42 protein-coding genes and 1 tRNA gene (2 of these 43 only partly in view) are annotated in these 57,671 nt (G+C 33.5%); 17 read left to right on the plus strand and 26 right to left on the minus strand.

Annotated elements, in window-relative coordinates:
- The 6 genes from M0M44_RS05065 to M0M44_RS05090 all read right to left on the minus strand — a co-directional run.
- Positions 1-9,321, minus strand: the 5' portion of a protein-coding gene (locus tag M0M44_RS05065) for a T9SS type B sorting domain-containing protein (protein WP_248728793.1). The gene continues 8,313 nt to the left of window position 1, outside the view; only the first 9,321 of its 17,634 coding nucleotides appear in the window; it begins with the start codon at positions 9,319-9,321; its stop codon lies off the left edge, out of view.
- 131 nt (positions 9,322-9,452) lie between these two features.
- Complete coding sequence (locus M0M44_RS05070) at positions 9,453-13,907, minus strand: PorP/SprF family type IX secretion system membrane protein (protein ID WP_248728794.1); 4,455 nt, start codon at positions 13,905-13,907, stop codon at positions 9,453-9,455.
- 1 nt (position 13,908) lies between these two features.
- On the minus strand, positions 13,909-15,342 hold the full coding sequence (gene sprC, locus M0M44_RS05075; protein ID WP_248728795.1) for a gliding motility protein SprC: 1,434 nt from the start codon (positions 15,340-15,342) through the stop codon (positions 13,909-13,911).
- On the minus strand, positions 15,339-15,743 hold the full coding sequence (locus tag M0M44_RS05080) for a hypothetical protein (RefSeq protein WP_248728796.1): 405 nt from the start codon (positions 15,741-15,743) through the stop codon (positions 15,339-15,341). The genes sprC and M0M44_RS05080 overlap by 4 nt, the downstream gene beginning before the upstream one ends.
- Before the next feature lie 100 nt (positions 15,744-15,843).
- Positions 15,844-17,136 carry a hypothetical protein gene (locus M0M44_RS05085; RefSeq protein ID WP_248728797.1) on the minus strand — a complete coding sequence of 431 codons (1,293 nt, stop codon included), beginning with the start codon at positions 17,134-17,136 and terminating at the stop codon, positions 15,844-15,846.
- Positions 17,137-17,317: 181 nt separating this feature from the next.
- Positions 17,318-17,770, minus strand: coding sequence for a hypothetical protein (locus M0M44_RS05090; protein WP_008465732.1), 453 nt, complete (start codon positions 17,768-17,770; stop codon positions 17,318-17,320).
- Positions 17,771-18,215: 445 nt separating this feature from the next.
- Here M0M44_RS05090 and M0M44_RS05095 point away from each other — a divergent pair, with 445 nt between their 5' ends.
- The 4 genes from M0M44_RS05095 to recA all read left to right on the plus strand — a co-directional run bounded on the left by M0M44_RS05095 (position 18,216) and on the right by recA (position 21,448).
- Complete coding sequence (locus M0M44_RS05095; protein ID WP_248728798.1) at positions 18,216-19,364, plus strand: DNA polymerase III subunit; 1,149 nt, start codon at positions 18,216-18,218, stop codon at positions 19,362-19,364.
- A gap of 6 nt (positions 19,365-19,370) precedes the next feature.
- Positions 19,371-19,754: a DoxX family protein gene (locus tag M0M44_RS05100; protein ID WP_095930182.1), complete on the plus strand. Its 384-nt coding sequence runs from the start codon at positions 19,371-19,373 to the stop codon at positions 19,752-19,754.
- Positions 19,755-19,787: 33 nt separating this feature from the next.
- Positions 19,788-20,297 (plus strand): acyl-CoA thioesterase, encoded by a 510-nt coding sequence (locus M0M44_RS05105; RefSeq protein WP_095930181.1) that lies wholly within the window; start codon positions 19,788-19,790, stop codon positions 20,295-20,297.
- Positions 20,298-20,440: 143 nt separating this feature from the next.
- On the plus strand, positions 20,441-21,448 hold the full coding sequence (gene recA / locus M0M44_RS05110) for a recombinase RecA (protein WP_095930180.1): 1,008 nt from the start codon (positions 20,441-20,443) through the stop codon (positions 21,446-21,448).
- Positions 21,449-22,001: 553 nt separating this feature from the next.
- Here recA and M0M44_RS05115 read toward each other — a convergent pair.
- On the minus strand, positions 22,002-22,745 hold the full coding sequence (locus M0M44_RS05115; protein ID WP_248728799.1) for a lysophospholipid acyltransferase family protein: 744 nt from the start codon (positions 22,743-22,745) through the stop codon (positions 22,002-22,004).
- Positions 22,746-22,899: 154 nt separating this feature from the next.
- A complete protein-coding gene (locus M0M44_RS05120; RefSeq protein WP_248728800.1) occupies positions 22,900-23,277 on the minus strand; it encodes a GxxExxY protein in 378 nt (125 codons plus the stop codon).
- A gap of 261 nt (positions 23,278-23,538) precedes the next feature.
- Here M0M44_RS05120 and trpS point away from each other — a divergent pair, with 261 nt between their 5' ends.
- Complete coding sequence (gene trpS, locus M0M44_RS05125; RefSeq protein ID WP_248728801.1) at positions 23,539-24,513, plus strand: tryptophan--tRNA ligase; 975 nt, start codon at positions 23,539-23,541, stop codon at positions 24,511-24,513.
- Positions 24,514-24,764: 251 nt separating this feature from the next.
- On the opposite strand, the gene dprA is transcribed toward trpS, so the two are convergent.
- Positions 24,765-25,865, minus strand: coding sequence for a DNA-processing protein DprA (gene dprA, locus M0M44_RS05130; protein WP_248728802.1), 1,101 nt, complete (start codon positions 25,863-25,865; stop codon positions 24,765-24,767).
- Positions 25,866-26,102: 237 nt separating this feature from the next.
- On the opposite strand from dprA, the gene M0M44_RS05135 reads away from it, so the two are divergent.
- Together M0M44_RS05135 and M0M44_RS05140 are read left to right on the plus strand one after the other, a co-directional pair.
- The gene (locus M0M44_RS05135; protein WP_248728803.1) at positions 26,103-27,074 is read left to right on the plus strand and encodes an HU domain-containing protein; all 972 of its coding nucleotides are present in this window, start codon (positions 26,103-26,105) and stop codon (positions 27,072-27,074) included.
- A 127-nt stretch (positions 27,075-27,201) separates the two neighbouring features.
- Positions 27,202-27,639, plus strand: coding sequence for a hypothetical protein (locus M0M44_RS05140; RefSeq protein ID WP_248728804.1), 438 nt, complete (start codon positions 27,202-27,204; stop codon positions 27,637-27,639).
- A gap of 44 nt (positions 27,640-27,683) precedes the next feature.
- Here M0M44_RS05140 and M0M44_RS05145 read toward each other — a convergent pair whose 3' ends face one another.
- The 5 genes from M0M44_RS05145 to mnmG all read right to left on the minus strand — a co-directional run bounded on the left by M0M44_RS05145 (position 27,684) and on the right by mnmG (position 34,763).
- Positions 27,684-28,445 (minus strand): hypothetical protein, encoded by a 762-nt coding sequence (locus tag M0M44_RS05145; protein WP_248728805.1) that lies wholly within the window; start codon positions 28,443-28,445, stop codon positions 27,684-27,686.
- Positions 28,446-28,523: 78 nt separating this feature from the next.
- Complete coding sequence (locus M0M44_RS05150; RefSeq protein ID WP_248728806.1) at positions 28,524-30,803, minus strand: helix-turn-helix domain-containing protein; 2,280 nt, start codon at positions 30,801-30,803, stop codon at positions 28,524-28,526.
- A gap of 101 nt (positions 30,804-30,904) precedes the next feature.
- The gene (locus M0M44_RS05155) at positions 30,905-31,489 is read right to left on the minus strand and encodes an OmpH/Skp family outer membrane protein (RefSeq protein WP_248728807.1); all 585 of its coding nucleotides are present in this window, start codon (positions 31,487-31,489) and stop codon (positions 30,905-30,907) included.
- 235 nt (positions 31,490-31,724) lie between these two features.
- On the minus strand, positions 31,725-32,573 hold the full coding sequence (locus M0M44_RS05160) for a class I SAM-dependent methyltransferase (RefSeq protein WP_248728808.1): 849 nt from the start codon (positions 32,571-32,573) through the stop codon (positions 31,725-31,727).
- A 318-nt stretch (positions 32,574-32,891) separates the two neighbouring features.
- On the minus strand, positions 32,892-34,763 hold the full coding sequence (gene mnmG, locus M0M44_RS05165) for a tRNA uridine-5-carboxymethylaminomethyl(34) synthesis enzyme MnmG (RefSeq protein WP_248728809.1): 1,872 nt from the start codon (positions 34,761-34,763) through the stop codon (positions 32,892-32,894).
- Positions 34,764-34,934: 171 nt separating this feature from the next.
- On the opposite strand from mnmG, the gene M0M44_RS05170 reads away from it, so the two are divergent.
- On the plus strand, positions 34,935-35,498 hold the full coding sequence (locus M0M44_RS05170; protein WP_248728810.1) for a hypothetical protein: 564 nt from the start codon (positions 34,935-34,937) through the stop codon (positions 35,496-35,498).
- A 329-nt stretch (positions 35,499-35,827) separates the two neighbouring features.
- Here the strand turns inward: M0M44_RS05170 and ybeY are convergent, their stop codons facing one another.
- Both ybeY and M0M44_RS05180 read right to left on the minus strand, forming a co-directional pair.
- Positions 35,828-36,247: an rRNA maturation RNase YbeY gene (gene ybeY / locus M0M44_RS05175; protein ID WP_248728811.1), complete on the minus strand. Its 420-nt coding sequence runs from the start codon at positions 36,245-36,247 to the stop codon at positions 35,828-35,830.
- Positions 36,244-39,645, minus strand: a complete 3,402-nt coding sequence (locus M0M44_RS05180; protein ID WP_248728812.1) for a hypothetical protein — start codon at positions 39,643-39,645, stop codon at positions 36,244-36,246. Before M0M44_RS05180 ends, ybeY begins: the two co-directional genes overlap by 4 nt.
- Positions 39,646-39,808: 163 nt before the next feature.
- Here M0M44_RS05180 and gltX point away from each other — a divergent pair, with 163 nt between their 5' ends.
- Positions 39,809-41,314, plus strand: a complete 1,506-nt coding sequence (gene gltX / locus M0M44_RS05185; RefSeq protein ID WP_248728813.1) for a glutamate--tRNA ligase — start codon at positions 39,809-39,811, stop codon at positions 41,312-41,314.
- A 133-nt stretch (positions 41,315-41,447) separates the two neighbouring features.
- Positions 41,448-42,428, plus strand: a complete 981-nt coding sequence (locus M0M44_RS05190; protein ID WP_248728814.1) for an SPFH domain-containing protein — start codon at positions 41,448-41,450, stop codon at positions 42,426-42,428.
- A gap of 25 nt (positions 42,429-42,453) precedes the next feature.
- Here the strand turns inward: M0M44_RS05190 and M0M44_RS05195 are convergent, their stop codons facing one another.
- From M0M44_RS05195 to M0M44_RS05215, 5 genes are all read right to left on the minus strand, one after another.
- Entirely contained in the window at positions 42,454-42,708 is a 255-nt protein-coding gene (locus M0M44_RS05195) for a DUF6327 family protein (protein ID WP_248728815.1), read from the minus strand.
- A gap of 2 nt (positions 42,709-42,710) precedes the next feature.
- On the minus strand, positions 42,711-43,061 hold the full coding sequence (locus M0M44_RS05200) for a competence protein (RefSeq protein WP_248728816.1): 351 nt from the start codon (positions 43,059-43,061) through the stop codon (positions 42,711-42,713).
- A 74-nt stretch (positions 43,062-43,135) separates the two neighbouring features.
- Complete coding sequence (locus M0M44_RS05205) at positions 43,136-43,462, minus strand: YtxH domain-containing protein (RefSeq protein ID WP_248728817.1); 327 nt, start codon at positions 43,460-43,462, stop codon at positions 43,136-43,138.
- Positions 43,463-43,555: 93 nt separating this feature from the next.
- Entirely contained in the window at positions 43,556-44,035 is a 480-nt protein-coding gene (locus M0M44_RS05210; RefSeq protein WP_248728818.1) for a hypothetical protein, read from the minus strand.
- Positions 44,036-45,124: 1,089 nt separating this feature from the next.
- Positions 45,125-47,242, minus strand: coding sequence for a glutamine--tRNA ligase/YqeY domain fusion protein (locus M0M44_RS05215; RefSeq protein WP_248728819.1), 2,118 nt, complete (start codon positions 47,240-47,242; stop codon positions 45,125-45,127).
- Positions 47,243-47,384: 142 nt separating this feature from the next.
- Here M0M44_RS05215 and M0M44_RS05220 point away from each other — a divergent pair, with 142 nt between their 5' ends.
- From M0M44_RS05220 to M0M44_RS05235, 4 genes are all read left to right on the plus strand, one after another.
- Positions 47,385-47,603, plus strand: a complete 219-nt coding sequence (locus tag M0M44_RS05220) for a hypothetical protein (protein WP_248728820.1) — start codon at positions 47,385-47,387, stop codon at positions 47,601-47,603.
- 6 nt (positions 47,604-47,609) lie between these two features.
- Complete coding sequence (locus tag M0M44_RS05225; RefSeq protein ID WP_248728821.1) at positions 47,610-47,906, plus strand: hypothetical protein; 297 nt, start codon at positions 47,610-47,612, stop codon at positions 47,904-47,906.
- A gap of 2 nt (positions 47,907-47,908) precedes the next feature.
- Complete coding sequence (gene folB, locus M0M44_RS05230) at positions 47,909-48,268, plus strand: dihydroneopterin aldolase (RefSeq protein WP_095930566.1); 360 nt, start codon at positions 47,909-47,911, stop codon at positions 48,266-48,268.
- A gap of 94 nt (positions 48,269-48,362) precedes the next feature.
- A tRNA-Cys gene (locus M0M44_RS05235) sits at positions 48,363-48,433 on the plus strand.
- A 645-nt stretch (positions 48,434-49,078) separates the two neighbouring features.
- Here M0M44_RS05235 and M0M44_RS05240 read toward each other — a convergent pair.
- The 3 genes from M0M44_RS05240 to rnr are packed head-to-tail and all read right to left on the minus strand — an operon-like array spanning position 49,079 to position 52,645.
- Positions 49,079-49,759: a LysE family translocator gene (locus M0M44_RS05240; RefSeq protein WP_248728822.1), complete on the minus strand. Its 681-nt coding sequence runs from the start codon at positions 49,757-49,759 to the stop codon at positions 49,079-49,081.
- A 13-nt stretch (positions 49,760-49,772) separates the two neighbouring features.
- Complete coding sequence (locus M0M44_RS05245; protein WP_248728823.1) at positions 49,773-50,441, minus strand: head GIN domain-containing protein; 669 nt, start codon at positions 50,439-50,441, stop codon at positions 49,773-49,775.
- Positions 50,442-50,464: 23 nt separating this feature from the next.
- Positions 50,465-52,645, minus strand: a complete 2,181-nt coding sequence (rnr, locus tag M0M44_RS05250) for a ribonuclease R (RefSeq protein WP_248728824.1) — start codon at positions 52,643-52,645, stop codon at positions 50,465-50,467.
- A gap of 110 nt (positions 52,646-52,755) precedes the next feature.
- On the opposite strand from rnr, the gene M0M44_RS05255 reads away from it, so the two are divergent.
- Both M0M44_RS05255 and rpiB read left to right on the plus strand, forming a co-directional pair.
- Complete coding sequence (locus M0M44_RS05255; protein ID WP_248728825.1) at positions 52,756-52,989, plus strand: putative signal transducing protein; 234 nt, start codon at positions 52,756-52,758, stop codon at positions 52,987-52,989.
- Between the two features lie 802 nt (positions 52,990-53,791).
- Positions 53,792-54,223: a ribose 5-phosphate isomerase B gene (gene rpiB / locus M0M44_RS05260; RefSeq protein ID WP_008465784.1), complete on the plus strand. Its 432-nt coding sequence runs from the start codon at positions 53,792-53,794 to the stop codon at positions 54,221-54,223.
- A gap of 152 nt (positions 54,224-54,375) precedes the next feature.
- Here the strand turns inward: rpiB and M0M44_RS05265 are convergent, their stop codons facing one another.
- Entirely contained in the window at positions 54,376-54,645 is a 270-nt protein-coding gene (locus tag M0M44_RS05265; RefSeq protein ID WP_248728826.1) for a DUF1294 domain-containing protein, read from the minus strand.
- A 116-nt stretch (positions 54,646-54,761) separates the two neighbouring features.
- Here M0M44_RS05265 and M0M44_RS05270 point away from each other — a divergent pair, with 116 nt between their 5' ends.
- Entirely contained in the window at positions 54,762-56,885 is a 2,124-nt protein-coding gene (locus M0M44_RS05270; RefSeq protein ID WP_248728827.1) for a Tex family protein, read from the plus strand.
- A gap of 101 nt (positions 56,886-56,986) precedes the next feature.
- On the opposite strand, the gene M0M44_RS05275 is transcribed toward M0M44_RS05270, so the two are convergent.
- Positions 56,987-57,671 carry the 3' end of a glycosyl hydrolase family 8 gene (locus M0M44_RS05275; protein ID WP_248728828.1) on the minus strand. The gene runs 713 nt beyond the window's last position, so 685 of the gene's 1,398 nt are visible here — the last part of the coding sequence; its start codon lies beyond the right edge, outside the window — the gene reads right to left on this strand; its stop codon occupies positions 56,987-56,989.

Raw genomic sequence — 57,671 nt, forward strand, 5'->3', positions numbered from 1 at the left:
AGTAGCAATTTCTTTCATTGTATTATCATATAAATGATAAATAAATGGTGCAGTACCTCCCGAAGATGGTTTTAATGATATATCAATACTACCTGGTTTTGTACTATTACATGTAATACCATGAATTTCAATTTCCGGATCAATAGCGGCAGGAGCAGTAATAATAGCTGTTCCAGAAGCTTCACAACCTTTGCTGTCTCTTACTGTATAAGGATAGCTTCCTGCAATTAATCCTCCATAAATAAATTTATCTAAGAAAAGTCCACCATTAAAACTAAATTTAAATGGTCCCTCTCCTGCTGTTGCCTCAAGTGTTACAGTTCCGTCTGCATCTCCATTACAAGTTGGACTTGTTGGAGTATCTTTTACCACAACAGTTTGAGGATCTTTTACTTCAACAGCTATCGTTTCTTTTATACAGCCATTAGCATCAGTAATTTCAAACTGATACGTTCCTGCTGCTGTTACTGGATAATCGAAAGATGTTCCTGTAAAAGGTGTTCCTGTAGTTGGGTAAGAACCTGCATCTACTTTCACTTTATATGTAAAGTTTGGTTTTCCTCCAGTTACAACTTTAACCGTAATTTTTCCATTTGTTGGTGTTACAGCAGCACATGTAAGCTCTTTAGTGATCTCTGCACTAACCGTCATTGCATCGTAAACAGTAATTGGAGCTGTTCCTGTACAACCGTTAGCATCTTTAACCGTAATAGTATATGTTCCTGCACCAACAGTAAATATATTAGCTGGACTTGGTGCAACACCTGTATTAATTGTATAAGTATATGGTGCAACACCACCATTACCTGTTGCTTCTATAACAAATGCGTTACCAGAAGCTGTACATTGATTGTTTACTTTAACATCAACAGTTGGTGCTAAATCAGTATCAATAGTTACGTCTATCTTCGCTGTACAATTATTAGCATCTTTAACCCAAACATCCCATTCTGTGTTCATTACTGGGCTAAGATCTGCACTTGCCGCATCTTTATAATCAGAATCTGTTGGAGCTACATTGTTTTGTTTAAAAGCATATTTATAATCTAACGTTCCTCCAGTAGCATGCACTGTTACTTTAGCCGTTGCTTTATTACAGTTTGCTTTTACATTAGAATCTAAATTTAAAACTAAAGCATCTGTAGGCTGCGTAATTACAACTTTTGTTGGGAAAGTACATAATGTCGTTTCATCTGTAAACACTACATCGTAAGTTCCTTCTCCAAGATTAGTTAAATCGAAAGAAGTTGCAGTCTGATTTGTAGCTGTCTGAACTCCATTAATTGTATAACTGTAAGTAGTTACAAATTTACCTACTGTATATCTAATAGCACCTGTAGTTTCTTTTGGAACCGCAAAACAATAAACATCATTAAGTTTATTTGCTGCTGCAGTAATAGAAACTACTGGCGGAATATTAATACTAAACTCATCATAACAACCATTTGAAGCTGTTGCTCTGAAAGTATAGTTACCAGGATCAAGATCCGTAAATACTCCTGATGTAGCTCCAGTAGTATTAGTTTGTCCTGAAACGATTGTGTAAGAAGTTACAGCTCCGCTACCCGCAACTAATGTAATCGTTGCTGTACTTTTTCTGCTAGCAACTGGATCACAATAAATTTTTGTTACGTCAACTTTTGCAATCTTAGGCGGATTAAGCGGTGAGATTGTAAGTGTTTTAACAGCAGTTGTACAGCCATTAGCATCCATGATAGAATATCTAACAGTTTGTGTTTTTGTATTATCTACAACTTCTAAAGTGTTTGATGGACCATAAGAGCCTCCATTAAAGCTGTATGAATAAGGAAGTACTCCTCCTGTTCCTGTAACGGTAACATTTTTAGGTTCTTTAGTATTTGTAGTGTTACAAGTAAATGGATCAATACTTGCATCAGCTGTTAATTCAGCTGGTTCTGTTATCGTAACATCTGCCGTAGCCGTTTTACATCCTAAAGCATCTTCTACCACAATATCATAAATTCCTGCACCTAATCCTGAAGGATTATTTACATTATAAACCTCTGCTGGTGAAGAACCTCTTTTGGTAATCGTATATGTAAATGGCGCTTTTCCAGAAGTAGCTGTTACCAAAATACTTCCTGTTTTTGCTCCATTACATTTTACATCAACTTTAGATGTGTTTATTGTTAAAACTGTAGGTTTTAAAGTAACTGTAATATCTGTTGTGTAAGCGTAACAAACTGGGTTTGCACTATCGTTAACTCTAAATTTATAAGTTCCTGCTACAGTTGCAGTGTAAGGACTAGTTACTGTTGAGTAGCCTCCTCCATTGATTGAAACTGCATAAGTACGAGTCCCTGTTCCTCCTGCAGAAGATAAGCTTATTGTTGTATTTGGTGTACAATTTGTATCTGCAACTACTGATGGAGTAATTGTTAATTGTTCAGCCACTACGTAATTAATAAAATCAGTACAACCGAATTTATCTTTTACTGTTAATTTATAAGTTCCAGGCGTTAAATTAAATGTATCAGCCGTTCCAAAATTAGTACCATCTTTACTGAATGTTGCTGGCAATGCATATGTACCTGTAATTTTTACAGAAATTGGACTTCCTGGGTAACATTGCGCTGCAATAGGATCCATTTTTGGAAGATCCTCTGTTCCAACAGAAACTGTTTTCTTAGTATAACAGTTATTTACATCCTTAACATAAACATCAATAGTTGTAGTTAATACAGCTGTATCAACTGTTAAAGTTGTTCCATAAGCTGTAGTTGGAATAGTAGAACCACTTGGCGCATAAGCATAGCTATAAGAACCATTTCCTCCTGTTATACCTGTTATTGTTAATGTTGCAATTTTATTATTACAACTAATTTTTGATGCATTAACTGTAAAGTCAATTGCAGTAGCTGCACCAACTGTTACTTGTTTGCTGTCAGAAACACAACCTGTTGTTTTATCTGTAGCAACGAAAGTATAGGTTCCTGGTGCTAAATTTGTATAAGTAACTGTGTTACCATTAACATTTGGTGTACCTGTATTAGGTGTGAAAGTATAAGTAAAGTTACCTGTACTGCTTACATCAGAAACAGTAAATGTAGCGCTACCGTTTTTAGAACCCACACATAATTCATCTGTTTTTGCACCTTCAGCTTTAATTTTAACTGCTTGGTCAATAGTTTTTGTACCAATTGCAGTACAGCCATTTGCGTCTGTTACCTTAAATTTATATTCACCTGGAGTAAGGCCAGTAAATGTAGCCGTATTTCCAGTTTGCGGTGCTGGCATAACTGGTCCTGAAGTCACTTCATATGTATATGGAGCAATACCAGCATTTGCTGTTAATACAAGACTTGTTGATGTCAAATTACAAGTTACAGCTGCCGGTGTAGAAATCGTAATTCCTGTTGGCGGGTTAAATGCCGGAACTTTAATTTCATTTTCAGCTGTACAACCATTAGCATCTTTTACATAGAATTTAATAGTTTGCTCAGCATTTGTTAAGGTAACTGTCTTAGTAGTTACACCATTATAATTTGTACCACCATCAAAGTTGTACGTATATCCGCCTGCACCACCTGCACCAACAATTGTAATTACTGCTGTAGAGCTACATGAAGTATTAGCAGGGAAGCTACCAGAAACAGTAACCTGTGTTGGGTTTGTTAATACAACATCGTAAATAGGTGAAAGACATCCTTTACCATCTTTTACTTGATATTTATACGTTTTTGTATTTGTTGCACCAACAAATGCATCTAAATTAGAATATGTCGCAGAAGAACCAAAAGTATTACCTCCGTCAAAACTAAATTCGTATGGTCCACCATTTCCGCCTGCTGGTATAACTGTAAAACTTCCGTTATTACCATTATAACATTTAGGGTTTATTGGCGTAGTAGATCCTGTTGGTTCAAGTTTAGTATCTACAGTTACTGCAGTTGTTAAAGCCGGACATCCTTTAGAATCTGTTACTCTGAATACATAAGATCCTGTTGTAGTCGCTGGGTAAACATTAGACCCTATCGCTACAAAAGGATCTCCGTTAACTGATACTTCATAAGTATAGCCTGGTGTTCCGTTTTGAGCTGTAATTGTAATCTGCGCGTTTGGCGAATTTGTACAATCTAATGCTTTTGTTACCTCTGCGTATGCTGTAACTTGTGTTCCTATCGCAATATTTGTAAGTGGCGTAGCATTACAACCATTTGCATCTCTAACATAGATTGTATATGTACCAGCACCTAAATTGTCGAATTTTTCTGAATCCTGATAATTCACACCATCTAAACTGTAATGGTATGGTGCTTTTCCACCGCTAACACTTACAACCAAAGTTGCTTTGTTTCCAGCATCATAACAAAGATCTGAACTAGCATCTAAAGTAGCTGTAGGAGCTACAGCTCCAACAACACTTACGACATCAGAAGCTCCTGAAGAACAATCTCCAGAATCTTTTACTACTACTACAAAGTCACCCGTAGCAGTTAATGGCAGGTTGAAAGTATCGTCAGTCTGGAATGGTATTACAATTGTTCCATCTGGACGTTCTAACTGATATTTATAATTTGGTTTTCCGCCTTTTGCAGAAGCCTTAATTACAGCACCATCTATACATGTTGGCTGGATTGTTACAGTAGCCAATGCAGTAACAGCTTCTGGAGCAGTTACACTTCTTGTATAACTTGTCGAACAATTTCCTGCTGCATCATATTGAACAACTACAGTATAATTTCCTGCAGCTAACTTATCTAAAACTAGAGGAGAAGCACTTGAATTTTGTAAACCTCCACCATTTACTGTATAATAATATCCTGTAGCAGGATTAAAGTTACTAACCGGAATTGTGATTACTCCGTCAGCTTTATCAATACAAGTCAAGTTATCAATAATTGGTGTATCGGCTTTAAAGCCTTTGTTGTCCTCTACAATAACTGTAAAATCTTTCTCTGCACCACAAGTTTCTGGAATCTGGCGTACCCAGATATCATCAACCGCTAAGTCGTTACCATCAATTACTTGACTATAAGATAAGATTACAAATTCTAAAGAGGTATTATTTCCTGGATTTAATGTTAAAACCTGACCATTACCTAAATCTGTAGTGTTATGCCATTTTTCATCTCTTGGAATTTCTTGCGTATCCTTTGATGCAGCAGGTGATATAAGTTGACCATTCTTTTGAAGCTGAATAGTTAATCTAGGAGATGGTAAATTATTATTCTTGCTTAATAAGTTAAGCATATACAATGATACCTGAATATCCTGATTTGGTATAACATCGTTAATCGTTTTACTATACAACACACCTCCAATTGGCACAACTCCACCAACGTTTACTGCTAAGAATCTACCATCTGTAATTCCAGGAGTATTGTTGATTACCGCTGTATTGTCTTTTGGTAAATTCCAATTGAAACCACCTACGTGAGCAGGAAGAAGTCCTTTCGTCACAACATACTCACCATCATTTAATAAAACAGGCATATAACCACCAACACCACAATCTTCTACATCATCTTGCGGTTCCCAACAATAAGCTGGGTGAATACCTGGTATTTTAGCATCTGGACCACGACCAAAATCTTCTCTTAATAAGTTACTGTAAGTAGGAACAGAAGTTACTTTATACTTCACTGTTATAGTGTGCGTTCCTGCCTTAATATCAGTAAAGACATTATTAGTTATAGGCGTGTTTGGTATATCGTCTATATAATACTCGTAAGTATAATTTGCATTTTGAGGATTTCTAACGGTTACAGTTGTTGAAGCTTTTCCGTCGCAAGTATAAGTTGTAATTGGATCATCAATTGTTGGATCTCCTGGTTTTGGATCTAAAACAACATTGTAAGGAATAGTAAAAATACATCCCGCTTTATCCTTAACTCTTAATACATAAGTTCCTGGTAAAACTTCTGCTTCATTTTTATTTGGAATCCATCCTTTTCCATCTCCAAAATCATATTCATAAGGCGGAGTTCCTCCTTCTACGTTATTAATACGTACTTTACCTCCTTGATTTACACCATTCCCATCAGGTAAACTACATCCTGCCAAAGCAGCTACACCTGCAGATGCAGTAAGTGCAGAAGCTGGTCCTGTAATTGTTACATCAACTGGATCAGTAAAACAGTGTTTTATTTGTTGTGTATTGTTTACTGTATAAGTAACACTATATCTAACAACAACTTTATAAGTACCTGGCCCTACATTTAAGAACACAGGATTTGCTGAAAAACTTTGGCCATTTGTAATACTATAAGCAAGAGTATTACCATTTGCTACAATATTTTCAATTCTAATAGATGAAGCTCCATCATAACAAACACTACTTGTATGATTTACATCAAACGTAGGTTTTGAGACTTCTGGTATAGTAATAGAAGTTGTTGCCGAACAACCAGCATCGTCAACGACTTTAATCTCGTAAGTTTTTGCTTCTGTAATAATAACCGGATTGGTATCAACACGTGTTGGAGATCCGTTTATAAAATAAGCGTAAGGTGCTTTTCCTCCAGACGCTGATAATAATAGTTTACCATCACTACAAGCTGTAAAAGGCTCTTGTAAAGTTGCAAATGCTTTTAACTGGCTTGAAGGCGGTTTTATTTCAAAATAATAAGATACATCACATTTTGGCGCTGGAGTCTGATTTATAGGACTGCTTGTAACTCTGATATAATAATTTTTACCATAAGTTCCGTAGCTTAAAGATGAGAAACTATAATCTAAAGCTGTAACAGGACCATCTTGTTTTTCAATTTGTCCAGTTGCCTGATTATAAAGATAAATATAATATGGCCCTTCAAAATCTTTGATTCCAACACTTGCACTTCCTAAATCAGTTGGACATATAGGATCTGTTTTCTTACCATCTAATGTTAAGTTTAATCTTCTGATTAAAATATTAGGTATTTTGAAAATACATGGGTTTGTAGTTACCCCTTTTTGTCTAATATAAATTGTATACGAATCCGGATTGTAAATAGGGAAGGTATTGCTGTCTTGCCATTCCCACTCTTGAATAGTCGCAGTTGGACTTGTTTTAATTGCATACTGATATCCTGCAGGAACGTCACGTACTGTAATACTACCACTATTACCGCAAAGTAGATCAACATGTTCTTCTGTTGGTGCTAATGGATTAGTGAAAACATTAAAGTAAAAACGGTTGAAACAGCTACCAGAATAATTAATAGTCAAACGGTATTGTCCAGCATCTTTTGCAGTAAAATCAGGACCAGTACTTACCTGTATCCATTTACAATCTGTACTTTCGTTAGCACAATTTTCGTTCGTTACTGCTTTACAGCTACTTGTGTCAAGCCTTTCCCAAACGATATTAGAACTATCATTAATTCCTGTTTGAATTAGTCTTGACGCATTTGCTCCACACAAAAATATTTTTGGCAATTCTTTACCGTCATTAGGACAAATTACTATTTGATCTGCAACATCCAATACTGGATTCTTAGCAGTTTGACCAAATCTTTCAACAGTAAATTTCTCAAAAATAGATCTACAAGGCGCTGGCGCTTCATTGTAAACATAATAAGTTCCAGGATCTTTAACTGTAAGAGTCTGTCCTGTTCCTATTTTTTTTGTTTTTTCTTTATCGCTGTACCAAGTATATGTTGAGTAACCATTTGCTGCAGTAATATCCAACGTCTCTGTACACAAGGTACGTTTTCTATCGTATTGACAGCCATCAACACCTACTAAGAAGTTGGTTGCTTTTGGTACCAAAATACATCCTGTATTAGTATCCACACTCGGATCATCCGATATTGTGAAAGAGGTATTTTGAGAACCTTTATATGTAGCGTATGCAGAGTTATCGATACTGTTTGAACAAGCTTCATCAAGCATTGTACAATCAGGAATTACCTGTACTTTAAATTTTATTGTTTTTTCTGTTAAACCTACTTTAACGATATCACTACGAACATCAAAAACAATATTTCTTGTAGTAGGATTCCAACTTTTTACTGTTACGCCATCAGGCAATGGTAATAAATCTGTTGGATAGTTAAAAATAATATTGATAGGCAGCTGATCGCGAATTGTAAAAGAAGTTGCATCATCATTACCTGTATTCTTAAAACCAATTTCGTAATTTAATTGCTGACCTAATGTTACCGTTTGCCCTCCAATATTATCGCCATTCGAGTTTTTAACAATTTTTGTTAGGACAATTTTAGGTTCAATAATTTCAACCGATATGGCAGTAAAGAACATAAAATACGAATCCTGCGAAGTATTAATTCTTAGCGTTGCGCTCGTCTCATTATTTTGAATGATAGTATTGCCATCATTTAAAACTTTAACCACTCCGGCATCATAACCTAATGTATTTTTACTGGCCGGATTACGATTGGTCATAATTGCATCTCCGTCAGTAATAGTACTATTAAAAAAGTTAGGCTTTGCAGGACTTCCTGCATCCCATCTAGAAGGAGGAACTGCTGGCGTAATTGGTCTAGCTAATGAAGATACAGGCCCCCATATAGCAGAGTTTCCACCTTTAAATTGTAATCCGTCACCCTCTAAAGGATTATCCCCTTCTAAGGCACTAAATCCTAATTTTACATTTACATTTCCTTCAGGATTTGTTCTAAAACCACTAATCGGAATATCCAAAGGAGGATCAGTACTTCTAATCATACTGAAACCATCAAAACTAGTAATATATTTACTTGGCAGTTTTGGATCTTTATAAATTACGTAAATACTCCATCCAGCAGAGTTTCCACCTCCAGGGTTAAGTGACCCTTGAGAACAAACTACATCTGCTATAGTATAAAGGCCTGGACCGGCAGCCTTAACTTCTGCCGTGATTTCTTTAAAACAAGCATAAGGCTTTGAAAGATAGGCATTGTTTACTCCTGATGCTCCTTCATCCCAAATTATACTTCCTGTTATATCCTTATAAGCACTAGTGCCCGTTTTTAATTTAACCTTATTAATATTGCTTCTATCAGAGCCTTGATAAGTTCCTGACCAATATAGAGCGGCATAAGCAATTTCGTAACAATCTTTACTTGCATCTGGAATAACCAATGTTGCCGAACTAGAATTGAAAGTTGATTCATTGTCTATGTCGATATACTTCATATCCAAATTATCGTTCGCCGTAGTACCAGTACCTTGAGAATCGAAAGGATTATTTGGACGGTTGTTTCTTCCACCTCCATCTCTATTTAAGATATTGTTTCCAATAACTAAAATATCTCCTTTTAAACTGGTATTATACCTTGGATCAAAATTCTTTCTTAACTGACCGTAAGAAGAAATACCGAGCAAGAGAAATACAGCTGCAATAAATACTTTAAAAATAGTAGTTTTTTTCATAGTCTTCATTTTGTTGTGGCCTTTTTTTAATTTTTTAAGGGGCATTAAAAAATAAATCATAGCATTCTTAACATTTTATTTTATGTCCTTCTGAAACCTCAGAAGGACTAACTTATCTATATATATTTCTATTAATTCTCAATTTTTACGACAGCCATTCTACCGTTGTATGGCTTGCTCCCTTTCGCTTCCAAAGCTTTTGTGGCTTCTTGTAGACCGTCGTATTTTTCATAATAGATGTAATATTTACTTGTTGTCACATTATAAAAGAAATTCACATCTGTAAGTCCAGCAGCTACCGCTTTCGTTAAAAACTCATCTCGTTTCTCGACACTGCTGTGTACTGCAAGAATCAAGTAATATCCACTATCAGAGTTTTTAATATTTTTAATAATCTGCATGTTTGACTGCTCTTCACCAAAATCAAAATCATTTGCTTTCAGTGGCGTGCTACTTACTTTTGTTGTCTCTTTTATTCGTTTAAGAGCGGCAAGGTCTTGGGCATATCTTCCTTCATCATTCTCATAAGCTGCACGTTTAATTCTACGTTTACGCTCAACTTCGGTATCTGTTTTAATACGCTCTAAATCGGCAATTAAAGCTGCACCTTCTCGTTCCATTTTTAATTGAGCCGCTTTCAATTCGTTTATCTTTTCAAGATAAGCTTTATTCAAAGGATCCTCTTTAGGGAACTTTTTAAGTCTTTCGTTATAAAGATTTGTCAGCTTCGCAATCTCATTTTTCATGCTGTTATTTGCATCAGCAATCTGAACTTTTAATGCTTCAATCTGACTGTTTTCAGCTGCTACACTCTTAAATGGTTTTGGCTCTTTATAAATACCTTTTTCACTTAAATCGTTTTCCTCTTTTAAATCGTTCAAGTCTTTTTGCTTATTCGCAACAGTTGCTTTAAACTGTGCTAATAAATCTGTTTGTACTGTACTTGTACTTTCTACAGACTGAGTCAAGTTTTCAATAGCTTTTCCAGTATCATCTTTCGCTTTCGCTGCTAGTGCAGCTGCTGCTGCATCCGCCTTAGCTTTATCTGCTGCTAATTTTGCCTGACGCTCCTCCTCTTCTCTTAACAGTCTTGTTTCTTCTTCAGCTTTTAATTTTTCTGTTGCTTCAGCATCTGCTTTTGCTTTTGCATCTGCTAACAGTTTAGCTTGAAGAGCTTCCATATCAGCTTTTGCTTTTGCATCTGCTGCTAGTTTTGCTTGAAGAGCCTCAGCATCTGCTTTTGCTTTCGCATCTGCTGCTAGTTTCGCTTGAAGAGCATCTGCGTCTGCTTTCGCTTTTGCGTCAGCTGCCAATTTAGCTTGGCGAGCTTCTTCTTCAATTCTAGCTTTTTCTTCTGCAGCTTGTTGTGCTTTTAATGCCTCAGCATCTGCTTTTGCTTTTGCATCCGCAGCCAATTTCGCTTGACGTGCATTTTCCTCTTCTTGTAATTTTTTAGCTTCCGCATCGGCTTTCGCTTTTGCCGTTGCCTCTGCGTCTGCTTTTACTTTTGCATCAGCTAATAATTTTGCCTGAAGAGCTTCCATATCGGCTTTTGCTTTTGCATCTGCAGCAAGTTTCGCTTGAAGAGCTTCTGCGTCTGCTTTTGCTTTCGCGTCTGCTGCCAATTTAGCTTGACGGGCTTCTTCTTCTACTTTAGCTTTTTCTTCTGCTGCTTGTTTAGCTTGTAATGCTTCAGCATCCGCTTTTGCTTTTGCATCTGCAGCCAATTTCGCTTGAAGAGCTTCTGCATCCGCTTTTGCTTTTGCGTCTGCTGCCAATTTAGCTTGAAGAGCTTCTGCGTCTGCTTTTGCTTTCGCATCTGCTGCCAATTTAGCTTGACGGGCTTCTTCTTCTACTTTAGCTTTTTCTTCTGCTGCTTGTTTAGCTTGTAATGCTTCGGCATCCGCTTTTGCTTTTGCATCTGCAGCAAGTTTTGCTTGAAGAGCTTCTGCGTCTGCTTTTGCTTTCGCATCTGCTGCCAATTTAGCTTGTAGTGCTTCTGCATCCGCTTTTGCTTTCGCTTCTGCTGCTAATCTAGCCTTTTCTGCTTCTGCGTCAGCTTTTGCTTTTGCAGTTGCTTCCGCATCTGCTTTTACCCTAGCATCAGCAATTAATTTAGCTTGCAAAGCTTCCATATCAGCTTTAGCTTTTGCATCAGCTGCTAATCTTGCTTTCTCTGCTTCAGCGTCAGCTTGCGCTTTTGCTTCTGCAGCCAATCTCACTTTTTCAGCTTCAGCATCGGCTTTTGCTTTTGCGTCCGCTTCTAATTTCGCTTTTGCAGCAGCTTCGGCATCAGCTTTCGCTTTTGCATCTGCTACAAGTTTCGCCTGAAGTGCTTCAGCATCTGCCTTTGCTTTTGCTTCTGCCGCCAATTGTGCTTGACGTGCATCTTCAGCTTGTTTTATTTTCAGCGCTTCGGCATCAGCTTTTGCTTTTGCTTCTGCGGCTATAAGTGCTTGTCTTGCTTCTTCGTCTGCTTTTGCTTTTGCATCTGCAGCTAATTTTTCTTTAAGAGCAGCCTCTTCAGCAGCTTTGGCTTTTGCATCTGCAGCTGCTTTCGCTTTATTAGCTGCATCAATTGAAGCTTTAGTTTTAACCTCCGAAGCAGCTTTTGCTTTAGCTTCTGCTGCTAATCTTGCTTGAAGTGCATCTGAGTCTGCTTTCGCTTTCGCATCTGCAGCTAATATAGACTGCATGTCTGCCGCTTCAGCTTTTGCTTTTGCATCGGCTTTACGTTTTGCTTCGGCAGCATCAGCTTTAGCTTTATTATCTTCTATTAATTTTAATCTCGCAGCTTCTGCATCCGCTTTTGTTTTTTCTGCCGCAGCCAATCTTGCTTGTCTTGCAGCTTCTGCATCAGCTTTTACTTTTTCAGCCGCTGCTAATCTCATTTTTGCAGCAGCTTCTGAATTTGCTCTTGCTCTTTCTATTGCAAGTTGTGCAGCCGTTTTCTGTTGTGTCGGTGCAGCTGCATTTGCAGCGGCTGCTTTAGCTTTTGCTGCTTCGGCATCGGCTTTGGCTTTATCAGCGGCTACCAGTTTTGCTTGTAAAGCTTCGGCATCGGCTTTCGCTTTGGCATCAGCAGCTAATTTTATTTTTAATGCTTCTGCATCTGCCTGTGCTTTATCTGCAGCTAATTGTTCTGGCGTTTTTTGTTCAACTGCTCCAGACTTGTTTGCTGCAGCTTGTGCTCTAGCTGCAGCCGCAGCATCAACTCTCGCTTTATTATCAGCGGCTAGTTTTATTCTACGCTCTTCTGCATCTGCTCTAGCTTTATCAGCAGCCAGTTGTGCTTGTGTTTTTTGTGTTTCGGCTACGGCTTTATTCGCTGCGGCTGTTTGTGCTCTCGCTGCGGCTGCGGCATCTGCTTTTGCTTTTGCCTCTGCAGCTAATCTTATTTTAACAGCTTCAGCATCTGCTTTAGCTTTATTGTCTGCTTCTAGTTTTGCTTTTGCTGCAGCTTCAGCGTCGGCTCTAACTTTTTCTGCTGCTGCTAGTCTTGCTTGTTTTGCTTCAGCATCGGCTTTTGCTTTTGCTTCTGCAGCTAATCTATTCTTTTCAGCAATTTCAGTTCTATTAACCTGAGTTGCTTCTGACTTTGGTTTAGCTGGTACCGATTTTGGTTTTGAAGGATCAATCAACGAACCTTCCTCATCATCTCCGTAATAGTAATTTCTATTTTTGAATTTATAGGCAATAGCAAATTCATGCGAACCACCTAAATTAGAGAAATTGCCCATTCCTCTTTCGTAATTGTATTCTATAGCAATACTTGGAGAAATATTAACCCCAAGTCCTGCAGAAACTCCATATAATGTATTATAGCCTACTTGTGCCCAAACTCCTTGTTGAAGTGCAAGCATTCCTAGACCAGAAATAACTGTTTTATCTTTTTTAATTTCTGTTCTAACCAATCCAGAGAATTTACTTCTATCAAAAAATCCATAATTGTCAATATATCCAGTATACATGGCATGTAATTGAATGGCTCTTTCTGGATCTTCTTTTACCATTCCAGATCCGAAATTATAAAGTACTAGATTGTTAATAGCCAATCCGAAATCTAAAAAAGCAGTACCATAGTTAATCCCAGGATTTACAGTTAAAAGCGTACTCTTTGGAAAATCTCCAGTTAAAATCGTTGAATCATCTGATATAATTTTTCCTGTATTTATTCCGCTTTGATAAATCCCTGCATTTAAACCAAAAGTCAAGTTACTATCTTCTTCCAAAACGATGTTATGAGCGAAATTGGCAACTCCGCCAAAAACAGTCATAAGCCCGTAATTTTGTTGAAATAACCCAACTGCAAATGCTTCGTTCTCTCTAAAACGACCTGAATAATTAAATAAGTAAGTGTTTGGTGCATCATCAAATTGCGTCCATTGTCTTTTGTTATAAAAACTTACATATGGATTTGATTCTCTAACAAAACTGAATGTCGGGTTAATTAAATATCTATTGAACTTCAAAGAATTTCTAATAGGTAATGAAAACGAAACAACTCCATCCTCACTTGCGTTTTGAGAATAGAGTACATTAGATAAACCGTAAAATAACGTGATGAATAGTAAAAGTTTCTTCATATTATTTTATAACAGTTATTGATCCTTTTTTTTCACCTGTGTCGGATTGAATGACATAGTAATAAACGGGATTTACATTCTTAAAATCTACATTGTTTTGAGGCCAATCGCCTTGGTAATTCACTACATCCAGAACCATATCTCCGTTTGAACTAATGATCATTACCTTTGTATTTGCATTTTTATATTCGTCTGGAATATTCCAGTACGGATTCATACCACTTAACTTGATAATGTTTGGAATAACACTTGATGGACCAGATTCTCCATTTATTCTAAATGTAAATTCTTTACTAGAAACACATCCAGATGCCAAAGAAACCTTAGCTTTATAATTACCTTTAACAGCTACAACATAAGATCTTGTCGTTTCGTTAGGAATTAAGTTATCGTTTAAATACCACTCATAAGTTGCATCTGCCGCACCTGTAGTAATGGTAATCGTTACTGTTTCTCCTGCACTTAATTTATATCCATCCTCAGCATCAATGCTTGCTTCAAAACTATTGCTTTTCAAGTCGATAGTTCCGGTTGCTTTACATCCGCCAAAATCGACTTCAACAGAATACAATCCAGATTCGTTTGTAGAATAAGTACGGTTAGTAGCACCAGCTATCAAGACTCCATCCTTTTTCCAAGCATAGCTGTTTCCAGAAGTTGCAGTTAAAACAGTTCCTGTTCCACTAGCGCAAAACGGGTTTCCTAAACTTGAATTAATAGTTACGTTAGATCCACTAGAAGAAGAAACAACATTAACACGATTAGAACTAAAGTTAACATCAGAACATTGACCATAATCAATCTCTGCATAATATTTTCCTGTACTATTAATAACTATGTCTTTAGAGGATTGTCCTACGATAAGAACATCATCTTTGTACCATTTGTATTTAATATTAGAAATATTGATTGGAGATGGAGTATCAGCACTAACAGAAAGGGTTAAACTACCGCCAGCACATAACATTGCTGTATCAGTCTTACCATTGATAAAGAAAGATGATTCGTATGGTTTGAAGTATGCAGGAAATGCAGTATTTCCTAAAGAATTTCTAAATCTTGTACTCGTAACGCCTGTTGAACTTTTTACTCTAAGACTATAGGTATCAGAACCAACTAAATTTGTAGGTACTGCATATTTAATTGTTTTTTGAGTTGCAGAAACATCAACAGTTTGAAGCAAAGTTGTGGCAACAGGAGTAGTAAAATTTCCCGCAGCGTCTGAAAGCTCAACTACGAAGGTAGTACCTGCGGGAAAATCTATATAACTAAAAGAAGCATAAAACTCGTTGAAAGAATTACCAGCACAAAGCTTTTCTAAACCGTCAAAGGTTTGAGGCGCTATAGTTTGGGCATAGGCATTCGATCTAGCAAATAGTAAAATGCTAAATAATATTAAAACTTTAAAAAAAGATAAAGTAATTTTTTGAATCATATAGTGCGTGTTCTTGCTAGATCTATACGCTCAAAAAACAAGATATCAATGAATGTTTCTGAGAAATCGTACTTGTAGTTTTCAATCACTTCTTTTGCAAGAACTGAAGTAGCCGCAAGTGTAGAATTCTCTTCACAATCGTTTGATAATGTATTTGACTCAGCCGCTATAGTAAGGCTGTCCTTGGGGTTGGACATCCCTACTATAAACTGATTAAAATTGCTGTTTTCAATAACAGCACTATTATTACTGTTCTTTTGGTTATTGCAAGCCAAAGTTAAACTGTGCTCAGAACCAGCAGCCTTTGTAGGTTGTTCTGCTGTATTCTGTGCATATAGAGTTAACGAAATAGGCGAAACCAAAAATATTATATATAAAAAATATTTTTTCGTAGATACCATTATGTTTTGATCTTTATTTAGGCCCTTTAGACGATACATAAATTGTGTCTGGGGACTTAATTAATAAAATTTACGCGTGGGAAATAAAAATCGAAACTATTTATCTATTACCGCTAGAAGCTGTGATTTTTCCTAATTGTAATCTGAAATCTGGTTTTTTTGGATTGAAGATATCAATGAATGTTTCTTTGTTATCACTTTGTGACATCACGTTAAAGAAAACACTGTTTCCATACCAGCTCTCTAAATCTTCGTTGTTAGAATTGTACTCTGTAAAGATGTTTCCGTTACATAAGTTAAAGTACATTTCCTCAAATTTGATTTTTTTAAGATTGGCATCATTGATTTCAGTTTTGCTGTCTAATAATACTGCAGGGTTAAATCCAGAGATTACACTTCTTTTCATTTCAAGAGAAGCATTCTCTGCTACGTAAACAGCCTCTTTTACTAAACCTGCTTGAATGTCAGCTTTAATATTTTCGCTGTCGTTAACCATTGTAATATTACTAGCAACAACTAAAGTTTGTTTTTTAGTGAAATCTGTTTCACTTTTCTTCTCATAAGATTTTACCTCCATACAACGAGATCCGTCTTTAGTACTTGAGAAGTAAGAAGATCTAACTGCTAGAGAATTGAAGAAACGACATTGAACTCCTTGAGAAAATTTAAAGTCGTCATTAACTGATTTATAAGATACAAATTTTGTAGCATTTAAGTCACCACCTAAGATCCCGAAAGAATCTCCTCCAGCGTAACTTACCATAATGTTTTCAAGAACAGTTTTGTTTCCAACAGCTGCAAGAGTCAAACCGTTGAAAGTATCTGAACCTTTTACTTTTTTACCAGCAAACTCGATTCTAACGAATCTTAAAACTCCTGAGTTTGAAGCTACATTATCACCACCATAAGTAGTCATTGTAGGATCAAGGTCAAGGTTATAAGAACCTACATTTCCGAATTTATTAATTGGTGCATCTCCAAGGATTACAATTCCACCCCAATCTCCAGCTTTTTTCATGCTGCGGTTTGAAGTAAATACAATTGGATCTGTTTCTAAACCATCAGCCACTAATTGTGCGCCTTTTGTGATTACCAATGTTCCTTTTGTTTCGAAATCACCAATAATTACAGTTCCTGGTTCGATAGTTAGAACAGCATTGTTTGTAACATAAACGTTTCCTTGTAGAACGTAGATATTTCTTTTTAGCAATTTAGTGTTAACAGAAATATTTCCTGCTAAAATTTGGTTTGCTTCTCCATAGTCAACTTTATTAGGCTTAAATTCGGTCCAGTTGTTTAACCAATTAGTGTAGCCCATAATTCCTTTCTCTTGTTGAGCACTCATACTCGTAACTGTCAAAAGAACGCAGATCAATTGAGTAATTTTTTTCATGATAAGGGGGTATTACGGTTAATAATAAATTTGGGTATGCGCAAATGCAAAAACTCCTCTCGAGTTTTCTGGAATTTTACAGAACCCTCGAGAATGAGTTTTTTTTATTTTGTTTTCGAAGAATGTCAAAGCAATATTTTACTGAGACTTTCCAGAAAAAAATTTCAAAAAAAATGCTTTATTACATTTCGTTCAAATCGTTGAACTCGTGTAATGATTTCAATGTACTTTCGTAGAACAAGATTGCCGCGATTAGATTCCCTTTATCAGAGTAAGGCATCATTTTTCTTTGGAATTCTACAGTTGTATCCAAGAATGTTGATGTACCCACTGCCTGAGCATCTAATACTTTTTTGTGTTCGTTATCGTCTGGAATACCAAGGTCGGCCATAGTAACACCAGGTTTAGTAACCAAAGCAATGTAAGGGAGAGTTTTAACTAATACTTTGATACGCTCGATGTATAATTCCAAAAGCTCACCCTTTTGCATACCACTTAATTCTTTTTGATCATGGTATTTTCGGATAAGAGCAGTTGTACTGATAATACTTCTCGGTGCGTTTTTAGCTTGTGCTGAAACAGCCGCAGTAGTTAAGATAAAAAAAGCACTAAATAGAATAATTTTCCCTTTCATAGATTCTTATTTTATAATTGGTTGTTGATAAAAACAAAAATATATAAATTAACTTAAATTACAACTCCAACTCATTTTTTTTTCAAAAAATTTCCTTAAAAAAACCTTAAAAACCAGCCTTATGTCGAGAAAATGTGCGTTTTAACGCGCTTTTTGTTAAAAATGTTAATTAAAAAACCGTAAGAGATTAACTATAAAAAACAAAAAATTAACTCTATAAATAGCCAAAAAAAACCACCGTTTGCCGAATTTCGAAAAAAAATATTAACAAAAACATCTTGATATTTACTCACTTGAAGATATTTATTAACAAAATTCTGTCGAAAGTGAGCCGAAAATTTTAAAAATCATCTACTCGCTTTGACACAGAATTTGAAAATTGCAAACCGCTAAATAATCTTATCCTGAAAATTTTTGACTACACATTTTCTTCTATCTTTGCGCAATGCAATTTTCTCAAATTTTAGGTCAAGATTACATCAAAAGCCACTTGATAAAAAGTGCTGCTTCTGGTAGAATTCCTCACGCACAATTATTCGTTGGTCCAGAAGGAAGTGGCACATTAATAACCGCCATTGCCTATGCCCAATATATTTTGTGCAGCAATACTGGCGATGAAAATTCAAACGGAAACGATTCTTGCAATCTAAAGTTTGACAATATATCTCATCCCGATCTTCATTTTATTTACCCAACCGTTACAACCGAAGATGTAAAAACAAAACCCAAAAGTTTAGATTTTATCCAAGATTGGCGAGGGTTTATTCAAGAAATGCCTTATGGAGGTTTATTCGATTGGTATAAAATTCTGGGCGTTCAAAACAAACAAGGAGAAATTCGTGTAGAAGACGCACAAGAAGTTTTAAAATCGCTTTCGCTAAAGTCTTATGAAGGCGGCTATAAAATCATGATTATTTGGATGGCCGATAAAATGAATATCGCGGCATCCAATAAACTTTTGAAACTCCTAGAAGAACCATCAGACAAAACCATGTTTATTCTGATTTCTGAAAATGAAGAAGATATTATCCAAACCATACGCTCACGCTGCCAGGTAATTCACTTTAATGGACTTCCAGAAAAAGTAATCGCCGAAGCTCTCGTTGCTCAAGAAAATATAGATTCCAACTTAGCTAAAAAAATCGCGCATCAAGCTCAAGGAAATTTTAACAAAGCACTTCATTTATTAAAAGAAGACGACGACGATCTTCCATTCGAACAATGGTTTGTCAATTGGGTTCGTGCCGCTTTTAGAGCAAAAGGAAATGCAGCAGCTATTCAGGATTTAATTTCGTGGAGCGAGCAAATTGCTGCACTCGGACGCGAAAGCCAGAAAAAATTTATTCAGTATTGTATCGAAATGTTTCGACAAGCCTTAATGCTAAATTATCAAGCACAAAGTTTGGTTTACATTGAACCAAAAGTAGATAAATTTAAGTTAGAGAATTTTGCTCCTTTCGTAAACGGAAACAATATCCACGAAATTTTCAAAGAACTTTCAGATGCCATGTATCATATTGAAAGAAACGGAAATGCAAAAATAATCCTCACCGATTTATCGATCAAATTGACTCGTTTAATTCATAAAAAATAATTCATAATGAACAATGTTGCCTCAATTTTACTTTTAGCTTTTCTAGCTTTAACTTTTTTACAATCGGGTTACGAAAAAATTTTTTATTGGAAAGATAATGTGGCTTGGCTTAAAGAACACTTTGCCAAAACCCCATTAAAAAATCAGGTACCGCTGGCTCTTTTACACTTACTAATTTTGGAATTAATTTCTGGAATTTTATGTGTTGTTGGAGGAATCCAATTATTTACAAATAATGGCAGAGAATTTGGTTTTTACGGAGCTATATTTTCATGCATCTGTTTGCTAATGATGCTTTTCGGACAAAGACTTGCAAAAGATTACGATGGTGCGAGAACCATTGTTATATATTTTATACCAGCCGTTATGGCTGTCTATTGGTTAAATTAACCAATACAATTTTTAAATTTTTAGATCAAAAAAATGAATCCAAAACATCCTTCAGAATCCCTAACTATTTTAACTGATTTAGTTTTACCGAGCGAAACAAATCCTTTAAACAATCTTTTTGGTGGTGAATTATTAGCCAGAATGGATCGCGCCGCAAGTATTGCAGCCCGCAGGCATTCGCGCCGAATTGTAGTAACGGCTTCTGTAAATCACGTTGCCTTCAACAGAGCAATTTCGCTTGGAAGCGTTGTAACCGTAGAGGCAAAAGTTTCAAGATCATTCAAAAGTTCGATGGAAGTTTTTATAGACGTTTGGGTAGAAGACCGCGAATCTGGAAACAGAACCAAAGCCAACGAAGCAATTTACACTTTTGTAGCCGTAGACGATACAGGAAGACCCGTTGAAGTTCCTGCAATTATTCCAGAAACCGAGCTAGAAATTCAGCGATTTGATGCTGCGCTTCGTCGTAAACAATTGAGTTTATTGCTTGCTGGAAAAATAAAACCTTCTGATGCAACAGAATTAAAGGCTTTATTTTTATAGAACGATTTTGTGACAATTTGGAACAATCAAACTTCAAAAAAAGAAGTAATTTTACAAATTATAAAACTGATTAATAAGATTACGGAAGAATTTTCTTATTTTTATCCAAAAAGACAAAACAATAATTTAGATATTAGAAAAAAATGAGTTCAGAGAAAGAAGCCAAATTAAAAGCACTACAATTAACGCTTGACAAACTTGACAAAACCTACGGAAAAGGCACCGTAATGAAAATGGGCGACAGAGCCATTGTAGAAGTAGAAACGATTTCTTCTGGCTCACTAGGTGTTGACTTAGCTCTTGGAGTAAACGGATATCCGAAAGGAAGAATTATCGAAATATATGGTCCAGAATCTTCTGGAAAAACAACTTTGACGCTTCACGCTATTGCAGAAGCTCAAAAAGCAGGTGGTATTGCAGCCTTTATCGATGCCGAGCATGCATTTGATAGAAATTATGCTGAGAAATTAAATGTTGATATCGAGAACTTAATCATTTCTCAACCAGATAATGGAGAGCAAGCTTTAGAAATTGCCGAAAACCTAATTCGTTCTGGAGCTATAGACATTGTTGTAATTGACTCGGTTGCGGCTTTAACTCCAAAAAGTGAGATCGAAGGCGAAATGGGAGATTCTAAAATGGGGCTTCACGCACGTTTGATGTCTCAAGCTTTGAGAAAACTTACTGGAACTATCAGCAAAACAAATTGTACTGTTTTCTTTATCAACCAGCTTCGTGAAAAAATTGGTGTTATGTTCGGAAATCCAGAAACTACAACTGGAGGTAACGCACTTAAATTTTACGCTTCTGTTCGTTTAGATATTCGTCGTTCTGCTCAAATTAAAGACGGTGAAAACGTAATCGGAAACAGAACTAAAGTAAAAATCGTTAAAAACAAAGTGGCTCCACCATTTAAAACTGCCGAATTCGACATTATGTATGGAGAAGGAGTTTCTAAAACTGGTGAAATCTTAGACTTAGCTGTTGAATTTGATATCGTTAAAAAAGCAGGATCTTGGTTTAGCTACGGCGATACAAAATTAGGTCAAGGTCGCGATGCTGTTAAAACTTTAATTAAAGATAATCCAGAACTTGCTGAAGAACTGGAAATTAAAATTAAAGAACACATAAAAGAATTGGCAAATGCCTAAAAAATAAGTCGAAAAAAGACGCTTTTAAATAGCCGAGTGATGTAAAAATTACTCGGCTATTTTTATTTTAAAATAAAAATGAAATTTTCACGCAACCTTTTTACAAAACATCCATCTCTATAAAAAAGCAGTTTATAATTGGTACTGCCATATATCAATTTCGAGTTTTTTTTAGAATTTACGTTGGTTGGTTATTTGATTAAAGACCCGTTATTTATCTTCATCTAACGGGTTTTATCAAATTTTTTAAATTTCGACGCAACCTTTTTAATTTTTCTATATCTATAATAATGTGACATTAACTTGAGTTATTAACTAAACTCTTTATTATCAACCATTAATATTTTTAACCATGAAAGAAAAAATGGAATTGTTGTACAGTAAAAACCGAAGAAAAACCAAATTAAGATTTAAAAAAGTATTGCGTTTTATTTCCGAAAAGATAATTCACAGATAATAACTTTTGAATAAAAATAGGGGGTTTTTAATTCAAAGAAAAGCCGGTAGATAATCAAATCTACCGGCTTTTGTATTTTACATAATGTGTTTATGGTTATTCCTTTTGATAATCCATTAAACCATTATAAATTATATTTCTAACTTGATCTCTTAATTCTTTTCTGTTGTCGCTTGTCAATCCTTTTGTTTCTATGAATGGTAAAATTCGTGCGCGCATTTTTCCCGGACTTCCACTCAAAAAAGTATATGAAAAACGTTCCTTATTATCTGGATAAACAATCGGAACAATTGGAATTTGATGATCTATCGCTAACCTGAATGCACCGTCCTTAAACTCATCCAGCAAAATACTTTCGTCATCTGGAACCCCACCCTCTGGGAAAATGCAAATACTTAAACCTTGATTTAATCTATTTTGAGCTCTTTTAAAAACTTCATTTTTACTTTTAGAAGAACTTCTGTCAACCAGAATACAGGTTCTTTTATAGAAAAATCCAAAAAGTGGAATCTTTACCAACTCTTTCTTTCCAACAAAAACAAAAGGATTTTTAATTAAAGCCAACGTAAGCATAATATCGGTCATAGAGGTATGATTGGCCACTATCATGTAACTTTTGCCTTTAATGAGCTTCTGTTCGCGTTTTACGGTATAAAAGAAACCCATTCCGAAAAGGATAAATTTAGCCCAAATGCGGGCCATTTTAAAGAAATATGGATATCCTTTCTCAGAAAGGATAGAAACGACCAGAAAAGGCAACATAATGAGTATCGGAATCGCCATTAAGACGTAAAACCAAATTCGCCAAAGAATCCAAAAAGCAATTTTAAATATTTTCATAGCTTCAAATGTAAGAAAACAGAAGTGAAATTTATAAAGATTTTTACTTTCCTCAGTTTATTGTTTTTTAACGCAGAGCGCGCAAAGGGTTTTCGCAAAGTAAAGAAGTTATTTGTTTGAGAGATTGCTTTGCAACAAGTTCGCAAAGCTTTATTTATAAATTATTTACAACTCTTCTAATACCATTTTTTAAAAGACTTTCACTGAAATTTATAAGAAGGCCGAGTTTAAAATTTCCTAACTTCAAATAGGTTAATGTTTGTGCCAAATGGTTAACAGTAAGTGATTCTACACTTTTTATCTCTATTAGAAATTTGTTTTCAACAAGCAAATCAATGCGGTACCCACAATCAAGTTTAACTTCTTCAAAAACTAATGGCAAAGATTTCTCTTTCTCAACAAGAAGTCCTCGCTGTTTAATTTTATAAAATAAACATTCTTTATACACATTCTCTAATAAACCCGGTCCCAATTTTTTATGAATTTCAATAGCTAACCCAATTACAATATTTGATATTTCGTTTTCTGTCATAATCTAAAAAAATCAAAATTATAAATATTTTCTTATAATTTAATTAAAGGGTTTTAATTTAAGACCACTTTACAGAAGATAAAGCTTAGCGAACTTATTGCAAGGCAATCTCTAGGAAATAAAACTTGTTTCCTTTGCGAAAATCCTTTGCGCGCTCTGCGTTAAAATGACCCGCAAAAACACAAAACATTGCGATAAACCTTTGCACACTTTGCGGTTAAAAAAAACATCACGACATTTGCAGTTAAGAAAAAATCTAGAATGGCAAAAATACTTACTGGTGTTCAAAGTACAGGAACACCGCATTTAGGAAATTTATTAGGAGCAATTATTCCGGCAATCGAATTATCAAACGATCCAGCAAATGAATCTTATTTGTTTATTGCCGATTTGCATTCAATCACTCAGATTAAAGACGGAAAAACTTTAAGAGAAAACACCTATAGCACAGCTGCGGCTTGGCTTGCGTGTGGATTAAATCCTGAAAAAGTGACATTTTACAGACAATCTGATGTTGTCCAAACTACTGAACTAACATGGTATTTGAGCTGTTTTTTCCCATTTCAAAGATTGACATTAGCACATTCTTTCAAAGATAAAGCCGATCGTTTAGACGATGTTAATGCTGGACTTTTTACTTATCCAATGTTAATGGCAGCCGACATTTTACTTTATGATGCAGAATTTGTTCCTGTTGGAAAAGATCAGTTGCAGCATTTGGAAATTACTCGTGATGTTGCCGCTCGTTTTAACCATCAAATGGGTGAAACATTTGTTCTTCCTGAAGCTAAAATTCAAGAAGACATTATGCTTATTCCAGGAACAAACGGAGGAAAAATGAGTAAATCTGCTAACAATATCATCAATATATTCTTGGATGATAAAACGTTACGCAAGCAAGTCATGAGTATTGAAACAGACAGTACGCCGCTTGAAGCTCCAAAAAATCCAGATACTTGTAATGCATTTGCAATCTATTCTTTGCTAGCAAATGAAGAACAAATTGCACAAATGAGAGCAAACTATTTAGGCGGAAACTATGGTTATGGTCATGCCAAACAAGCTCTTTTTGAATTGATTATAGAGAAATTTAAAACAGAAAGAGAAAAATATAATTACTACATCAATAACCTTGAAGAAGTTGACGCTTTGTTGAAGAAAGGCGCTGCAAAAGCTTCTGTAATTGCTGATGGTGTTTTGGCAAAGGTTAGAGAAGTTTTGGGATTTCAAAAATAATCTACAAACAATTTTTTAAGAAACGCGGATCATTTTAAAAATGATCCGCGTTTTCTTTTATTCATTTATTTTTTGTAACTTCAAGTATATTAATCTCTTAAAAAATAAAAGATGGATAAATATATAGAAGATTACAATGTTCCGTCGTATGTATTTCAAATTCTAAATATAGTTTTCGGCTTATTGCTGATTTATATTTTATATCGATTATACAAACATTTTACAAGAAAATAAATATAGGATTTTCTGCGTTAAATTGACTCAAAAAGTTTCCCAGGAAGTGGTCTTATAACTCCTTTTAGTTCCATTCCTATAAGAATTCCTGACAGTTTGAAAATTGGAATATCACATTCGATCGCTATAATATCAAGTAATTCCTTTCCATTCTTCTGGAGAAAATCGTAAATCTTTTGCTCTTCAGTTCCTAATTCTACAAAAAGTTGTTTTTGAATCGTTTTTGGATTTTCCTTAATATCCCAATTCAGCATATAAATCAAATCGGCGGCAGATGTTAACACATTTGCTTTCTGAGTTTTAATTAAATTATTACAGCCTTGGCTATACTTATCTGTAACCCTTCCTGGTACAGCAAAAACATCACGATTGTAATCATTAGCCATATTGGCAGTTATTAAAGATCCGCCTTTATCGGCAGATTCTATTACGATCGTAGCTTCAGCCATTCCAGCAACTATGCGATTTCGACGAACAAATTTTTCTTTATCAGGATTCGAATCACTCCAAAACTCTGTTATAAATCCGCCGTTCTCTTCCATTCTGGCCATGTACTTTTTATGGGTTCTCGGATAAATTTGATTTAAACCATGAGCCAGTACGCCTACAGTTTGCAAATTAAAATCCATTGCCGCCTGGTGCGCCACAATGTCGACTCCATAAGCAAATCCACTAACAATTACAGGATCCAATGGCGCAAGATCTTCGATCAGATTTTTACAGAAATCAGTTCCATAAGAAGTAATCTGACGTGTGCCTACGATACTAATTATCTTTTTGTTTTTGAAATTCAGATTTCCAGCAGTAAAAATTAGAATTGGTGCATCAAAACAATGCTTAAGCCGTTCCGGGTAATTTTCGTCCTGAAAAAAAGAAACCTCAATATTGTTCTTTTTTATAAATGACAGTTCTTTATCTGCTTTCTCAAAAACACTTTTATCTTTCAGGTTTTTCAATAAAACACTTCCAATTCCATCAACACCTGCTAATTGCGAATTTTTAGCTTTAAAAATAGCAGAAGCATCACCAAAAGAATTAAGCAACTTCTTGCCCATTATATCTCCCACTCCATCAACCTTTAATAAGGCAAGTAAATTAAATAATTCCTGATCGGTCATAGTTTATAATATTATGTAAAATAGAAAAAATAAATCTACTTTTTATGAGGCGCAAATATCCATAAAACAAAGTAATTTCTTAATAAATTTTAAAAATAATTCTTATCGTGACATTTAAATAAGAAAAACCAACCACTTAAATAATTGAAAACGAATTGTCTAAAAATAATTCTGAATTGTTAATAAAAATTGTGAATAAAATTTTGATAACTATAAGCGATGCATAACTTTGTTACTATGAAAATCGAAGTATATATCTCACAGTTATTGTATCGTTATCAGTGTGTAACGGTTCCAGGGTTTGGTGCATTTTTAACAGAAACTCACTCAGCGCAGCTGAATGAAAGCACTAATTCGTTTTTTCCACCAAAAAAAACCATTTCTTTCAACAGCCGCATCAAAAATAATGACGGATTGTTAGCAAATCATATTGCTCAAGCAGAAAAAACATCTTATGGTTTTGCTGTTAGCGCAATCGCTTTTGAAATTTTGAATTGGAAAAAAGCATTAGAAGAAGATGGCGTAATTCTTTTAAAAACTATTGGCGAGCTACGTTTAAATTCTGAAAGCAATATTGTTTTCAAACCAAACGATCAGACCAACTATCTATCTGCTTCTTTTGGACTGAGTCCTTTTGTTTCTCCAATGGTTAAAAAAGAGGCATTCGAGAAAAAAATCGAAAAGATTGCAGCAAAAGAAAAAGATGCCGTTTTAATATACGAAAATGAAGAAGAAACCAAATCTTCGAATCCTTTCTTGCGATATGCTGCAATTCTTGTTTTAGGACTCGGAATTACAGGAAGCATTGGTTACCCATTATATCAAAATCAAATTGATAACCAAACACTTGTTGTAGAACAAGCAGTTCAGAAAAAAGTTCAAAACAAAATTCAAGAGGCCACTTTCTTTATCAAAAGTCCACTTCCAGCTGTAACACTTTCTGTTGATTCGGCTAAAGTTGAAACTGTAGAAGCCACAATGCCATATCATATTATGGCGGGCGCTTTTAGAAGTGAACAAAATGCTAGAAAAGCTTATAACCAATTAATTAAAGATGGTTTCAAGGCTAGAATGCTAAAAGAAAACAAACACGGTTTATTTCCTGTTTTGTACGGAAGTTATGCTACAATGAAAGAAGCAGAACAAGCCCAAAAAGAAATACAAAAAGGCGAAAATCCACAAGCTTGGATTTTGGTCGAAAATCTATAAAACTAAAAAAGCCTATTCAGAAGAATAGGCTTTTTTTAGCCTTATTCTGTTGTTTTAAAAAATTTAACGGGTAGTCTTTCAAAATTTCTTCAAATAAATTCGCCTTCTAAAATTTAAACAAACAACAATGAACAAAATCTTCAAAACATTAGTATTCTTATTTTTACTAAGCTCTCAATCTTTCTTTGCTCAACAATCTTCAAACACTTCTGAACAATTAGAAAGACAAAAAATCGAAGCCCAAATACAAAAAAGCTTACAGGAAAATCAGAAAAAACTTGATGATAAAATGGATCAGCTGAAGAAGGAGCAGAAAGAACTAGAAAGCAAAAAGAAAGCGCTTTCTAAATCGGAAAGCAATTTGAAATCAACAAAAGAAAAAATCAGTAAAATTGAACTTGCCAATCAGAAAATTGAAAACAAAATTGCAACTTCAACTATTTCTGATGAAGAAATTCAAAAGCAAAGAATTAAAACTAAAGAAAATGAAGTTACGATTCAAAAGCTAAAACTGACACAAATTTCTCAAGAAAAAGAACTTGAAAAAGTAATGTCAAACATTTAATTAAAAAGCCTGATTCGCTTCTGAATCAGGCTTTTTTTTAATGTTTATCGTGAAACAATTTTTGCATCTTGAGATAGAATTTCTTTTCCAGACTGATAAACCGTCAATACTGCTGGCGGCGAATCTTTTTCGCCTAAAACAATGAAATGACATACATATCTAAAATTTCCTTTTTTGAATTCATAATGATGATTTCCGCCGGTTCCATCCGCATAGAAAACTCCGTTTTCAATTACTAAATCGGGTTTGTCTGTCATTTGGTTTTTGATTCCCCACGAAACGTAACGAAATTTATTATTCCCCAAATCATCAATTCTAATTCTGAATTTTGAAGTCTCGAGAATTGCAACGGGCTCTTTAAAATTTGAAATTGAAGAATTTACATTTTTTTTCTGCGCTGCAATCAATGAATTTTTCAATTTTAATTCTTCGTCTGATTGATGATTGATAGTGATAATTTTTCCGTCTGTATCAATCCACAAATCTCCTTGATTCAGCATAATGCCCCTCCATCCTACTTCCGACCAATCTTTTGCCGGATTAGATTTGGTTATTTTTTCAATTAAAACTTTATCAAAAATCTGATCATATCTTTTCACAAAATCTGCTTTATCCTTAACCGAAGGAATTGGATATTCTCGTTTAAAAGGAAATTTTATACGTTTAGCAATTGCTTCTTTGTCGCTGTTTTTTACTTCCAGAATAAATTTCGAAATGAACTTTTGGTATTCTGGTTTCAAATCCTGAGCAATCAAAAACGAAGAATTAAATATCAGAATTGTAAACAATATTTTAAATGTTTTCATATCAAAAATAATTTAATGCGTTAGAAATTAGATTTTTGAAAAATAGAAAATCGTGTTTCACGTAGGACGTCCAAAAAATTAATTGATACTTGCTTTGAACATTTTTAGTTCGTCCCAAGTAAATTCATCTCCATATTTTTCTTTCAAAGGACTCAAAGATTCTTCTTGATAAAACTGAAATGCTTCTCTCAAAGCCAAAATCTTATCGTACGGAAGAACATCGGTAATTTCTATTTTCTTCGCTTGAATGAGTCTTATCAAATGGCCTTCGATCGTTTGAACATTCAATTTACGCATTCTTGCAATATCTTCCACCGAATTTTTCTCCATCCACAAATCGTATGTTTCTTCGACTGTCGTTTTTTTAGCCGTTTTAAGCTCGTTTTTCTCCGTCTTAGTTGATTTGTATCGGACAACGGGTTCTTCTGTTCTAAAAATGTCTGTATTTGTCGTTTTAAGCTCTTCTCGAATCCTTTCTGCTTTGTTGGATTTATAGTTTTTAATATTTGGCGACGTTAACTTTTCTTTACTGATTTCTTCGCCGGCCACTACCACTTCAATCAATAACTTGGCTTTCATCAATCTCAAAACTGCTTTAGTTTGCAGATCTTCCAAAAAGTTAAGTTCTTCATAGAATTCTTTTACTTTTTTAAATTTTTGAATTTCAGCCATTTTGTAAATCAGATCATCAACCAATTTATCCATTGGCTTGAAAAAATAATCGTAGGCCGCGTCTACCCTTTCTTTCACAAAAAACAAATCGACAGTTTCTTTGATGAAAATTTTATGGAGCTGTGCAATGAATTTCTGCGAAGGATCTAAAAGCTGTTCTATGATTTCCATTCGTTTATGCGCCCAAACTGCATGTTTCGTTTTTTCTGAACCTGCGGCATTTTCGTTATAGCTAAAACGATGATTTCGCCATTCTTGCGCCAATTCTCCCCAATTGAAACTGTTTATCAAATAGTTGTAAATAAAATTTTTGGTTTCGAAGTGAAGCGCTTTTTTCAAAGTTTCTTCAGTTGCCCTGTTCAAAGCGTAATCCATCACATCTTGGTCATTCGAAATGCCATTCATCTGCATCGGAGAAAGCAAAATAAGCCCGTCTAACGAACGCAAACGCGAAAGTGCTACATAGGCCTGCCCAGGAAGAAAAACTTGCGATACATCGAGCGCTGCTTTGTCAAAAGTTAAACCTTGACTTTTGTGCACCGTAATCGCCCACGCCAACTTGATTGGATAATGTGCAAAAGTTCCCAAAACCTCTTCTTCGATATCTTTGGTTTGTTCGTTGACTTTGTATCGGATATTTTTCCATTCGTACTTTTCGACTTCAAGAGTCATGTTCTCTTCTGGAAAGTGAACAAAGATTTCTTCATCAGAAAGCGATTTGATTACGCCCATTTTTCCATTGAAATATCTCTTTTCAAAAGATAAGTCATTTTTGACAAACATGATTTGTGCGCCTACTTTCAATTTCAATTCTTCTTCTACAGGAAATATCTTTTCTGGGAAGTCTCCTACCACAAATGGCGTATATATGTATTCTTTACCATCTAAATCATTGATAGACTGTGAGTTGATAGAATCTGCTTTGGCATTATGCGTTGTGAGCGTAATATAACCTTTGTTCTCTTTGAAATCAAAATCTGGCTTAACATACTGATTTAGAATAGCTATATCCTCTGGAGTGATCTGGTTATTTCTCAAATTGTTCAAAACCGAGATAAAAGCATCATCGGTCTGGCGATAAATTTTTGACAATTCGATATAAATTGGCGGATATGTCTGGAGAACATGAGAATGAAAAAAGAATTTCCCTCGGTAATAGTTTTTCAGTGTTCGCCATTCTTCATCGCGAATAACTGGCGGCAATTGTAGCAAGTCTCCAATAAACAAAACTTGAACTCCACCAAACGGGTGAGTGTTTCTTCGAACGGTCTGCATCATGAAATCGACCGCGTCCAACAAATCGGCACGCATCATACTCACTTCATCAATCACAAGCAATTCCATGTTTTTGATTACATTTCGCTTAACGTTATTCATTTTGAAATGGCGACGAAGTGATTCTTTGTTTTCAAATTTTACTGTTTCTGTAAATTGGGCACTCGCATCATACGATGGAATAAACGCAGAAAACGGAAGTTGAAACATGGAGTGAATGGTTACGCCACCAGCGTTTAGAGCGGCGATTCCAGTTGGCGCAACGACAACAGTATTTTTATGCGTTGTTGCTATAATTTCGCGTAAAAGCGTAGTTTTTCCCGTACCTGCTTTTCCCGTAAGGAAAATAGATCTCTGGGTCTGATTGATGAATTGCAAAGTATAAGCTGCCGCTTCTGAAACGTTCTGCATTGGGCTTGTATTAAAAAATAAAATTACCGCATTTTTATAAAAAGAAAAAACCTAAATCGCAGTGGATTTAGGTTTTCAGTAATTTAGTTAGTTTGGTAGTTTTATTTTTTAGCTTCGCCTTCTTTTGCTTCAGCTGCTGGTTTTGCATCTGTTTTTGGCTCTGCTTTGTATTTATCATTTAAAGCTTTGATAATTTCTTTTGTAATATCGTATTTCTCTTCAGCATACAAAATTGTAGCAGCATCTCCAGTTCCGTAGATGTAAGAGTAACCGTTTTTCTTTCCGTAGTCTTTAATGAATTTTTTAACTCCACTAACAAGAGAATCCATTTCAACACCACTTTCTTGTTGTAATTGTTGTGCTAATGCTTGTTGTGCATAACCTAATTGCTGCTCTCTCTTTTGCAATTCAGCTCCTCTTTGCTGTGCCCAAGCTTGACCATTTGCTTGTGCCTGACTTTGAAAATTAGCAGCGTCTTGTTTAAAACGTGAAATCTCAGCTTGTAATTGTCTACCTTTTTCTTCCGCTTGAGCTTTGTACTTTGCCTCTAAATCTTTTGCCTCAGTGTATTCTTTCATCAAAACCGAAGTATCCACGTAAGCTGTTTTTACTTCCTTTACCTCTGCTGTTTTGTTACAAGAAACTGCGAAAACTGAAAGTGCGATAATAACTAATGCTTTTTTCATTTTTTTAAATTCTATTTTTTTAAGTATTGAAGACAAAAATATAAAAAAATCAATAGCATCAACATAAAGTTTAAAAAATGCGTAAAATTTATGATATTGTTTTTATTTATCGAAAAAAATATCATCATAAACCAACGCTATCGCAGTATTTTAGATGCTTTTTTGCTTTTTTTATATCAATCAGAAAAAGCCACTCTGTCCTTTTAAGGCAAAATGGCTTTCTATAATTTGTGTATTATTTATTCTTTAAAACATAAATATGCGATGAATATTCTTTTGAGTTCTTCGCTTTCCAATTTGATTTCAAACCAATAAAAAAAGCTTTAATATAATTCATTTTTCCTGTTTTGTATTTTTCAGACAAAAGGCTTACGTAAAATGAATCGAACTTCATTGGAAGAACTTTTTCCAATTTCATTTCTACTCTTTCAAAAAGTAACTGAATTGATTTTTTTGAAAAATGCCAAAAGTGAATTGGCACATCATAAGCGGCCCAAAAAGTTTGATAATGGTTTGCATCAAACGATTTGTAGTTCGGAACCGCAATAATTAATGTTCCAGTTGGTTTCAATAAACGCTTCAATTCTCGGATCTGAAGTTCTAAATCTGGAACGTGTTCTAAAACGTGCCACATCGTAATTACATCCAGAGAATGATTTTCTAAAGTGCTAATTTCTTCTACAAATGAAATTCCTTTTTCTTTTGCAATGTTTCTAGCACGATCGCTCGGTTCTACTCCGATAGTTTCCCAGCCATCATTTTTTGCTGTCAACAGGAAATCTCCAGTTCCAGCTCCAATATCTAAAAGTTTGCCTTTTTGCGGTTGCTGGCTATTGATTAAATTCAATTTATTCTTAAGCGCAATATTTTTTACAAAGTGATATGCTTTTTCAAATAAAGAACGTTTGTTGTCGGTATGCGAAATATAATCTTCACTTTCGTAATACTTGCCTAAATTTTGAAGTTCTGGCTGTGGCGAAGTAATTAGCATATCTAATTCCTCATCGTAATACAAATCAAAAATTTCTTTTGAAACAGAATGGTCTTTTACCGTAAGAAAATGTTTTTTGTTTAAAACGTTCATTTTTTAATTTTATAGATATTTGGGTTTAATTTATAGCAAATCCTAAAAACGAAATTGTATCGCTTTTAGGATTTTTAGTTTTTATTTTATTCTTTTAAATTCTTTTCGTTCTCACGAAATTTAATATTCAACATAATTGCAAATCTTATTTTGCACAAATTTTAGAAAATATTGTAATCGAAAATATGTCTTTTAAGATTGTGAAACGATAAATTAGATTGTTTATTTTGTAAAAGGTTTCACGTGGAACATTCCATATTTTAGATTTATAATATAAATCTAAAATCTAAAATCAACAATCTGAAATCTAAAAGTAGACTACCTTCCCATATAAATCAAAAGCACAGAAATATCACTTGGTGATACTCCGCTAATTCTTGAAGCTTGAGAAATAGTTACAGGACGAATCTTGCTTAATTTCTGTTTTGCTTCAATAGACATTGATTTAATTTTATTATAATCGAAATTGTCTGGAATTTTTACTTCTTCCAAACGATTTAACTTATCTGCATTATTTCTTTCTTTTTCGATATATCCAGAATATTTAACCTGAATTACCGCTTGCTCGACAATTTCTTCGTCCAAATCATTTTCTTCAATATACGCTGAAACCTTATCAAATTTCAACATATCTTCTAATTCAATTTGTGGACGAGAGAAAATCTTGAACATTTTATCTCCTTGCGAAATTGGAGCAGATTCTTTCGCTTCCAAAATCGGATTTGTTTCGGCAATCGTAACACTTGTTTCTTTGAAAAATTGAACCATCTTTTCAGATTCGTTTAATTTCTTTTCCATTCTTCGTAAACGATCTTCAGAAGCTAAACCAATTTCGTATGACATTGGAGTCAATCTGAAATCGGCATTATCTTGACGTAACAATGTTCTATATTCTGCTCTCGATGTAAACATACGATATGGTTCTTCTGTTCCTTTCGTAATCAAGTCATCAATTAGAACTCCGATGTATGCTTCATCACGTTTTAAAATCAAAGGATCTTTTTCGTGCACTTTTAAATGCGCATTGATTCCCGCCATTAAACCTTGAGAAGCTGCTTCTTCATATCCAGTTGTTCCGTTAATTTGTCCTGCAAAATATAATCCTTCAACCAACTTCGTTTCTAAAGTATGCTTTAATTGTGTCGGCGGAAAGAAATCATATTCTATAGCATAACCAGGTCTAAAGAATTTCACATTCTCAAAACCTGCAACAGAACGAAGCGCTTTAAATTGGATATCCTCAGGAAGCGAAGTTGAAAATCCGTTTACATAAACTTCGCACGTATTCCATCCTTCTGGCTCCACAAATAATTGATGGCGCTCTTTATCTGCAAAACGATTTATTTTATCTTCTATCGAAGGACAATATCTCGGACCTAAACTTTTGATTCTTCCGTTGAACATTGGCGAGCGATCAAAACCTTCTCTCAAAATATCGTGAACATTCAACGAAGTGTATGTCATGTAACAAGAACGCTGATGCGTTAATGGAACGGTCACATCTGAATAAGAAAACTTCGCTGGCTTCGCATCTCCTTTTTCTTCATTCATTTTAGAATAATCTAAAGAACGCCCATCTACTCGAGGTGGCGTTCCAGTTTTCATTCTTCCAGCTTCAAAACCTGCTTTGATTAAGTCTTCGGTAATTCCGGTTGCGGCACTTTCTCCTGCTCTTCCTCCTCCGAATTGTTTTTCTCCAATATGAATTAAACCGTTCAAAAAAGTACCATTTGTCAAAACCACAGATTTGGAACGAATCTCCACACCAAGGGAAGTTCTAATTCCTTTTATCTTTCCGTCTTCAATAATCAACCCTTTTACCATCTCTTGATAAAAATCAAGATTTGGAGTAGCCTCCAACATCATTCTCCATTCTTCTGCAAAACGCATTCTATCACTTTGAACTCTTGGCGACCACATTGCAGGTCCTTTTGATTTGTTCAGCATCTTGAACTGAATTGCAGTCTTATCAGAAACAATTCCTGAATATCCTCCAAGCGCATCAATTTCTCGAACGATCTGTCCTTTTGCAATTCCACCCATCGCAGGATTACAAGACATCTGTGCTATGTTCTGCAAACTCATTGTAACCAATAAAGTTTTCGATCCCAAATTTGCAGCCGCAGCCGCAGCTTCAGAACCAGCATGGCCTGCACCCACCACAATAACATCGTATTCTTCTAAAAACATTTTGTTTTATTATTCTCCAAAAACCGCTAACGCGGTTTTTAGAATTACATTTATATTTTTCCTTGTTCCACGTGGAACTTTCTATTTTGTTTCAAGTTTCAAGTTTCAAGTTCAAACTGAAACGTATAAAGTGGAATCTTCAAATTCTTGAAATCAATAAAAATGTTTCACGTGAAACATTTTTTCCATTTCATTCAAATCAGAACTTTCAAATCAGAACTTTCAAATCAGAACTTTCAAATCAGAACTTTCAAATCAGAACTTTCAAATCAGAACTTTCAAATCAGAACTTTCAAATCAGAACTTTCAAATCAGAACTTTCAAATCAGAACTTTCAAATCAGAACTTTCAAATCAGAACTTTCAAATCAGAACTTTCAAATCAGAACTTTCAAATCAGAACTTTCAAATCAGAACTTTCAAATCAGAACTTCCAAATCAGAACTTCCAAATCAGAACTTTCAAATCAGAACTTCCAAATCAGAACTTTCAAATCAGAACTTTCAAATCAGAACTTTCAAATCAGAACTTTCAAATCAGAACTTTCAAATCAGAACTTTCAAATCAGAACTCTCAAATCAGAACTCTCAAATCAGAACTCTCAAATCAGAACTCTCAAATCAGAACTCTCAAATCAGAACTCTCAAATCAGAACTCTCAAATCAGAACTCTCAAATCAGAACTCTCAAATCAGAACTCTCAAATCAGAACTCTCAAACTAGAGTTCTCGAATTAGAATCTTCCAAATAAATGTTTCACGTGAAACATCTACAAAACTTCCGCTCTAAACTTCTATTCTAAACCTTCATCCTAAACTTCAAAAGAACTACCTAAAATCATGTTCCACGTGAAACATCCTATTCTTTTTTCTTTTAGATTCAAACTTAAAAATCGTTCCACGTCGAACGATTTAATCTTTATTAAAATTCTTTACTTCAAACGTTCCACGTGGAACGTTATAAAAACTACTTCATCTTCTTTAAATATGTTTCACGTGGAACGTCTTAAAATTTAAAAAACTAAAACGTTTCACGTGGAACATTAAAAACAAAAAAGAGATTTAATCTACTGTTCCACGTGAAACATCTTCATCTTCTCTTCTTCCTTTACTCTCATTAATTGAGCATCTTCATCTGATTTATCTTTATATCCACAGTAATGAAGTATACCATGAGATAGCACTCTTTTAAGTTCATCAGCAAATGAAACATTAAAGTCTTTAGCATTATCTGCAACACGTTCTACAGATACAAAAATATCGCCATTCAACTCGTTACCAACAGTATAATCAAAACTAATAATATCTGTAAGTGTATCGTGATCGAGATATTCAACATTGATCTTATGTAGATATTCATCGTCACAAAATATATAGTTGATCTCGCCTTCATTCTTATTCTCAGAAACAATTACAGCACTTAGCCAATCACTAAAAGCCTGCTCGTCTCCCAAAGTAAAATCTGTTTCGTAATTAAAATTTATCATTTTGTATTAAAGTATTCTTGAACTTTTTGATTAAAATTCGAGCGCAAAGGTAGTGATTGTCTGTTTAATATCTCAACGCTGTTTAAATATTCCAATAATGAACTTGGCAAAGCATTTGAACGATTAGTAAATTCAGCCTTATTAGTTTCAGATTGTCTTTGTGTATCTTGTCCTTGTTGCTGAACTGCGTTGTTTAATTTCCATAATTCTTGTTGGATATTTAGTATACGTTGCAGGTTCTCATTCTTAAATCCTTTGTTTAAAATCTGCTTTTCAGATTGTTTCATTTGATCTATTATAGATTTTCCTTGAGCATCCAACCCTTTCTTTGCTAATTCTTTTTGCAAGGCTTCACGAAGTTTAACTTGTTCTTTGTATATCTCCATAATAGCTTCTGCATCTCCTTCTCCATCTTCACCATCATTACCATTTTTCTCACCTTTTCCATTCTTCTCACCTTTACCAGAAGAACCTTTCTCTCCACTTTTGTTACCTTGTCCTTCTTTGCCCTGCCCCTCTTTACCTTGTCCATTTTGTCCTTGTCCAGATTTTCCTTCTTGACCTTCTCCAGGTTTATCACCAGGCTTTTGACCTGGTTTCATTCCTTCCTTCATTTTATCAGCAAGACCTTTTTGTTTCTGAATAATATCTGGCAACTGCATCCCTTGACCATCTCCTGGTTTAGGTTTTCCTGCACCCGGTTTAGACATAGACATCTGCATATTATTCAATAAATCACTCAAGAAATCAGCTAACTTATTCGCAGATGAAACTGCATATTGCTGGTGTGAAACTCCTCTTGGAATTTGAACATCGGTCAAAGTTTCTATAGCCTTGTCCATATTGTATTGTACGTTTCCGATTTCCTTTGTTACATCCTCAGCAACTTTTGGATTACGAAGTGAAAGTGCGAACAAACTATCATCAACATGACGGAATTGTTGTTTTAAATTCTGTTGAATTTTAATATTTTTTGTGAATGTAGAAGAACCCAATTTCATTGCTTTGAACTGTTTCATCACATCTTCTTGTGATAAAGAGTAAGCTAAAAGATTGTCTAGAATCTGACGAAGCATTGCTACATCCTCTTCTAATTGTTCTTGTTCTCCACCTTCCATTTCGCTCTGCATTTCCTGAGCCATGCTTTTCATTTTCTTTGCAGCACTTTTCTGTTTTGGCTTAGCCGAAGAAGTATTCTTTTTACTTAATTCTTCTGAAGCTTTTTGAAGATCATTATCTACATCTTTCTCTTTTGAAGCATCAGATGGAATATCCAAAGGTTTCTTTAAAGTCTTGTTTTCCTCCTTCAAATCTTTTAAATCTTCTTGGATCTTATCAAAAGATTTATTGATTTCATCTTGCTTCTCTTTCGTATTTTCTTTCTCTTTATTAGATAACTGTTCCTGTTGTTCTGACAGTTTATTTAGTTTCTCTGCAACTTGCTCTGCTTTCTTAGAAACATAAAAACGCTTGGTCAACTCAACCAATTGTTCTAAATTACGAGATTGGTTTTTGCTGATTTGTTTGAACTTTTCCATCTTATCAAACAGTTCTTCACTGTTTAATTTATCATTCAAGTTCTTCAATTCGTCTAATAACTTCTGATTCTTTTCTAAATCTTTCTGTGCATTATCTAAACGTTTTTGTAAATCTTCAGCTGTTTTATCTTTCTTATCATCCTTAAATTTATCTAAGTTCTGATTCATTTTTTCAGAAAACTGTTTCATCATTTCGTCTTGCTGTTTCTGACGTTTGATAAAATCATTGATCTTTTGCTGATCTTTAAACTCTAAATTATCTTTCTCTTTTCCGGTATTTTGAAGCTTATCCATTTCTGAAATCTGCTTGTTTTGGTTCTTCAAAGATTTAGATAAACTATTAATATTTTGATTTTGCTGTTGCAATTCTTGATCTTGAATTTCATCTGTTGTAGCTACACGATCTGAAAACGTTGAAGACTTTGTACTCTTAAAACCATGCGGTGCATCGTTATCAAAAACTTCAAAATAGTATTCATACGAAACTCCTTCTTCTACCGGAAGGTTACTTGGAAAATTAAAAACGAATTGATCAAATACTCCAGCCTTCACAGGAATGTTTCCACGCTTCGCAGACTGAGGTTTGTTACGTTCGTAGTATACAATTTGTAGTTTTGAAAGTCCGTAATCATCACCTAATCTTCCTAAAATATAGTTCTTATCCAGCTTTAAACTGTCTGGTGCTGGACCAACATTGATGGTTGGAAACTGATCTTTAATAACAGACAGCTGATAATCTAGTTTTTCGTAGTTTTTAACCTTATCATTTGACGTAAGAATTTGATATTCTGTATTTTGACTAATATTTTTAGCCAATTTAAAGTCATTTTCTATCTTATTAAATCTAAAAACTTCATTATCTCTTTTCCATACAATTTCTTGAGTCGATTTGGTATTCATTTTCCAAGTTACTGTTGTTCCTTCAGGTACAATTGCGTTTCCTGTGCCTTGAATTGTCTCTGATTTTTTCTTTAGATAAGAAGGAAAATTCAAAATCATTTCGAAGTTTGCAATTGATGGAACAGTGATAACTTTCAATTCATATTCTTGAGAAGTGACATTATTTCCTTCAAAAGAAAAGCTAATATCTTCTGCTGGTTTTTCTACTTTAAATTCAAACTTTCCTGGCTGTGAAGATTCCATAAAATAACTTTCATCACCAATATGGATCATTACATTTTCTGGAACAACATTCCCAACTGATTCCATTCTAATCACGAAATCTTTGTTCTGTTCTGCTTGTAAATTAGAATTTAAAATCACAAATTTAAAAGGAGCTGGTGGCAAAAATGCAGAATTGAAATGCACTACTCTATTCAAACTTTGAGAAATAATATTGCTATTTCCAGAAATATAAAACACTGCAAAAAGCAAAACTGGCACCAAGGCCAATGGCAGATATTTTTTATTAGCTTTAAAATTAATGGCATTTCCAAAAGGAATTGGCTGTAAAGAATTTGCTTTTTGTTCTATTGAAGCCAAAACCAATTCAGAACTTTCAGCATTATTATCAGCTGATAATTGTAAAAAGTTAGTCAACTTATCACTTACTTCTGTAAAATGATTTCCAATAATTTTTGAGGCCTGAGTATAATCTATTCCTTTTTGAAGTTTAAACAATTTAAACAAAGGGAAAATAATTAATCTAACCAGAAGGAAAACTTCAACGGCAATAAATAACCAGAATAGAAAAGTTCTTCCTAAAGGTTTTAACCATAGAAAGTACTCTACGAAAAGCGTAAATAAAAAATACAATAAACCAAAACCAGTAAAAAGAAGCATTCCTTTTATCAGTTCGTTGGTGTAATATTTCTTAATGAAAGCCTCGAGCTTCTGATATATAGCAGATGTTGTTTTCAAAATAAATCTGTTTTAATTATAACCTATAAAAGTAGTAATTATAACGATAAGTCTGAAAGTCAAAAGTCGAAAGTCAAAAGTTCTATACGCAACCAAAAACCTTTCAGACTTTCGACTTATGACTTTTGACTAATATTGTATCTTTGCAACAAAATTTAAACAAATGTCAAAGCAAGTTCGCGTGCGTTTTGCACCAAGTCCGACTGGACCATTACATATTGGCGGAGTTCGTACTGCCCTATTTAATTATTTATTTGCAAAAAAACATAACGGTGTTTTTTATCTTCGAATTGAAGATACAGATCAGACCCGTTTTGTTCCAGGTGCAGAAGCTTACATTATGGAAGCACTTGAATGGTTAGGAATTGCTCCTGAAGAAACTGTAGGGAAAAATGAAAAATTTGGTCCATACAGACAAAGCGAACGTAAAGATTTGTACCAGCAATATGCAGATCAGCTGATCAATTCTGGCTGGGCTTATTATGCTTTTGATACTCCTGAAGCTTTAGATTCGCATAGAAAACAACACGAAGCTGAAGGAAAAACATTTATTTACAATCATCATAATCGTGAAAAATTAGATACTTCTTTAGTAATTTCTGCAGAAGAAACTGCTAAAAGAATTGCAAATGGCGAACATTATGTAATCCGTTTTAAAACTCCGGTTGATGAAACTTTACATTTGAAAGATATTATTCGTGGAGATGTTAAGTTTGAAACTAATCTTTTGGATGATAAAGTTTTATTCAAAAGTGACGGAATGCCAACTTATCATTTAGCGAATATTGTAGATGATCATTTGATGGAAACTTCACATGTTATTCGTGGCGAAGAATGGCTGCCATCTATGCCACTTCACGTTTTGTTATACAAAGCATTTGGTTGGGAAGCTCCAGAATTTGCTCATTTACCTTTGATTTTAAAACCAATTGGAAATGGAAAATTGTCTAAAAGAGATGGTGATAAAATGGGATTCCCTGTATTTCCTTTAGAATGGAAAACTGAAGAAGGAGTTTCATCTGGTTACAGAGAAAAAGGATTTTTCCCAGAAGCAGTTGTTAACTTCCTAGCTTTATTAGGATGGAATGATGGAACTGATAAAGAATTATTTTCTCTTGAAGAATTAGCTCAATCTTTTGACTTGAACAGAGTGCATAAAGCAGGAGCTAAATTTGATCCTGAAAAAAACAAATGGTTCAATCACCAATATTTAGTCAAACAAAATGATGAGAATTTAGCTAAAGCCTTCACTCCTATTTTAGAAGAAAAAGGAATTGACATTTCTAAATATGACATCACAAGAATTGTTTCATTAATAAAAGAAAGAGCGCATTTTGTTTCTGAATTTTGGGATCTAACAGATTTCTTTTTCCAAGCTCCAACATCTTACGATGAAAAAGCAAGCAAAAACTGGAAAGAAGAAACTCCAGCTTTAATGCAAGAATTGATTTCTACTCTAGAATATATTGATGGTTTTGATTCGGCAAATATTGAAAGTGTTGTAAAAGATTGGTTAACCAAAAATGAAATCGGAATGGGTAAAGTTATGCAACCTTTCCGTTTAAGTTTGGTTGGGGCACTTAAAGGTCCTCACCTATTTGACATTGTTGAAATCATTGGAAAAGAAGAAACTATTTCGAGAATTCAGAAAGCAATAGCAACTTTATAATAGAGTTCGAATTACAAATAGAAACGCTAAGAAACATCTACAAAATGTTCTTAGCGTTTTTTTAATGTTTTAAAATTCGAATTTAGAAGAATTTTCGTAATTTACCGAAATCATAAACATAAATTTTATAACCATGGGTACAGGATTAATTATCTTTTTAGTATTGGCATTCTTCATTTTCATGTCTTCTTTCTTTACAGTAAAACAGCAATCGTCTGTTATTATCGAACGATTTGGAAAATTTCAGAGTGTTAGAAATTCAGGATTACAACTTAAAATTCCGTTGGTTGATAGATTGGCCGGACGTGTAAATCTTAAAATCCAGCAATTAGATGTTATCATCGAAACCAAAACTAGAGACAACGTTTTTATCAAAATGAAAGTTTCAGTTCAATTTAAAGTAATTCAGGAAAAAGTATATGAAGCTTTTTATAAACTAGAATATCCACATGATCAAATTACTTCTTACGTTTTTGACGTAGTTCGTGCTGAAGTTCCAAAACTAAAATTGGATGATGTTTTTGAAAGAAAAGATGATATTGCTGTTGCAGTAAAACGTGAATTGAACGAAGCAATGTCTACTTACGGATATGATATCATCAATACTTTGGTTACCGATATTGATCCAGACATTCAGGTAAAAAATGCAATGAATAGAATCAACGCTGCTGATAGAGAAAAAACTGCAGCAGAATTTGAAGCCGAAAGTTCAAGAATTAGAATTGTTGCAAAAGCAAAAGCCGAAGCAGAAAGTAAACGTTTACAAGGTCAAGGTATTGCAGATCAGCGCCGCGAAATTGCAAGAGGTCTTGTAGAAAGTGTTGAAGTTTTGAATAATGTTGGAATTAATTCTCAAGAAGCTTCTGCCCTAATTGTAGTGACACAGCATTATGATACTTTACAAGCAATTGGAGCTGATGCAAATTCTAATTTAATTTTACTTCCAAATTCTCCACAAGCTGGTAGTGACATGTTAAATAATATGGTTGCATCATTTACGGCATCCAACCAAGTTGGAGAAATGATGAAAAAACACAATAAAAAAGTAGAAAAACCAAAACCAATTCAGCCACAATCTGGTTACGAAGATGACATTCAACCAGATATTCAATAATAATTTTACAAAATAAAAAAGAGGCTTAATGGCCTCTTTTTTTATTTATAAACCAATTGATTACAAATGGTAAAATAGATTGTAAAATTTCTGGAAATGATTTTTTGACATAACCTGTGTAAGATGAAATAAAACCATTTACAATATTTTGCGGTGTTATGCTTTCCTTAGTTTTCTGAAAACTTAAAACCAATTTTTGATAATTAATTTCTTTTTCTAGTTTTAGAATTTCTAGATCTCTTTCTATCTCAGCATACGAAGAGTATTTTTTTCTTTCCATAATTAATCATTAAAAAAGATTTCTGAAAATTTTTCCAAAATTGGTCCTTCAACAAACTTATCTTTTATAAAGAAAAGTAAAATGGTAAATAAAAGATAGATCACTCCTACTGCCAAAAATCCGAGAGCATTACTTTCAAACAAAGAACCAAAAGCATATGCTGCGGCAAAAGATCCAAAAATCATCACCATACTAAAACACAATAAAATCAAGGTAAACTTAAAGATCAAAGTTGTTGATTTCATTGCAACCTTAAAACCCCAAAGTTTGTAATAAGCTAAATGACTATCTATAAATTCTTTAGCCTGATCTTGAACTTTTTCAGTGTTTTCTTTTAATTCTTCAAAAGCCATAATTAAAATTTTAGATAAAAAAAAGCACAAAACTTTCTTATAAAAATAAGCAAGTAATGTGCTTTAAACAATTATTATTTCTGAAGTTTAGCATTTTGTGCTTTTAAATCAGCCAATTTAGTTTCTAAAAAAGTAATTACTTCTTCTGTTTTATGGCTGACATTAGAAAGTAAATCATTCAAAGTTCCGTCAAGATTATGAGTAGCACTCGTAAATTTTTCACGAAGAACTTCAGAGCTGGCGTCAAAAGAATCTTTCAGATTATGTTTGGCATCATCTATACCTTCTTTAATTTTTGCTCTAGTTTTTGATCCCTTATCAGGAGCAAATAAAATTCCAATTGCCGCTCCTGCAGCTGCTGCAGCCAAAATTGCTGCCGCTGTATTTAAATTCTTAGACATGATAGTTACAATTTAAAATTATTAATAAAGATACTCATTTTTAAAATGATAAAACTTTGATTAATTGTAATTTATAAAAAATTAACAATATAATTAATACACGTAAGCTACAGCTTCATACTTACCATCTGCTTTTTCAACAATGCTAACAAAAGGATATCCATTTGAAGCCGACTTAGATTTGATTCTCATAGCAGTCTGGTTTTGATTTGCAATTGGCGGTTCACCTTTTGTCCTTGTTGAGATACCAGTAAAACTAGCAACTTGTTTCAGTCCTATTGTTTTTTCCTGTGGCAGAACAGTTACCATTTTGTAATCATCTTTTGAATCAACTACTATTTTATCAGAAACTTTCTGAGTTTGTTTTGTTTGTTTGTTTGTAATTGATGAAACAGCATGTTTACTAATTTTGATTTCTTCAGAACTTCCGTTTAAAGAATAATAAACAAAACCATTTTCGTTTTTAATAAAATTTACATCAAGTTGTTCTCCATTGTGTTTTGTAATTTGATGTGTTTGTGAAATTGCAACGTTTGCAAATAATAATGCTAATGTGAAATATAAAATTTTCATGATAATTAGATTTAAATTAAAAATTGTCAGACCTGAAATTTAAAAACTAAACTTTCACTCAAATTCAACATTATGGAATTTTGTAAATTATGATACAATTTGAAAAAATATCTTTTACGGGAAATATTATCAAAATTACATCATAATAAAAATGAGAACATAAAATTGTCTTTTTAGGAAATCAGTTTTGAAAATCTATTATTATAAAAATTACGAGTTTCTAAAAACAATAAATTTCAACTTAGATTCTTTACGGCAAATTTTAATTTTTTACAAAAATCATCTCTGACTTTTGGTATTGAGTTAAAAATACCAGTTTTATAAACAATTGTGTGTTAACAACCCGTTAAACTGACTAAAATAACAATAAAAACTAAAATAAAGCCTGTAAATAAATAATTATTCAAAAAATGAGTTATCTATCAATTAAGTTTTAAAAACGTCTTAAAAACGATTTATGAAGGTTAAAATTAATATATAAAAACTATTATTTATAAAATATTAATCAATTTTATAAATAATAATAAAAAACTTAATTTTTTAGATATTAATAATTCAAATTTATAATTATAAAATTGGAGTCAAAATTTAAAAAAATAAGAAAAAACTTTAATTCTTAGATTTGGACAAGGAAATTGAAGTTAAAAAAGTAAAAAACAAAAATAAGAAGTTTTAAAGAGTGAAAATAAAAAAAAGGTCTTCTCTATTTAACCATTTTTTATATCCCCTTAAAATTAATTTATGAGAGTCAATTTTTATCTATAAAATAAATTAAAAATTAAAATTTAATAGATTTTATAAATAATAAATACATGTAATTTAAAATAAAATAATTATAAATTTAATTTATTAATATCACTTTTCAAACAAAATTGGGACTTAAAAGAGACTAAAATCTAAATAAAGCTTTTAAATAAACGAAAAATTAAAAAATGAATTCCTTATCCAACCTTTTTTTATTTTCTATTAAAATTCATTTATGAAAGTCATTTTAAATCTATAAAAATTATTAATTTATTAATTTCCATAGTTAATCTATATAATAAAAAAAAGCGCTTATAAAAGCGCTTTTCATAAATTAAGTTGATATTACTTCTTTACCATTTCAGAAAGAATTTCAATTTCTCTTTCAGAAGCATTCTTTGGCGGATTAGAATATAATTTCAAAATTTCATCATCAAACTGATTTTTGAAACTTTCACTTTCAATATCTCTTAAATTTAAAAGTGCTTTTGATCTTACATAAGTCGATTCACTTTTTAAAGACATTGAATATAATTTCTTAATATCTTCTTCTTCAAAATCTGTAGATTTCCAGTTTGAATACTTCAAAATAAATTGAGAAAACAACAGCGAAGCCTTATTGTTGTTGATATTCTTCTTTAAAGAATTTTGCAAAAGTGAGAAAGTAGAGATATTTTTAATGTTCTCCCCTATCGCACTTTCAATTGCAATACGCTCTGGTTTAGTCTCAACTTTAAAATATTTGTTGATATCTTTCAAAGAATTATTGATGCTGTTTTCTTCTTTTTTACCTTTTTCTTCCCAGGCATCTTTTAGTCCAACCGTTTTGTTAAAGACTAATTTAGAAGCAGTTGAATCTTTATCAACAGTAAAATAACCTAAACGTTGAAACTGAAATTTATCTTCATTTTGAGCTGTTGATAAACTTGGTTCAACATATCCAGTCACAATTTCTAGAGAATTTGGATTTACAAAATCTAAAAAATTTTTCTCTTTATAACTGTCTGGAGCTTCATCTGTAAACAAACGATCGTACAAACGAACTTCTGCTTCCAATGCATGCTGAATTGAAACCCAATGTAATGTACCAGATACTTTTCTTTGGCTTGCTTCTGTTCCGCTTCCGCTTAAAGAATCGGTATCATAAGTAACATGAATTTCAGTAATATTTCCTTCAGCATCTTTTATAACACTTTCACCTTTAATGATATATGCATTTTTAAGACGTACTTCTTTTCCTAATGTCAAACGGAAAAATTTAGCTGGAGCTTCTTCTAAAAAGTCTTCTCTTTCGATGTATAATTCACGAGAAAAAGGTACTTTTCTAAATCCTGCATTTTCATCTTCCTGATTGTTTTCAGCTTCTAACCACTCCTCTTTTCCTTCTGGATAATTTGTAATTACCAATTTTACAGGATCTAAAACCGCCATTACACGAGGTGCAATTTTGTTCAAATCTTCACGAATACAAAATTCTAAAACCGATACATTGATTAAATTATCACGTTTTGCAATTCCAATTGTGTTAGCAAAATTACGCAAAGATGCAGCTGTATAACCACGTCTTCTTAACCCAGAAATTGTTGACATTCTTGGATCATCCCAACCGTTAACATGCTTTTCTTTAACTAGTTGCTGTAATTTTCTTTTACTAACAACAGTATGTGATAAGTTACGTCTAGCAAATTCTCTTTGTTTTGGACGCAGTTTATTATCATCAAAAATCTGATCTAAAAACCAATCGTATAATTCACGGTGAGGCAAGAATTCAAGGGTACAAAATGAGTGAGAAATCTGTTCTAAATAATCACTTTGTCCGTGTGCCCAATCGTACATTGGATAAATTTTCCAGGCATCTCCCGTTCTATGATGATGTTTGTGTAAAATTCTGTACATGATAGGATCACGCATCAACATATTGGTTGATTTCATGTCTATTTTTGCACGAAGAATGTGTGTACCAGCCTCAAATTCACCGTTTTTCATTCTTTCGAATAAATCTAAGTTTTCTTCAACAGAACGATTTCTATACGGACTATCGGTTCCTGGAGTTGTTGGAGTTCCTTTCTGGATAGCCATTTCTTCAGAAGATTGACTATCAACATACGCTTTATCTTTTTTAATTAATACAACTGCCCAGTCGTATAATTGTTGGAAATAATCTGATGCATAACATTCTTCTGCCCAAGTATATCCTAACCATTCTACATCTTTTTTAATAGCATCAACAAATTCCTGTTCTTCTTTTTCAGGGTTTGTATCATCAAAACGTAAATTCACAGGAGATTGATAATCAATTCCTAAACCAAAATTTAGCGCAATAGAACTTGCGTGCCCAATATGTAAATAACCATTAGGTTCTGGTGGAAAACGAAAGCGAAGTTTAGTATTTGAAAGACCTGATTTTACGTCTTCCTCTATGATTTGTTCAATAAAATTGAGTGATTTCTCTTCTGATGCCATTATTTTATAGTAATTTTAGCAAAGATAAAAAAAAGGTTTCAGGTTTCAGGTTTAAAGTTGTTTAAGTGGCACAAAACATGAAACGTTAAACTCAAAACCTTCAATTAATTTATTTAGTATTTTTGTATAAATATTAAGAATTATGAGACAATTAACTGTTACAATTCCAGACGATTTTTACGAAACTTTTATTAGTTTTTTTAAACACATTCCAGATGTTTCTATAGATGAAAATGTTGGAAATGAAATTCCTCTATGGCAACAAGAAATGGTTTTGGAACGTATAAAAAATGCTAAGCCAGAAGATTATATAAGCTGGGAAGAATCAAAAAAAAGACTCAACGCTAAATGGAATAAATAAAAAATAATGTTTGAAATAATTATTCTTTTACGCGCTGATTTAGAAGTAGATGAAATTGCCGAATATTATGAATCTCTATCAGATGGTTTAGGAACAAAATTCTTTAATGAGTATCAGAAATATGTAGATACTTTAAATACATTTCCGTTTTTTGAGGAAAAATATAATATCATTAGAACTTTACCTTTAAAGAAATTCCCTTACACTATTCATTTTACAGTTGATGAAATTAACAAAATAGTTGCTGTTCATGCTGTAACTTCTAATTACCAAGATCCAAACACTACACGAATAAAATTATAAAAATGGGAGTTATTAAACTTAAAAATATCCGTACTTTTTCATACCACGGATGTTTAATTGAAGAAGGAAAAATTGGATCTGATTATACTGTTGATCTAAAAATTAAAACCAATTTACAGAAATCAGCAGAAACAGATCATCTTTTAGATACTGTTGATTATGTTCATTTGAACAAAATTGTAGCTGAAGAAATGGCAATTCGTTCGCATTTATTAGAACATGTCGCTAAAAGAATCAATATTCGTGTGCTGGCAGAGATAGAAACTGTAGAAAAAACAACAGTTTGGGTTTCTAAAATAAATCCTCCTATTGGTGGTGATGTTGAGTCAGTTACTATAAAAATGACGGAAATTAGAAAGTAATCACTGCAATTAAATCCGTAATTTTTTAAAATAGTTCATTCGAAACTTTTGAAATTTAAAGATTTTAGTTACTTTTGCCAACCGTTCAAGTAATGGCGTCGTGGCCGAGCGGCTAGGCTGGGCTCTGCAAAAGCTCCTACTCCGGTTCGAATCCGGACGATGCCTCAAAACCTTCAAAGCAATTTGAAGGTTTTTTTATGTCTAATTTTTAGAAAAAATTAGATAAAAATTTATGTTCGAATCCGAACGATGACTCTAAAACCTTCAAAGCAATTTGAAGGTTTTTTTTATGTTTAATTTTTAGAAAAAATTAGATAAAAATTTATGTTCGAATCCGAACGATGACTCTAAAACCTTCAAGGAAACTTGGAGTTTTTTATGTTTAATTTTTAGAAAAAATTAGATAAAAATTTATGTTCGAATCCGAACGATGACTCTAAAACCTTCAAGGAAAATTGGAGTTTTTTTATATTTAATTTTTAGAAAAAATTAGATAAAGATTTACGTTCGAATCCGAACGATACTTTAAAACCTTCAAGGAAACTTGGAGTTTTTTTTATGCTTAATTTTTAAATTAAACTTATAATTAAACTCAATCTTGTCATTTCGACGAAGGAGAAATCTTCGCCAGAAGCAAGACAAAGATTGGAAATAGTTACGTAATTACTTGTGAAGATTTCTCCTTCGTCGAAATGACAAACTATACGTAAAGAACTTTGACAAAGTTCTACCTGCATGAACGTTATAAACACAAAAAAACCTCTGAAATTCAGAGGTTTAATTTTATAATTTTGAGTTATTAACAACTACCTACTTTTTCTCTATTCTTTCGAAAGCATTTTTAACCATTTCTTTTTCTTTTGGAAACCAGCCTTGAATTACTAAAGCAAATCCGAAAACCATTAAAACAATGCTAATTCCTTTTTTAATTTTAAGAATATTTGTCGGAGTCATTTTTGATTTTAACTGTTTGGCTAATAAAATTTTAGCACAATCAATTAATAAATAAGTGATAATTACTGCAGTAAAAAAGGTCATCATTCTAGAAGTCTGCATATCTAACTTTGGTCCTACAGAGATAATTACTGCTAGCCAGAAGCCTAAAACTCCAATGTTAATAACGTTCAATAAAAAGCCTTTTACAAACAAACTACCATAGTTTCTTTTCAGAATGTCACGATCAATTTCTTCATCGTTTATTTTTTCCTCTTTCTTTAGTTTTACAAACGAAATAATTCCGTAGGAAAGCATAATTATTCCTCCAAAGATAAAAAGCGCTGGATCGTCTTTTAAACTTGAAATCAAACGGTAACTTCCTAAATAAGCAATAGCAATAAAAAAAATATCACCTAGTACGACTCCAAGATCAAAAACCATTGCAGCTCTAAATCCTTTTGTAATGCTGGTTTCTAATAAAACAAAAAATACCGGACCTACCATAAAACTTAGAACAAGTCCCCAGGGAAGTCCCGCTAGAATATCATTAATCATCAATTGCTACTTGTTATTTTACTTCTTCTATTTTTCCGCCAAAAACAGTTTTTTGGTTTATTTGCTTTGGTTTTCCATAAATGTAAATAGAGCCTCCTGCGCTCACTTTTGCATCGACAAGGGTAGAAGCATTAACATCGGCTTTTCCTCCCGCAGAAACGCTTACAGTAGTCTGAGACGTCTCTAATTTACTAGCAAGTAAATAACCTCCTGCTCCTAAACTTGCAACTTGATTTTCTGCTTTTCCTGTCAAAGTGATAGAACCTCCTGAAACAGAGCTTACTTTGAGTTTATCAACATTCAAATCTACATTAATAACGCCTCCTTCTTGCGCACTTACTTTAAAAGAAGTTGCTTTAATAGCTTCACTGCTTTTTACCTCTGCTCCTTCATTAACATCTATAAGTTCTAAATGTTTGTAATACAAAGTTATATCAAGATCATTTCCTGAAAGAAGTTTTGGGAAAGGCATTCTTAATTTTAAAATACCATTTTTATTAACCGCTTCAACCTCTGCTTCTCTTGCTCCTTTGATAACAATTTTATTTTCAGATGACTGAACTAATTTTACACTTAATTTATCAAATACTTTTACGGTATCAAAATCGCCTAACTCTTTGGTAACTTGACCAAAAGACATTTGTACAAATAAAATTGCTGCTCCAATAATTAGCTTTCTCATACTTTTATTTTTAAATTAATTATTTATTCTGCTCTTCTTAAAAAATGAAAATCCAATTGTTTTTTAACTAAATCGGCATTTTTTACCTTCACATAAATCTCGTCTCCTAACTGCAGTAAACGGTTTGAAGTTGCTCCAACCAATGCATATTGTCTTTCGTCAAAAGTATAGTAATCCTCTTTTATCTCTCTGATTCTTACCATTCCTTCGCATTTATTAGAAACGATTTCAACATAAATTCCCCATTCGGTAACACCAGAAATAACTCCAAGAAATTCTTCATCCTGATGATCCTGCATGTATTTAACCTGCATGTATTTAATACTGTCGCGCTCAGCATTTGTTGCTAAGTTTTCCATATTTGAACAATGCAGACATTTGGTTTCGTAGGTTTCTTCATCTACAGAAGCTCCACCATCCAAATAGTATTGTAACAAACGATGTACCATAACATCTGGATAACGTCGAATTGGCGATGTAAAATGGCTATAATAATCAAAAGCTAAACCATAATGACCAATATTATCAGTCGAGTATTTGGCTTTGCTCATACTTCTAATAGCAAGAGTATCAATAAGATTTTGTTCTTTCTTACCGTTTACTTCTTCCATCAAAGCATTTATCGATTTTGCTATATCGCCTTTTGTTCTAAAATCAATTTTATAACCAAACTTAGCAATTACAGTTTGCATGGCAACCAATTTATCTTCATTTGGCTCATCGTGAATACGATAAACAAAGGTTTTCTTTTGTTTACCAATGTATTCTGCTACTTTTCTGTTTGCCAAAAGCATAAATTCTTCAATCAAATGATTAGCATCTTTTGATACTTTAAAATACACTCCTTCTGGTTCTCCTTCTTCATTAAGGTTGAATTTAACTTCCACTTTATCAAAAGAAATAGCGCCTTGCTGCATTCTTTTCTTTCTTAAAATCTTAGCTAATTCATCCAATTTTAAAGTAGCTTCTCTAATTTCATCTGAAACAACATACGATTCTCCTGTAATAGAGACATCAGCCGGAATTGTATTGTCTTTTGTTTCAATGATATATTGCGCTTCTTCATAAGCAAAACGCTGATCTGAATAAATTACTGTTCTTCCAAACCATTGGTTAATAACTTGTGAAGTTGGCGAAATTTCAAATACAGCAGAGAATGTATATTTCTCTTCATTTGGACGTAGCGAACAAGCAAAGTTAGACAATACCTCTGGAAGCATTGGCACTACTCTATCAACCAAATAAACCGAAGTTGCTCTTTGATACGCTTCATCATCAAGGATTGTTCCTTCTTCCAAATAATAGGAAACATCAGCAATATGAATTCCAATCTCGAAATTTCCATTTTCTAACTTTTTGAAAGACAAGGCATCATCAAAATCTTTTGCATCTTTTGGATCAATCGTAAACGTAAGCGTATCACGCATATCACGACGTTTTGCAATCTCAGATTCCTGAATAGAAGTGTCTAGCTTTTGTGCAAACACCTCGACTTCTACAGGGAAATCTGCTGGCAAGCCATATTCGGCTAAGATAGCATGAATTTCAGTATTATGTTCTCCAGGTTTTCCTAAGACACGAATTACAGATCCAAACGGACTATCGGCTCTTTTTGGCCAGTCTTCAATCTTAACTAAAACAACATCACCGTTTTCTGCTTCACCAATTTTATCTTTTGGAATAAAAATATCGGTATACATTTTAGGATTTGCAGTAGACACAAACGCAAAATTTGGCTGCATATCTATTACACCAACAAATTCTGTTTTATCTCTTTCTACAACTTCAATTACTTCACCTTCAGGTCTTTTTCCTTTTCTTCTATTATAAACATAGACTTTTACTTTGTCTTTATCTAATGCACGATTCAAATTATTAGTAGGAATAAAAACATCTTCTGAGAAATCTGGACAAATAAAATATGCCGTCTTTCTGCTCGTCATATCTATTGTTCCTTCATAATAATCCTGGCTAATTGCCTTAATTAGATATTTTCCAGGTTCTGTTTCTATAATTTTCTTTTGCGAAGCTAGAATTTTTAATTCTTTTATAATTTGATTCCTGCTATTGGTATCGTCAAGTTCAAGCTTTGCTCCTATCTGTTTATAATTGAATGGTTTATTAGCATTTTGCGATAAAATCTTTATTATTTTTCCAGAGAAATCTTTCTCTTTTTTTATCGGCTTTCTAATTTTCTTACTCATATATCTTTTCTAATAAGGTTTAAAATTACGAATAAGAAATCAGATTACAGATTTTAACAAATAGAATTATTAAAATTATAACTTTTCGTACATTTACAAAAAGACCTAAAATGGAAAGCTTTAAAACAATCGCTGTATTCAATTATCTGCACGAAACCGTAGTACTCAAACACTTACTAGAACAAGAAGAAATTCCATTCTTTTTTGAAAACGAAATGACACTCTCTGTCATGCCTTTTTACTCCAACGCACTCGGTGGCATCAAACTCAAAGTTCATCCAAACGATTTCGAGCAAGTTCAGGAAATCTTGGACAATCTCAACAATCCTCTCAAAATCGTCTGAAACAAAAACTTCAAAACAAACTCAAATTAGAAGTAAAATTCAATTCAAAATATTTTTTTTCCTTTTCAACTTTTTTAGTTTTCAACATATATTAAATACAACAAAAAAGATTTTTAAAAATTAAAAAAAAATTTATGGTTATTATAGCGTGTTAATATGTCGAATAAATTTTTTTTTGAAGTCATTGAAATCTCGTTTTACTTATTTATTCTGAGTTATCAACATAGTTATTTTTAGTTAAATGATTAATTTATAAGACTTTTTGTATTTTAATTAACAACGGTTGACAACCAAATTTGAATTGATTTTGTAGATAAGTTGATATGTTGATTTCTGTTGAAAATGGTATTTTTGATATTGATAACTTTTCCAAAAATTCACGAAACTTTTCTTGCATATTTAATTCCTGTTTTGGATTAGGTATTTTTTTGAAACAACCAAAAAAAACTTCTAATTTTCTTTTCGAACTTATTAACATTTTCTGTTAACTTAAAGTTAATTGAATATCAAGCAATTACAAAGTCCTATTAACACCTCAAAATTTTAACAAATATTCTGTTTATTCTTTATTGATTGTGAGATAGTTATAGAGTTATTAAAATTGTTAATAACCTATAAGGTTTTGACTGTAAGATAGTTGTGATTATTATTTTTTTGCGATGAATTTGAATAATTACGCGAACTATATTGGAATGTTTATATAGTATTGAAAAAGAAAATAATTTGTGAAAATTAGTGTAATTCGTGGCAACCATTTATTAATTGAGTAAATTTGCATAACACAACTTAATAGTATAGAAAAATGAAAATTTCGATAGGAAACGACCACGCAGGACCAGAATATAAAAAAGCAATTGTTGAAATGCTGAAAGCTAGAGGATATGAAGTAACTAACTATGGTACAGATACAGATGCTTCTGTTGATTATCCTGATTTTGGACATCCGGTGGCAAATGATGTATCTGAAGGAAAAGCTGATTTTGGAATCGTAATCTGCGGAAGCGGGAACGGAATTGCAATGACTGTTAATAAACACCCTAAAGTAAGAGCTGGATTATGTTGGACTAAAGAAATTGCCTATTTAACTCGTTTACACAATGATGCCAATATTGTGAGCATTCCAGCAAGATTCACATCTATTCATCAGGCTGTTGAAATCGTTGAAACTTTCCTTGATACTGCTTTTGAAGGTGGAAGACACCAAAACAGAGTGAATAAAATTGCTTGTGCATAAAAAGTCAAAAAAAAATTCGGTGCTTCGCACCTATTAATAAACACACCGGGCCGATTTTTTAATTTGCCCGTTTTTTTATTTAAGTATTTATAATTCAGTTATTTAAGCTTCTATAAAAACACTGTTTTTGGAGTTATCAACAATGTTAATATCTACTTTTTGTAATTCAGAAAGGCAATTATAAGCGCCGCCTGAATTAGTAAAATAAAAGCAAACTTGACAATAAAAGAAGTTTTACTCGTTTTATGTCTAAATAATAACATCGCTGTTAATAACCCAGGCGAACCTCCAATTAAAGCCATGAGAAACAAGGTTTTTTCAGGAATTCTTCGGTTATTTTTTCGAGCCTGAGATTTGTCATATCCAGCGAAAATAAAAACGAGAACACTTATAGATAAAAAATATAGTAATAAAACTTCCATTGGTTTAAAATTAAAGACAAAGATATTATTTTAGCCAAATGATTTACTATTTTGCAGAAACGTTTTAACAAGTAAATTATACCATTTTTAAGTAAGAAAATCATTTCATTAAAAGTATGACTAATATTCAATTCATTGCCAAGTCTGTGCAGGCGCCAGCAGTTAGTATTCAAAACACAGTAAAATTATTAGAAGAAGACTGTACGATTCCGTTTATTTCGCGTTACCGAAAAGATGCTACCGGAAATCTTGATGAAACTGTAATTGAGCAGATTGCAAAACTTCAAAAAGATTATGATACACTTATAAAACGTAAAGAAGCGGTTTTAAAATCTATTGAAGAGCAAAAAGCACTTACGCCAGATTTGAAGAAAAAAATTGAAGACAGTTTTGATTTACAAGAAATCGAAGATTTTTACCTTCCATACAAAAAGAAGAAAAAAACAAAAGCCGATGTTGCACGCGAATTCGGTTTGGAACCATTGGCAAAACTGATTATATCTGAAAGTGATGCTGATATTGATTTTATTTCAACACAGTACATTAATGAAAATGTTATTAACGAAGAAGCCGCTATTCAAGGCGCAAGAGATATTGTAGCGGAATGGATCAATGAGAATATCTACGTTCGTAAGCAGCTTCGTAGATTATTTCAGCGAAAAGCGACGATCACTACAAAAGTGGTTAAAAAGAAAGCCGAAGAAGAAGGAGCACAGAAATTCAACCAATATTTTGATTGGGAAGAACCTTTAACAAAAGCGCCAGCACACCGTTTATTGGCCATGCTTCGTGCAGAAAATGAAGGTTTTATCAAAATGAAAATAGATGTTGATATCGATGATGCGTACGATGTTATTGACGAAATCATCATTAAAAAACAAAATAATTCAACTGCTCATTTACAATTAGCAATTGAGGATAGTTATAAACGTTTATTGAATCCAGCAATTGGAAATGAAACTCTGCAAGAAGCAAAAGCAAAAGCTGATGCAAATTCTATTCAGGTTTTTGCCAACAATTTAGGTCAGTTATTATTGGCTCCGCCGTTGGGAGAAAAACGTATTTTGGCAATCGATCCCGGATTTAGAAGTGGTTGTAAAGTTGTTTGTCTGGACGAAAAAGGCGATTTATTATACAACGAAACGATTTATCCGCACGCGCCTCAAAACGAAGAATCTATGGCGATTAAAAAAATTCGTTCGATGGTTAACGCCTATCAAATTGATGCGATTTCTATTGGAAACGGAACGGCTTCGCGCGAAACTGAATTTTTCATCAAAAAAATCACGTTTGATAAACCAGTTCAGGTATTTATAGTTTCTGAGGCCGGAGCTTCAGTATATTCGGCTTCCAAAATTGCTAGAGAAGAATTTCCAAATTACGATGTAACGGTTCGTGGTTCGGTTTCTATCGGGCGACGACTTTCAGATCCTTTGGCCGAATTGGTAAAAATCGACCCGAAAGCAATCGGGGTTGGTCAATATCAGCACGATGTGGATCAAACTAAATTAAAAGAAGAATTAGATAATACCGTAATTCGCTGCGTAAACTCAGTTGGAATTAACATCAACACAGCAAGTAAACATTTGCTGAGTTATGTGAGTGGAATCGGGGAGAAGCTGGCTGAAAATATTGTACAATATCGTTCTGAAAATGGACCTTTTGAAGACAGAAAACAGTTGAAAAAAGTGCCTCGTTTGGGAGATAAAGCGTATCAGCAAGGAGCAGCGTTTACTAGAATTACAAATGCTAAAAATCCGTTAGATAATTCGGCGGTGCATCCAGAGGCTTATCCGGTCGTGGAGAAGATGGCGAAGGATTTGAATATTTCTTTGAATGAATTAATTGCCAATAAAGAGAAAACAGCACTTATTAAAGCGGAAAAATATGTTACTCCTGAAATTGGTTTACTTACGCTAAAAGACATCATAAAAGAGCTTGAAAAACCTGGATTAGATCCAAGAAAGTCGGCTAAGGTTTTTGAATTTGATGCAAACGTAAAATCAATCAAAGATGTGAAAACTGGGATGATTCTTCCAGGAATTGTGAATAACATTACCAACTTTGGCTGTTTTGTTGATATCGGAATTAAAGAAAGCGGATTGGTTCATATTTCACAATTAAAAGCAGGCTTTGTAAGCGATGTAAACGAAGTGGTAAAATTACATCAACATGTTGATGTGAAGGTTACGGAAGTTGATGAAGATAGAAAAAGGATTCAGTTGACGATGATTTTGTAGAAATTTAAATTTTTGAAATTCCAAATTCCAAACTGTTTGGAATATTTAGATAAAAAAACTCCCAAACTACAATTTGTAATTTGGGAGTTTTTATCTTCAGATTATTTCAAAATCACTTTTTTAGTAACACTTTTAAAATCGTCGTTAGATATTTTAACCAAATAAACACCTCTTGACTGGTTGGCTAAATTTATTTCTGTCAATTCTGAAGTTGTTTTTTGCTGATGAATAACACTTCCTGAAGAAGATATTATCGAGATAGTAGATTGCCCAGGCGCACTAACTGTGATTCGATCAGCACTCGGATTGGGGTAAAGCGTGACTGTAGATTTTTTAATATCGAAAGTATCATTTGACAATGTGGCATTTAGCGGTAAATAGAAATTACCTGTTAGTAAAAAGGAGTATAATGTTTTTAGGGTATGATTGAAATAGCTGTTTGGTTCGTTGAGGTTTTTTAAATCGGTATAAGAAGCATCTAAATGCGCTTGATTTTCTCCCGCCATTGCAGCGCAGGCAAACGCGCCGACAAAAGTAGCATTGTGCCATTGGCCGCTTACGGTTCCGTTTTGATTGTAACCATCTTTAATATTTGCAGAACCTCCAAGGTTAACACGAACAAAATCAGATGATTTCTTAGCGTACGTTTTTGCATCGGCATTTCCGTACCATAGGTAATCAACTGCGATTCGCCAAGGTGTTCTGGCTGCATCGTAAGAATAGTTTCTTCCTCCATTGTTATATCCGCTCGCTTGAGAAGAATAAGCACCAGAAGCTTCGCACCAA

Origin of the sequence: Flavobacterium humidisoli (genome assembly GCF_023272795.1) — a bacterium.
Classification (GTDB): domain Bacteria; phylum Bacteroidota; class Bacteroidia; order Flavobacteriales; family Flavobacteriaceae; genus Flavobacterium; species Flavobacterium humidisoli.

Bases quoted from the DNA above. Each gene is read 5' to 3' on its own strand.
- M0M44_RS05070 (WP_248728794.1), bottom strand. From the start codon at position 13,907: ATGAAGAAACTTTTACTATTCATCACGTTATTTTACGGTTTATCTAAT.
- sprC (WP_248728795.1), bottom strand. From the start codon at position 15,342: ATGATTCAAAAAATTACTTTATCTTTTTTTAAAGTTTTAATATTATTT.
- M0M44_RS05080 (WP_248728796.1), bottom strand. From the start codon at position 15,743: ATGGTATCTACGAAAAAATATTTTTTATATATAATATTTTTGGTTTCG.
- M0M44_RS05085 (WP_248728797.1), bottom strand. From the start codon at position 17,136: ATGAAAAAAATTACTCAATTGATCTGCGTTCTTTTGACAGTTACGAGT.
- M0M44_RS05090 (WP_008465732.1), bottom strand. From the start codon at position 17,770: ATGAAAGGGAAAATTATTCTATTTAGTGCTTTTTTTATCTTAACTACT.
- M0M44_RS05095 (WP_248728798.1), top strand. From the start codon at position 18,216: ATGCAATTTTCTCAAATTTTAGGTCAAGATTACATCAAAAGCCACTTG.
- M0M44_RS05100 (WP_095930182.1), top strand. From the start codon at position 19,371: ATGAACAATGTTGCCTCAATTTTACTTTTAGCTTTTCTAGCTTTAACT.
- M0M44_RS05105 (WP_095930181.1), top strand. From the start codon at position 19,788: ATGAATCCAAAACATCCTTCAGAATCCCTAACTATTTTAACTGATTTA.
- recA (WP_095930180.1), top strand. From the start codon at position 20,441: ATGAGTTCAGAGAAAGAAGCCAAATTAAAAGCACTACAATTAACGCTT.
- M0M44_RS05115 (WP_248728799.1), bottom strand. From the start codon at position 22,745: ATGAAAATATTTAAAATTGCTTTTTGGATTCTTTGGCGAATTTGGTTT.
- M0M44_RS05120 (WP_248728800.1), bottom strand. From the start codon at position 23,277: ATGACAGAAAACGAAATATCAAATATTGTAATTGGGTTAGCTATTGAA.
- trpS (WP_248728801.1), top strand. From the start codon at position 23,539: ATGGCAAAAATACTTACTGGTGTTCAAAGTACAGGAACACCGCATTTA.
- dprA (WP_248728802.1), bottom strand. From the start codon at position 25,865: ATGACCGATCAGGAATTATTTAATTTACTTGCCTTATTAAAGGTTGAT.
- M0M44_RS05135 (WP_248728803.1), top strand. From the start codon at position 26,103: ATGAAAATCGAAGTATATATCTCACAGTTATTGTATCGTTATCAGTGT.
- M0M44_RS05140 (WP_248728804.1), top strand. From the start codon at position 27,202: ATGAACAAAATCTTCAAAACATTAGTATTCTTATTTTTACTAAGCTCT.
- M0M44_RS05145 (WP_248728805.1), bottom strand. From the start codon at position 28,445: ATGAAAACATTTAAAATATTGTTTACAATTCTGATATTTAATTCTTCG.
- M0M44_RS05150 (WP_248728806.1), bottom strand. From the start codon at position 30,803: ATGCAGAACGTTTCAGAAGCGGCAGCTTATACTTTGCAATTCATCAAT.
- M0M44_RS05155 (WP_248728807.1), bottom strand. From the start codon at position 31,489: ATGAAAAAAGCATTAGTTATTATCGCACTTTCAGTTTTCGCAGTTTCT.
- M0M44_RS05160 (WP_248728808.1), bottom strand. From the start codon at position 32,573: ATGAACGTTTTAAACAAAAAACATTTTCTTACGGTAAAAGACCATTCT.
- mnmG (WP_248728809.1), bottom strand. From the start codon at position 34,763: ATGTTTTTAGAAGAATACGATGTTATTGTGGTGGGTGCAGGCCATGCT.
- ybeY (WP_248728811.1), bottom strand. From the start codon at position 36,247: ATGATAAATTTTAATTACGAAACAGATTTTACTTTGGGAGACGAGCAG.
- gltX (WP_248728813.1), top strand. From the start codon at position 39,809: ATGTCAAAGCAAGTTCGCGTGCGTTTTGCACCAAGTCCGACTGGACCA.
- M0M44_RS05190 (WP_248728814.1), top strand. From the start codon at position 41,448: ATGGGTACAGGATTAATTATCTTTTTAGTATTGGCATTCTTCATTTTC.
- M0M44_RS05195 (WP_248728815.1), bottom strand. From the start codon at position 42,708: ATGGAAAGAAAAAAATACTCTTCGTATGCTGAGATAGAAAGAGATCTA.
- M0M44_RS05200 (WP_248728816.1), bottom strand. From the start codon at position 43,061: ATGGCTTTTGAAGAATTAAAAGAAAACACTGAAAAAGTTCAAGATCAG.
- M0M44_RS05205 (WP_248728817.1), bottom strand. From the start codon at position 43,462: ATGTCTAAGAATTTAAATACAGCGGCAGCAATTTTGGCTGCAGCAGCT.
- M0M44_RS05210 (WP_248728818.1), bottom strand. From the start codon at position 44,035: ATGAAAATTTTATATTTCACATTAGCATTATTATTTGCAAACGTTGCA.
- M0M44_RS05215 (WP_248728819.1), bottom strand. From the start codon at position 47,242: ATGGCATCAGAAGAGAAATCACTCAATTTTATTGAACAAATCATAGAG.
- M0M44_RS05220 (WP_248728820.1), top strand. From the start codon at position 47,385: ATGAGACAATTAACTGTTACAATTCCAGACGATTTTTACGAAACTTTT.
- M0M44_RS05225 (WP_248728821.1), top strand. From the start codon at position 47,610: ATGTTTGAAATAATTATTCTTTTACGCGCTGATTTAGAAGTAGATGAA.
- folB (WP_095930566.1), top strand. From the start codon at position 47,909: ATGGGAGTTATTAAACTTAAAAATATCCGTACTTTTTCATACCACGGA.
- M0M44_RS05240 (WP_248728822.1), bottom strand. From the start codon at position 49,759: ATGATTAATGATATTCTAGCGGGACTTCCCTGGGGACTTGTTCTAAGT.
- M0M44_RS05245 (WP_248728823.1), bottom strand. From the start codon at position 50,441: ATGAGAAAGCTAATTATTGGAGCAGCAATTTTATTTGTACAAATGTCT.
- rnr (WP_248728824.1), bottom strand. From the start codon at position 52,645: ATGAGTAAGAAAATTAGAAAGCCGATAAAAAAAGAGAAAGATTTCTCT.
- M0M44_RS05255 (WP_248728825.1), top strand. From the start codon at position 52,756: ATGGAAAGCTTTAAAACAATCGCTGTATTCAATTATCTGCACGAAACC.
- rpiB (WP_008465784.1), top strand. From the start codon at position 53,792: ATGAAAATTTCGATAGGAAACGACCACGCAGGACCAGAATATAAAAAA.
- M0M44_RS05265 (WP_248728826.1), bottom strand. From the start codon at position 54,645: ATGGAAGTTTTATTACTATATTTTTTATCTATAAGTGTTCTCGTTTTT.
- M0M44_RS05270 (WP_248728827.1), top strand. From the start codon at position 54,762: ATGACTAATATTCAATTCATTGCCAAGTCTGTGCAGGCGCCAGCAGTT.